The following is a 57,671-nucleotide window of genomic DNA, read 5'->3' on the forward strand; positions in this document are numbered from 1 at the left end:
AGATTATGAAACTCAAATCGGAAGCTTCGGCTTTCGATTTGCATCATAGGTCAGTAGTTCAATTGGTAGAGCGTCGGTCTCCAAAACCGAATGTTGGGGGTTCGAGTCCCTCCTGACCTGCCACTTTTTTTAAATAAAAACGCTTGATTCTGGCTAAGTTGTCATATAATAAGTCGCGAATTCTACGACGAGTAAAAAAATGTCGAATGATAAATCGCGTGACGCATCGAGCGACGCGCCAATCCCTCAAAGAAATAACGCTGCAGAAATTGTAAGCTCAGGTTCTCCATTAGATGTTGTCTTATGGTTGATTGCATTGACTTTGCTGATTGGTTCAGCAATGGTAAATCAGCATTTACCTGCCTATTGGGCACCAGCAAATGATATTTGGGTGCGCATTGGGGTAATTTTGGCTTGTATCGCGGTCGCTTTAGGTTTATTATACGCCACCCATCAAGGTAAAGGCTTTGTGCGTTTATTGCTAGATGCGCGGATAGAACTACGTCGAGTGGCTTGGCCGACAAAACAAGAGACGATGACCACCTCGTGGCAAGTTCTTGTGGTTGTAATTGTAACAGCAATCGTATTGTGGTGTTTTGATTACGGGTTGGGCTGGTTTATTAAGTTAATTATCGGGTAAGGTGCGATGAAGCGTTGGTATATTATTCATGCCTATTCAGGTTTTGAAAAGCAAGTGATGCGTTCGCTTAATGAACGTATTCAACGTAGCACGGTAGCTGATAGCTTTGGTGAAGTTCTTGTTCCTACTGAAGAAGTAGTTGAAATGAAGGACGGTAAAAAGCGCAAGTCTGAGCGTAAATTCTTTCCTGGCTATGTGTTAGTCGAAATGGAAATGAATGATGATACTTGGCACATCGTGAAAGAGTGTCCAAAAGTTCTTGGTTTTATTGGTGGAACACCAGAAAAACCTGCGCCAATCACTCAGCGTGAAGCTGATGCGATTCTTGCTCGTGTACGTAATCTTGGTGAAGCACCTCGTCCTAAGACGATGTTTGAACCAGGTGAAGAATTGCTCGTTATTGATGGTCCGTTCACTGACTTTAAAGGGGTCGTGGAGGAAGTTCAATACGATAAGTCACGTTTAACGTTGACAATTAATGTATTTAATCGACCTACTCAGGTTGAGCTGGAATTTCGTCAAGTCGAAAAAACAGTTTAATTTGAACTGGTTGAGAAGCGCCCGATTTGATCGGGCATTGTTGTTCTAACACTTCGGTGTTGTTTAATTTTTGGGGAGCCTAGCGGCGCTTGTACCCAGAGGTAATTTTCAATGGCTAAGAAGATTGACGGCTATATCAAGCTGCAAGTTCCAGCTGGTAAAGCAAATCCATCTCCACCAATTGGTCCTGCTTTAGGTCAACGTGGTGTAAACATCATGGCATTCTGTAAAGAATTCAATGCTGCTACACAAAAACTTGAAGTTGGTTTGCCAATTCCTGTCGTGATCACTGTGTACAACGATAAGTCGTTCACATTCATCATGAAAACTCCACCTGCATCTATTCTTCTTAAGAAAGCTGCTGGTATTCAAAAGGGTTCTTCTGTACCAAACAAAACTAAAGTTGGTAAGTTGACTCGTGCTCAATTAGAAGAAATCGCGACTACTAAAGAACCAGACTTAACTGGTGCTGATTTAGACGCTCGTGTGCGCACCATTGCTGGTTCTGCACGTTCTATGGGCTTGGAAGTGGAGCTATAAGACATGGCAAAGTTAACTAAACGTCAAAAAGCCATTGCTGCAGCTGTAGAAGCAAACAAAGTTTACACTTTGGAAGAAGCAGTACAAGTTCTTAACAGCTTACCAGCTGCGAAGTTCAAAGAATCTTTAGATATCGCTGTAAACCTTGGCGTAGACCCACGTAAATCTGATCAGGTTGTTCGTGGTGCGACAACTTTACCAGCAGGTACAGGTAAAACTGTACGTGTTGCAGTTTTTGCTCAAGGCGCTGCTGCTGAAGCTGCGAAAGAAGCAGGTGCTGACGTTGTTGGTTTTGATGACCTTGCTGAAAGCATTCAAGGTGGAAATCTTGACTTTGATGTCGTAATTGCTGCTCCAGATGCAATGCGCGTTGTTGGTAAGTTAGGTACTATTCTTGGTCCACGTGGCTTAATGCCAAACCCTAAAGTGGGTACAGTAACGCCTGACGTTGCTAACGCGGTTAAGAATGCGAAGTCTGGTCAAGCACGTTACCGTGTAGACAAAGCAGGTATCATCCACGCTGCAATCGGTCAGCTTGGTTTTAGCGAAGAAGCAGTACGTCAAAACGTTGAAACTTTAATTGCAGATTTAAAACGCTTAAAGCCTGCAACGTCTAAAGGTGTATACGTTAAAAAGATCACTTTGAGCTCAACTATGGGTCCTGGTTTGATCGTTGACGTAAGCAACGTTTCTAAGTAATTAGACAGAATTTTAAAGCCTTAGACTTTTTCTTTGAAAAAGTCTAAGCAAACTTTGAATTGATAAATGAATATTTATCAGCGTCAAAGACCTCAGGCGAGAAATATTTTCGAATGTTTTTCTTAATCTTCCAGTCTGAGTAGACGCGGTGGTGTGATTTATTCCTCCTCCGCGTGTAAGTCTTAGTCAGACTTACGAATTGGGAGTGCATCTTTTGGGATGCATAAATCACCGTTAGGAGGTTTTACGATGGCTCTTCTTATCGAAGACAAAAAACAGATCGTTGCAGAAGTAAACGAAGTTGCTTCTAAAGCGTTCTCTGCCGTTGTTGCTGACTATCAAGGCTTAACTGTAGAGCAATTAACAACACTTCGTGTTGAAGCTCGTAAGTTAGGTGTTACTACACGTATCGTGCGTAACACTTTGGCTAAGCGTTCATTTGAAGGTACTCAATTTGATATCTTGAATGACGACCTTGTTGGTCCAACAATTCTCGGTTTCTCTACTTCTGAAGACGACATGGGTGCTGCTGCACGCTTGTTCGAAGAATTTGCGAAAACTAATAAAGCATTTGAACTTAAAGCAGCTGCATTTGATGGCAAGCTTTATAAAGGTGCTGAAGTTAGCGTAATTGCAAACCTTCCGAACCAAGAGAAAGCGCTTACTATGCTTGCCTCTGTTCTTCAAGCTCCTATTTCGAAATTGGGTCGCCTCATTACAGCGCTCAAAGAGAAAAACGAGTCAGAAGCGGCTTAATCCTATTTTCACACCATTCAATATCCATTTGGAGTTATTCTCATGGCTTTAACAAACGAAGAAATCTTAAACGCAGTTGCTGAAAAAACAGTTCTTGAACTTGTTGAATTAATTTCTGCTTTCGAAGAAAAATTTAACGTATCTGCTGCTGCTGTAGCTGTAGCTGCTGCTCCAGGTGCTGGCGCTGCTGCTGCTGAAGAACAAACTGAATTCAACGTTGAGTTGACTTCTTTCGGTGCTAACAAAGTTGCTGTAATTAAAGCAGTTCGTGAAGCTACTGGCCTTGGTCTTAAAGAAGCTAAAGATCTTGTTGAAGGCGCTCCTGCTGTTCTTAAAGAAGGCGTTTCTAAAGAAGAAGGCGAAGAACTTAAGAAGAAGCTTGAAGAAGCTGGTGCTACAGTTACACTTAAGTAATGCTGTAGGGAGTCGATTTTTTGAAAATCGGCTCCAAAAAATGGCTGATGGCTCTTGGGTCATCAGCCTTTTTGCGTTACAATAATCGGCTCGTTTTTTGTTAGTTTTGCGTTTTTGACGCATATAATTAGAACAAACGGCTAAATATCAAACGCTTACCAATATTTTTTTGCTTATAAAAATATTGTTAAGCGTTTTAATACCACTAAAAATTGCAGCATTTGTAAACAGTGGTGGCCATATCGGCTTGCGTAATTCCTTCTAAGCCCGTTCTGCAGGCGGCTTAGTTTACTTTCCGAGGACTCCAGATGGCATACTCATATACCGAAAAGAAACGGATTCGTAAGAATTTTGGTAAATTGCCCCACGTAATGGAAGCACCGTACTTACTTTCGATTCAAGTCGATTCGTACCGTACTTTCTTACAAGGTGGCAAAACTCCAAAAAATCGCGAAGATATCGGTCTCCAAGCCGCATTTCGTTCAGTTTTTCCTATTGAAAGTTATTCTGGCAATGCTGCTTTAGAATTTGTTGAGTATAGTCTTGGTAAACCAGAGTTTGACGTACGTGAATGTATTTTACGTGGTTCAACTTATGCGGCACCAATGCGCGTAAAAATTCGTTTGATCATTAAAGATCGCGAAACCAAATCAATTAAAGACGTTCGTGAACAAGAAGTTTACATGGGTGAAATGCCACTCATGACCGATAACGGTACATTCGTTATTAACGGTACTGAGCGTGTAATCGTATCTCAATTACACCGTTCGCCAGGCGTATTCTTTGATCATGACAAGGGTAAGACCCACTCAAGCGGTAAAGTGTTGTATTCAGCACGTATTATCCCTTACCGTGGTTCATGGTTAGATTTCGAATTTGATGCTAAAGATTTAGTATTCGTACGTATTGACCGTCGTCGTAAATTATTGGCGACTGTGATTTTACGTGCTTTAAATTATACCAATGAGCAAATCCTGAATTTGTTCTACGAAAAAGTACCTGTCTATTTAGATATGGGCAGCTATCAAATTGATCTCGTTCCAGATCGCCTACGTGGTGAGATGGCGCAATTTGATATCTTAGATAACGATGGCAAAGCGATTGTTGAACAAGGCAAACGTATTAATGCACGTCACGTACGTCAAATGGAAGCAGCGAACTTAGCGAAGCTTTCAGTACCTGATGAATACTTGTATGAGCGTATTACAGCTGAAGATATCACATTGAAAGATGGTGATGTAATTCCTGCAAATACGGTGCTTAGCCATGAAGTGATGGTGAAAATCGCTGAAGGCGGCGTGAAACAGTTTAATATTCTGTTCACCAACGATATCGATCGTGGTCCTTTCGTTGCGGATACTTTACGTGCAGATACAACAACAGGTCGTGAAGAAGCACTTGTTGAAATCTATAAAGTCATGCGTCCAGGTGAGCCGCCAACGAAAGAAGCTGCTGAAAACTTATTTAATAACTTGTTCTTCTCTTCTGAGCGTTATGACCTGTCTCCAGTGGGTCGTATGAAGTTCAACCGTCGTTTGGGTCGTCCTTACGAAGTGGGTACTGATCAGAAGTCTCGTGAAGTTGAAGGTATTTTATCACACGACGATATCATTGATGTACTTCGTACATTGGTGGAAATCCGTAACGGTAAAGGTGAAGTCGATGATATCGATCACTTAGGTAACCGTCGTGTACGTTCTGTTGGCGAAATGACAGAAAACCAATTCCGTGTTGGTTTAGTGCGTGTTGAACGTGCTGTTAAAGAGCGCTTGAGCCAAGCAGAAACAGATAACTTGTCTCCGCAAGATTTAATCAACGCAAAACCAGTTGCTGCTGCGATCAAAGAATTCTTTGGTTCAAGCCAGTTATCTCAGTTCATGGACCAAAACAACCCATTATCTGAGATTACACACAAACGTCGTGTGTCTGCGCTTGGTCCTGGTGGTTTGACGCGTGAGCGTGCGGGCTTCGAAGTACGTGACGTACACCAAACTCACTATGGTCGTGTTTGTCCGATTGAAACGCCTGAAGGTCCAAACATTGGTTTGATCAACTCGCTTTCTGTGTATGCAAAAGCGAACGACTTCGGTTTCTTGGAAACACCGTATCGTAAAGTTGTAGATGGCCGTGTAACAGATGACGTTGAATACTTATCTGCAATTGAAGAAGTAGGGACTGTCATTGCACAAGCCGACTCTGCAGTTGATAAAGATGGTAATTTAACTGAAGAAATGGTTTCTGTGCGTCATCAAGGTGAATTCGTACGTATGTCGCCTGAACGCGTAACGCATATGGACGTTTCTGCACAGCAGGTAGTATCAGTTGCGGCATCATTGATTCCATTCCTTGAACACGATGATGCGAACCGTGCATTGATGGGTTCGAACATGCAACGTCAGGCTGTTCCTACATTACGTGCTGACAAGCCGCTTGTTGGTACAGGTATGGAAGCGAACGTAGCGCGCGACTCGGGTGTGTGTGTGATCGCAAACCGTGGTGGTGCGATTGAGTATGTAGATGCATCTCGTATCGTTATTCGTGTCAACGAAGATGAAATGATTGCGGGTGAAGCAGGTGTAGATATCTATAACCTGATCAAATATACACGTTCAAACCAAAACACATGTATCAACCAAAACGTTATCGTGAACTTGGGCGACAAAGTTGCTCGTGGTGATATCTTGGCTGACGGTCCTTCGACTGACATGGGTGAACTTGCGCTGGGTCAAAACATGCGCGTCGCGTTCATGACATGGAACGGTTATAACTATGAAGACTCGATTTTACTTTCTGAGCGTGTTCTTCAAGAAGATCGTTTAACGTCGATTCACATTCAAGAATTGTCATGTGTAGCACGTGATACTAAGTTAGGTGCAGAAGAAATTACTGCCGATATTCCTAACGTTGGTGAAGCTGCACTGTCTAAATTGGATGAGTCAGGTATTGTTTATATCGGTGCTGAAGTGACTGCGGGTGATATCCTAGTTGGTAAGGTAACGCCTAAAGGTGAAACTCAGTTAACACCTGAAGAAAAATTACTTCGCGCAATCTTTGGTGAAAAAGCGGCAGACGTAAAAGATTCATCTTTGCGTGTTCCGTCTGGTACCAAAGGTACAGTGATTGACGTTCAAGTCTTCACACGTGATGGTTTAGAAAAGGACGAGCGTGCTCAAGCAATTGAGAAAGCTCAACTTGATGCCTACCGTAAAGACTTGAAAGAAGAATACAAAATCTTCGAAGAAGCAGCACGTGAACGTATTGTTCGCTTGTTGAAAGGTCAAGAGTCAAATGGTGGCGGTACAACTAAGCGCGGCGATAAACTCTCAGAAGATGTATTGTCTGGTTTAGAGCTTGTTGATTTACTTGAAATCCAACCAGCTGATGAAGCGATTGCTGAACGTTTAACGCAAATTCAAGTGTTCTTGAAAGAGAAGAGCATCGAAATCGATGAGAAATTTGCAGAGAAGAAGCGTAAGCTTTCTACAGGTGATGAATTAACAACGGGTGTATTAAAAGTTGTTAAGGTTTACCTTGCGGTTAAGCGTCGTATTCAGCCTGGTGATAAGATGGCGGGTCGTCACGGTAACAAGGGTGTGGTATCAAACATCTTACCTGTAGAAGACATGCCGCATGATATTCACGGTGTGCCAGTTGATATCGTATTGAACCCATTGGGTGTACCATCACGTATGAACGTGGGTCAGATTCTTGAAACTCACTTGGGTATGGCGGCAAAAGGTCTGGGTGAGCAAATTGATAAGATGCTCCAACAGCAACGTACTATTGCTGAATTGCGTGCGTTCCTCGACAAGATTTACAACAAAGTTGGTGGCGAACAAGAAGATCTTGATAGCTTAACCGACGAAGAAGTTTTAAAACTTGCAGGTAACCTGCGTGCAGGTGTGCCTTTGGCGACACCAGTATTTGATGGTGCTGAAGAAAGTCAAATTAAAGAGTTACTTGAGCTTGCTGAATTGCCACGTACTGGTCAAACCGTATTGTTTGATGGTCGTACTGGTGAACAGTTTGATCGTCCTGTAACTGTCGGTTATATGTACATGCTCAAATTGAACCACTTGGTTGATGACAAGATGCATGCGCGTTCAACTGGTTCTTACTCACTAGTGACACAACAGCCGCTTGGTGGTAAAGCACAATTCGGTGGTCAGCGTTTCGGTGAGATGGAGGTATGGGCACTTGAAGCATACGGTGCAGCATATACGCTTCAAGAAATGCTTACTGTGAAGTCGGATGACGTTGAAGGTCGTACACGCATCTATAAGAATATTGTAGATGGTAACCATTATATGGATCCGGGTATGCCTGAATCGTTCAACGTATTGACCAAAGAGATCCGTTCTTTAGGTATCAACATTGAACTGAAAAATGGTGACTAATTAGCCATTAATCCCCCCTCAGCCCCCTTTATGAAAGGGGGAGTTCCCACTCGAAAGAGTAGGGGCTTCCCTCCTTAGAAAAAGGAGGGACTGAGGGAGGATTATTCAGTTAAAAAACAATATTTGTGACCCAGTTGAGTGAGTGTAGCTCCTCGACACACGGAGAAAAAAATTGAAAGACTTGCTCGATATCATGCGTAAGAAAACGGATTCAGAAGGTCATGCACCCGTTGAATTTGACCGTATCCGTATTGGTCTTGCGTCGCCAGAGATGATTAAGTCATGGTCTCACGGTGAAGTTAAAAAGCCTGAAACCATTAACTACCGTACTTTTAAACCTGAACGTGACGGTTTGTTCTGTGCCAAAATTTTTGGTCCAGTAAAAGATTACGAATGCTTGTGTGGTAAATACAAGCGTATGAAATACAAAGGCGTCATTTGTGAAAAATGTGGCGTTGAAGTTACAACAGCAAAAGTTCGTCGTGAGCGTATGGGTCATATTGACCTTGCATCACCAGTTGCACATATTTGGTTCTTGAAATCATTACCGAGCCGTATCGGTTTACTTCTTGATATGACATTACGTGATATCGAGCGTGTATTGTATTTCGAATCTTATGTTGTTACTGATCCTGGTATGACTCCGTTTGAAAAGTATCAACTTTTAACAGACGAAGAATACTACAATGCACTTGAAGAACACGGTGATGAATTCACTGCGAAAATGGGTGCAGAAGCAGTTCAGGATTTATTAAAAGATATCGATCTTGAAGCTGAGATTGCTCGTTTACGTGAAGAAATTCCGCAAACAACTTCTGAGACGAAACTTAAAAAAGCGTCTAAGCGTTTGAAGTTGATGGAAGCATTCAAAGATTCGAACAATAAGCCTGAATGGATGGTGATGAATGTACTTCCTGTACTTCCACCAGACTTACGTCCGCTTGTACCACTTGAAGGTGGTCGTTTCGCGACTTCAGACTTGAACGATTTATATCGTCGTGTGATCAACCGTAACAACCGTTTGAAGCGCCTTCTTGACCTTGCTGCGCCAGACATCATCGTACGTAACGAAAAACGTATGTTACAAGAGTCTGTTGATGCGTTGCTTGATAATGGTCGTCGTGGTCGTGCGATTACAGGTTCGAACAAACGTCCATTGAAATCTTTGGCAGATATGATCAAAGGTAAACAAGGTCGTTTCCGTCAAAACTTGTTAGGTAAGCGTGTTGACTATTCTGGTCGTTCGGTAATTACTGTAGGTCCTACTTTACGTCTTCATCAATGTGGTCTTCCGAAGAAAATGGCACTTGAATTATTCAAGCCATTCATTTTCGCGAAACTACAAGCTTCAGGTCAGGCGACTACCATTAAAGCTGCGAAGAAAATGGTTGAGCGTGAGACGCCAGAAGTTTGGGACGTTCTTGCTTCCGTGATTCGTCAACATCCAGTGATGTTGAACCGTGCGCCAACACTTCACCGTTTGGGTCTTCAAGCGTTTGAACCTATTCTGATCGAAGGTAAGGCGATCCGTCTTCACCCACTCGTATGTGCTGCGTTTAACGCCGACTTCGATGGTGACCAAATGGCGGTACACGTTCCATTGACACTTGAAGCACAGCTAGAAGCGCGTGCGTTGATGATGTCAACAAACAACATCTTGTCACCAGCAAACGGTGAGCCGATCATCGTTCCTTCTCAGGACGTGGTCTTGGGTCTTTACTACATCACGCGTGATGCGGTAAATGCCAAAGGTGAAGGCATGGTGTTTGCTGATACTCACGAAGTGAACCGTGCGTTGGCGACTGGCAAGGTTGCGATCCATGCACGTGTTAAAGTACGTGTACACCAAACTGTAATTGATGAAAATGGTGAGCGTGAACAACAAACTATTATTGTTGATACGACACCTGGTCGTTGCTTGTTGTGGGAAGTTGTTCCACAAGGTTTAAGCTTCGATATGATCAACCTTGAGATGACTAAGAAAAACATCTCGAAGTTAATCAACTCTTGCTACCGTAAGCTTGGTTTGAAAGACACTGTTATCTTCGCTGACCAATTGATGTATTTGGGCTTCCGTCAAGCGACGCGCTCAGGTGTATCTGTTGGTATGGAAGACATGTTAATTCCACCAACTAAACAAGTTATTATTGACAAGGCAGAAACAGAAGTTCGTGAAATCGAACAACAGTTTGAGCAAGGTTTCGTAACTGCTGGTGAACGTTATAACAAAGTGGTCGATATTTGGGCGCGTACCAATGACCAAGTTGCTAAAGCGATGATGGATAACTTGTCTTATACACTTGTTAAAAACAAACAAGGTGAAGATGAGAAGCAGAAATCATTCAACAGTATCTACATGATGTCTGACTCAGGTGCCCGTGGTTCGGCAGCTCAGATTCGTCAGCTTGCAGGTATGCGTGGTTTGATGGCGAAACCAGACGGTTCGATCATTGAAACCCCAATTAAAGCAAACTTCCGTGAAGGTTTGACAGTACTTCAGTACTTCATCTCGACACACGGTGCACGTAAAGGTTTGGCCGATACGGCATTGAAAACTGCAAACTCTGGTTACTTGACTCGTCGTCTTGTAGACGTAGCGCAAGACTTGGTAATTACTGAACCTGACTGTGGTACAGCAGGTGGTTTAGTGATGACTCCGTTCATTCAGGGTGGTGATGTCATCGAGCCATTACGTGACCGTGTATTAGGTCGTGTAACAGCTGAAGATGTACGTCGTGCTTCTGATGATGAAGTAGTATTACCTCGTGGTACGCTCATTGACGAGAAAATCGCTGCTCAGCTTGAAGAAGCGGGTGTCGATGAAGTTAAAGTACGTTCTGTAATCGCTTGTGAATCTACATTCGGTGTGTGTGCACGTTGTTATGGTCGTGACCTTGCACGTGGTCACTTGGTAAATCCAGGTGAGTCTGTGGGTGTTATGGCTGCGCAGTCAATTGGTGAGCCAGGTACACAGTTAACGATGCGTACCTTCCACGTCGGTGGTGCTGCGAGCCGAACTTCTGCTGCGAACAGTGTTCAAGTTCGTAACAAAGGTACTGTACGTTTCCACAACGTGAAAACTGTACAGCATGCCAAAGGTCACTTAGTGTCAGTTTCGCGTTCAGGCGAAATTGGTATTGCGGATGACTTAGGTCGTGAGCGTGAGCGTTATAAGCTTCCTTATGGTGCAAGCATCTTAATCAAAGATGGTGAGTCTGTAGAAGCTGGTGGTATCGTAGCGACTTGGGATCCACATACCCATCCACTTGTTACTGAGGTTGCAGGTAAAGCACGTTTCAGCCAGATCGCTGATGGCGTAACTGCGACATCGAAAACTGATGATGCAACAGGTATGACCACTGTTGAAATCTTGCCTGTAACAGCGCGTCCTGCTTCTGGTAAAGATTTACGTCCTGCAATCGTGTTGGATACAACTGATGGCGGTGAACAGTTCTACTTCTTGCCACAGAACACAATCGTAACAGTCCGTGATGGCGAAACGATTGGTGTGGGTGACGTTATTGGTCGTGTACCACAAGAAACTTCACGTACGCGTGATATTACCGGTGGTCTTCCACGTGTAGCTGACTTGTTTGAAGCACGTAAGCCGAAAGAACATGCGATCCTTGCAGAAGTATCAGGTGTTGTAAGCTTCGGTAAAGAAACCAAAGGTAAGAACCGTTTAGTGATTACACCGGATGACGGTTCAGAGATCTACGAAGAATTGATTCCTAAATGGCGTCAAATCAACGTGTTCGAAGGTGAGCATGTAAACCGTGGTGAAACCATTTCTGATGGTCCACAAAACCCACATGACATTTTACGTTTGAAAGGTGAAGTGGCATTAACTAACTACATCGTGAACGAAGTTCAAGACGTTTACCGTCTCCAAGGTGTAAAAATCAACGATAAGCATATTGAAGTTGTTGTACGTCAAATGTTGCGTAAAGTTGATATTACTGATGGCGGTGATACAAGCTTCATCAAAGGTGAGCAAGTGGATTACATCCGCGTTGTTCAAGAGAACCAAGCTGTGTTGGCTCAGAACAAGTTCCCAGCGAAGTTTGAACGTCAGTTAATGGGTATTACCAAAGCATCGCTGTCTACTGACTCGTTCATCTCTGCTGCATCGTTCCAGGAAACCACACGTGTGTTAACTGAAGCGGCTGTAACAGGTAAAGAAGATGACTTACGTGGCTTGAAAGAAAACGTTGTTGTGGGTCGCTTGATCCCAGCGGGTACAGGTCTTGCGTATCACTTAGAGCGTCGTCGTCAAGAAGCAGAAGCTGCTGAATTTGAACTTCATAATGATTTTAGTGAAGTTGACCAAGCATTTAGTCAAGCGTTGAACTCAGACCAGTTCTAAGTCTTAACGAATTAAAAAGGCACCTTCGGGTGCCTTTTTTAATGGAGAAAATACGAGCAAAATATTACAAAAAAAGGGTATAGCACTCGCATTTGGTTACTTGATCTGAGTAAAAGCTTCATCAAAGCATATTATTCTAGCGGCATATAAAAGCGGAGTATTTCAAATGAAAAAAATGATGATTCTAATGGGTGCGGTATTGATGTCATCGACAATCTTAGCGGGTTGTCAACATGCAAGTCCAGAAAGTAAACGTATTGGTGCTGCTGCAATTGGCGGTGGTGCAGGTGGTGCTGTAGGTAAAAATCTAGGTGGTAATTTAGGTGCAGGTCTTGGTGCTGCTGTAGGAGCTGGTGTTGCTGCGAATACGAAAGGTGCGAACAGTAAGAATACGCGTAATAGTGCAATAGGTGCTGGCGTAGGTGCATGGTTGGGTGGCGCAGTATTAGGTGGTGAAGCTGGTGCTGCAACAGGTGGTGCGCTAGGTGGTAGTGCTGGTGCAGCTTATGGTGAGAAAAAAGGTAAGTACTAATATCGGCTCAGTACTGCTTAAATAATTCAAAAGCTCTTATGATGATAAGGGCTTTTTCAGTTTTGCTTTTAGTGATGTGATCATCAAGGCAACGACTTTACAAAATATCAATCGATTGGGACAGACTGGTAACACAATGTGATCAAATTCCCCATAAAAGAAGATTATGCTTTTCAGTAGAGCATAAAAGGAGTGAGTACGATCATGAAAAAAACAATCGGTTTAGTATCTACTTTAATGTTATCGGCGGTGATGTTTACAGGCTGTCAAAATATGAGTGCATCTGATCAGCGTATTGGTGCAGCAGCGTTAGGCGGAGCAGTTGGTGGCGGCGTAGGTAACCATGTCGGTGGCGGTTTGGGTGCAGGTGTTGGTGCCGCAGCAGGCGCAGGTGTTGGTGCAAATGCCAAAGGTGGTAGTAGCAGTACAACCACGAGCAGTGCAGTCGGTGCTGGTATTGGCTCAGTGGTTGGAAAAGCAATTTTTGGTGGTGACTCAGGCGCTGCGATTGGTGGTGCAATCGGTGGTGGTGCTGGTGCTGCTATCCAAGAAAAGAAATAGTGTTGAGCATATATCTACACTTTACGAGAGCTAAGAAAATGCCTGAAAAAATAAATTTCAGGCATTTTGTTTTGAGTCAGCGTTGGTTTGAACTGGCTTTGGGTTTTTTACGTCGAATATAAAGTACTTTTTCGACTTCTGCGATTCGTGTACCCGCCTCATCAATGATATTCAAAGTGTAATGTCTATAGACAGGTTCATAATTTGCGGTCAGGCGTTTAATTTCCGCAATTTCATCGGCACTCAATTCTATGTCTGCATACACCGTATTTCTACCTGGAGAGAGGAAATTAATCGAAGCACTTTTATCCCACACAATATATTTGTGACCTAGATGATGCATCAGAAGAAGCATATAAAATGGGTCAACCATTGAATAAAGACTGCCTCCGAAGTGTGTACCTACGATATTACGATTTTTTCGTGTCAGTGGCATTTTGACGCGAATAAAATAGTTCTCTAGGTCGATGGTGTCTATCGCGATACCAGCACCACGATAAGGTGAATAATGGTTGATGATAAATTTAGACACAACTGGAATGGTGCGAATTTTTTTGAAAAAGGCTTTCATGGTCAATTTTTTTTCTTGCAACTCTATTCATACTCCATAAGTATCATTTTTATTGCATCGCTGGCAATGGCTGTTTTATGACCAAGCCACTTAAAAAACAAAATGGGAAAAAGTTATGCAAGTACAAGTAAAAACAGTGACCACATCTGACCAACAAACCTTATGTGTTAAAACATGGGGAGATCAGCAAAAGACACCATTGGTTTTGGTGCATGGATATCCAGATAACCAAGAAGTTTGGGAACCGATCATCGAGAAATTAGTAAATGATTACTTTGTTGTAACTTATGACGTACGTGGTGCGGGCTTATCGTCAATTCCAAAACGTATTAAAGATTATCGTTTGCCGCGCTTATCTTTAGATCTACAAGAAGTGGTTGATCAAGTTTTACCAAACCGTAATTTCCACATGGCAGCACATGATTGGGGATCTTTACAGTCATGGGAATCAGCAACGGAGCCGAAACTCAAAGGGCGTTTGTTGTCTTATACAACGATTTCAGGGCCTTGTTTAGATCATGCATCTTTATATTTACGTGAAAAATTCAAATCCGCACCAAGCAATGTTTTGAAAATGTTAACGAAATCTTGGTATATCGGCGCATTCCATTTACCTTTGCTTGCCCCGACCGTATGGACATTTTTTAGCCCAGAAAGATGGGGGAAAATCTTGAGTGGTCTTGAGAAGAAGCAAGGTTTACCATTGAATGCAAATATTGTTGCGGATGGTAAATATGGAATTAATTTGTATCGTGCTAACTTTATTCCATCCTTAACTCAGCCACGTCAGCGCTATGCACAATGTCCTGTTCAGGCAATTGTATTACGTCGTGATGCCTTTGTAAGTCCAGAATACATTACTGAATCAATGCCAAAATGGGTTGAAAATTTTGAGTATGTAGAGTTGGATGCAAATCACTGGGCGGTACTGAGTCAACCTGAAAAAATTGCGGATTATATTCGTCAATTTATCGTGAAAAATGCATAAATAAAAAACACCAGATAGCAATCGCTCAATTTAAACTCTGCTAAAATGGCGCCCTCGTTTCATTTAGTTCAGAGTTATGTTTGCAATTATTGCAGCGGTTGCTGTCATGTTCGGCCTCTCCTTGGGGCGTGTTCCAGTGGTATTTGCATTGGTCATTGGTGCTTTGACTGGCGGCTTATTGGCTGGTTTAGGGCTACAAGGCACTTTAGATGCATTCAACAATGGTTTGGGTGGTGGTGCGAAAATCGCACTCGCTTATGGTGTTTTAGGTGCGTTTGCCTTAGCTTTGGCTCGTTCGGGATTGCCTGATCTTCTGGCCTATAAACTGGTTAAAAGTCTTAAAAATGATGCAGATATTCGTGCGCAAAAGCAGGTGAAATTTCTCATTTTTAGTACCATCGGACTCGCTGCTATTGCATCGCAGAATATTATTCCTGTACATATCGCTTTTATTCCTGTACTCATTCCACCGTTACTCATTGTGTTTAATCATTTACGGTTAGACCGTAGAGCGGTAGCTTGCGTGCTTACATTTGGCTTAGTCGCAACTTATATGTTCTTGCCGATGGGATTTGGCGCAATATTTTTGAATGATATTCTCGCACATAACATCAATCATTTTGGTCAGAGTTATGGCTTGCAAATCAGCAATGATCAAATTCCTCGCGCTATGATTATCCCTGTGGGGGGGATGTTTCTTGGCATGTTGACTGCTTTATTTGTGAGCTACCGTAAGCCACGAGTATATGAAGATAAGCCCTTGCATAATGTAACACGAAGCATCGTGGGCGAAATGGCACAGGAGCAACAAGCACCGCAAATTGCACGATTTACCTTATTTATGGCAGCTTTTGCCGTGATTGCAACCATTATTGTTCAGCTTTACTCGGATTCTATGATTGTTGCTGGATTAGTGGGTGTTGCAATTCTGAGTTGTGCTGGGATTTTTAAATGGAAAGAAGCTGACGATGTTATCGTGAGTGGAATGAGAATGATGGCATTGGTTGGCTTTACCATGATTGCAGCTCAAGGTTTTGCTGCGGTGATTGAGGCAACACATCAAGTTCCTGAGTTGGTAAAAGCGACTGCAGGATGGATTGGGGATAGTAAGGCACTTGCTGCTTTTGTGATGTTGTTGGTTGGATTATTGATTACTTTAGGGATTGGTTCTTCATTTTCCACGGTGCCAATTTTGGCAATCATGTATGTACCTTTGTGTTTGCAATTCGGTTTTAGTCCTATGGCAACAATTGCGCTTATAGGAACGGCTGCTGCTTTGGGTGATGCAGGCTCACCAGCATCCGATTCAACTCTAGGGCCGACTTCAGGTTTAAATATCGACGGGCAACATGATCATATGCGAGATACGGTTGTCCCGACATTTTTACATTTTAATCTGCCATTATTGGTTTTTGGATGGATTGCAGCGATGGTTCTATAGGAAAGAATCAAGAAGGCTCCTTAGGGCCTTCTTATATTAAGAAATAATAAAGTATAAAACTCAGATTAAAAGATATTTTCTATTCGCTAATTAATAATCGAAACGATTTTAAAAGATGGAGGATAAAAATAGATAAAAACTTAATAATTGGGTATTAAAGTGACATTTTTTGACTTTGTTGTGATTTGTTTTTCATTTTTTTTATAAATTTAAACTAAAATATATAAAATAAATTCTATTTAAAACGATGTGTTTTTAATGATTAAAGTTGATAAAAAAGCTTGGTTTTCATATGTTTAAACCAAACTAAAATGCTAGGTTTTAGTTTTTGTTACATATATTTACAAATATATATCCTTTTGAATCATATGCTTGAAAATATGATTAAAATAGTCAGAATTAATATGTATTGCATAATTTCAAAACTCATGATTATTATAAATATGTAAGTTTTTATTTTTTATTAAAGAGGTTATTTAAATGTTAAAAAAATTATTAGTTGTTAGTTTATTGGGGATGTCTTCAACTGTTTTTGCTGGAGGTTTCCAGCTTAAAGTCGGAGCAAGTGTTATTGCTCCAACAGATAAAACAACCATAGCTGATGTGGGAACTTTAAAAGCAGATTATGAATTTGCTTTTACACCGTCAGTCGAGTACTTTTTCGGGGATACACCATTCTCAGCTGAATTATTACTAGCAACACCAATATCACATGATGTTTCTTTAGACGGAACGAAAGTGGTGAAGCTCAAACATTTACCACCTACCATTACTGCCAAATATAATTTTAAGAACTCAACTGCTTTTACGCCTTATATCGGTGTGGGGGGAGCCGCATTTCTTGCATGGGATGAAAAAACAGTCGGTCCGTTATCAGGTGAGAAAATTAAAGTGAAAGATGACTTCGGTTTTGCAGGGCAACTCGGTTTTACTTTCCAGCCTGCTGATGCGAAAAATTGGGGGGTATTCTTTGATGCACGTTATGCTCAATTAAAGCCTGAAGTAAGATTAAATGGTACAAAACTGACTGACTTAGATATCAATCCAATGGTATATACACTTGGTTATAGCTATAAATTCTAAGCTTCATTCGTTCTTTAAAACCTCACAAATGTGAGGTTTTTTTGTGGTTATGATCTTAATTTTGGATTGATTCGATGTAAAAATTCAAAAACAAGCATTGAAAAATTGGAGTTATCCACCATTCATAAATCATTCCAAATAGATAAGCCTCACAAATAAGGAGTGATGTATGAGTGAACAAGCCTCACAGAATTATAGTTTCCAAGCTGAAGTTGCTCAGTTATTGCATTTAGTGACGCATTCTCTCTATTCCAACCCAGAAATTTTCTTGCGTGAACTCATTTCGAATGCGTCAGATGCTTGCGATAAATTACGCTTTGAGGGGATTAATCACCCTGAATATTATGAAAATGATCCAAACTTACGTGTGCGTGTAACACTTGATAAAGACAATAAGACACTGACAATTTCTGATAATGGTATTGGTTTAAGTCAGCAGGAAGCGATCGATAACCTCGGAACGATTGCAAAATCAGGTACCAAGGATTTCATGTCTAAACTCACAGGTGATCAAAAAGCAGATGCGCAGTTGATTGGTCAGTTTGGTGTAGGCTTTTACTCAGGTTTTATTGTTGCTGATAAAATTACCGTTGAATCTCGTCGTGCGGGTTTAGATGTAGCAGAAGGTGTACGCTGGATCAGTGGCGGAACAGGTGAGTTTGAAGTTCAAAGCATCGATAAAGAAACCCGTGGTACCGATATTATTTTACATTTACGTGATGATGCACTTGAATACTTAGAATCTTGGAAAGTTAAACAAATCGTTAATAAATATTCAGACCACATCAGTTTGCCGATTGAAATGCAAAAAGAAGTCTGGCAAGAAGAAGAGGTCGCTGAGGGTGAAGAGCCAAAAGGCGGTCAAATGGTCAAAACTGATGAATGGGAAGCAATTAACTCTGCAAGTGCATTATGGACACGTAGTAAGAGTGAAATCACTGAAGAGCAGTATATCGAATTCTATAAAAACCTCAGTCATGATTTTGCTGAACCACTCGCTTGGACACACAATCGAGTAGAGGGAAGTACTGAATATACGCAATTGCTGTACATCCCAAGTCAGGCAAAACAGGATTTATTTACTCGTGAAGCCAAAGCCGGCATTAAGTTGTATGTAAAACGTGTATTCATCATGGATGAAGCAGACAACTTGATTCCAAACTATTTACGTTTTGTCCAAGGTGTAGTGGATAGTGCCGATTTACCATTGAATGTCAGTCGTGAATTACTACAAGAAAGTCGTGATGTGAAAACCATTCGTGAAGGGAATGCGCGCCGTGTATTAACCTTATTAGATGGTTTGGCAAAATCAGAAGATGAAAAAGACCAAGAGAAATTTAAAAAATTCTATTCAGAATTTGGTTCTGTACTTAAAGAAGGTTTAGGTGAAGATTTTGGCAATCGTGAACGTATTTTGAAACTATTACGTTATGCGACGTCAAATAATGATGAGATTTCAACTTCTTTTGCGGACTACAAAGCACGTATGAAAGAAGGGCAGAAAGCAATTTATTACGTGACTGCCGATAGCTTAACGGCTGCAAAAAATTCACCGCAGCTTGAGTTATTTAAGAAAAAAGGCATTGAAGTATTGTTAATGGCAGATCGCGTTGACGACTGGGCAATGAATTTTGTGCATGAGTTCGATGGTACACCATTACAGAATGTCTCTAAAGGCGCCGTGGACTTAGGTGATTTACAAGATGCTGAAGAGAAGAAAGCACTTGAAGAAGCCGCAGAGCAATTTAAACCAGTCGTTGAGCGTTTAAGTAACTCATTAAAAGACAAAACTAAAGAGGTTCGTGTCACTACACGTTTAGTTGACTCTCCTGCGTGTTTAGTCACCAGTGAGGGTGAACTTTCTCCTCAATTGATTCGTATGCTGAAGCAAGCAGGGCAAGCAGTTCCAGAGGTCAAGCCGACTTTGGAAATTAATCCAGAGCATCCATTGGTGAAAAAACTTGAGAGCTCAGCGCAATTTGATGATCTTGCGAATGTAATCTTTGATCAAGCGGTGATTGCAGAAGGTGGTTTACCTGAAGATCCTGCTGCTTATGTGAAGCGTATTAATGAGTTGTTGTTGAAGTAAAATAAATTATTCGGAAAACCTCTGCTTTGTTGGCAGAGGTTTTTATATTTATGGATAAGTCTAAAGTTATCCACAGTAATGTCTAAAAAATCATCTTCGTTAGAATAAGGTCTCAAGACGGAGGAAGGTACTCACATAATGATTACGATCTTCACGATGATCATTAAAGTAGTTTAGGTCACCTTGCACATAGAACCATTCACGCCATAGCGGTTGGCGCCATGATACAAATGGACCCCAGCTATTTAAGCGTAAATCATTATCATTATAGTAACCCCCTGTATAGATGCCATAATTAAATCGATTATGCGCAAAGAATTGATGTTCACGGAAGGTACGATTATCCCATCTAAGGTCATCATCTTGCTTGTCTGCATAAGTAAGACTGAATTGATTGGATAAAAAGGGTTGATTCGGACGAGCATGGATGAGTTCTAGATTGGTACGTAGATAATTTTCACTTTTACTGCCATAACGATAGATTTGTTCAGCATTGAAGCTAAAGTCATGTTCTAACTCCCAGTTTTTCTTTGCTCTCAATCGCAGATAAATGTCACTACCAGACCGGAGACCAAGATCAGCATTGGTTTCAAAGGGGAGTCTTTTTGATAAATCAGAGAAACGTAATGCAACAGAGCCATTACTATCGCGAGTTTGTTTTGAGCTAAATCTTTTATCTGGATCTTGATTCGGTTGCTGGTTAATACTGCTGATATGATTATCGAACTCATCATCTAAAGAGTCATCGCCAAAAACTAAGCTTAAGCGTTTTTCCAGAGTCGGTAATTTGATCTTACCGCGAATACGTGGTTTAACCTCATAGTTGTCATATTCATTCCAGTAATTATCAAGCATGACGCGAATTGTTGCTGAAGCTGGTCTATCTGGATCAATTTCACCAAACCAATTATCAATTTTCACTGACGTGCGATCTGCCCATTCACGAATATAGCGTTGTTGTTTATCCACCCATGTCTTATCTTCTGTTTCCTTAATAGGTGGCACAACGGGTTGATTCGATTGCTCAGGGAATACTGTCGGTGTTGCATCTACAAATTTGGGAATATAACCTAACCAGCTTTCTGTAGGTGCCGTATGAGCGGGAGATGTTGGAGTTTGTTGCTGCACAATCGTATCCAAATCTGTTTCTGCATAGCAGGTATTGATCGCAGCCAAAGATAATGTTGCGAAGCAATAAAATAAAGGTGTTGATACCGTTCTGATAGAAATTGCCATAATGCATGCTTTATATATTGTTCTTGGTTTCACTTTTGATGATTCATCTGTCAAAAGCAAGTTACAGAAACAAAAAACAGCAATTTAATTATATAAAACAAGGAAAAGGGCGGAGTAAATATATTTCTCGGCCCTTATTATCATGCTTGGTTAGAAGGTGTAAATGATCACGGTGTCGATACAATAAAACCATAAAAATAGGTACTGTTCTTTAAGAAGACTCAGAGATCGCACTATTTTCTAAAGCTTGATATAAATCGTGTACTGAGATGGGTTGTGGTAAACGACTAATCGCTTGGCGAATCAATTGCCAGGTATAACCATCTGCTCGATCTAATAATAAATAAGGATAAGCCTGATCCTCACTGGACAGTTTGACGCGTTCAGCGCCATGAATCACACGGATTTTATGACGTTCTCTTAATAAAATAACTGGTGTGAAAAAGGTGGCGGCAGTTTCTTCAAATGGAATGAATTTTTGTGTATTGATAAATGATGCTGGAATATAAGGATAAGCACGTTGATCACGTTGCCATATCAAGCTGCCATTCATAATACATTCATTAAATAAGCTTTCATGTTGATGATAATGCTGTTTGAAATTTCTCCAGCTGGTTTGGTGGATAGAGCTGGTTTGAGTATGTTGTTGGTTGGTATAGGACTGCAAGATAGACGTTGCATATTCAGTATTATGTGTCCCTACCAAAACCACGTAATGTGAAAATTGTCCTTGAGCATACAGTTGCTCAGCAATAAAGATCTGTGTGGACTCCCAAACAGGTTGGGCTTCATTTTCCGCTTTGAGATATAACCAATCAATTTTGATGTTTTGATCCATCTCGTTGTGCATATCAACACGATATAAGGATGGAAAATGGCGAGCATTGACGCGTTCTAGGCGACAGAGAAAGCCATCTAAATTGAAATCATTTAAAGTCACAGGTTTCGCTTTGTTGAGATTGCTAGGACTACGATAAGATGATTTGATAGTCGATGGCGTGCCAGCGTGACTCTTGGAGGTGATTGGCTGAATTTTTTCTTGAATGATTGCGTCAAGCTGAGATTGGAATTGCTCTGTTTCTTCTCGGATTACCGATAAGATATCAGTTTGAGCTGGGTGATTTGTATTTGAAGATGCTTGTATAGGTTCTAAAACAGGAATCAGCGTTTCAAGTTCATGATCTGTTTTTATGTATTCACTGGCATGGTTTTTTAACCATTGTAATGCATCATGAGATGATGGCATCCATGGGCTTTTCAGAAAAGATAATGCTGGACGAATCACCCAAACTTGCCAAAGTTGAGCTTGTCGTAATGCAGCCCACCCCATATCTCCAGAGGCGAATAATGCATTTTCAACACGACCCATAAAGTTATAGGTGCCTCGATATGTCATGGCAAAACCATGGTGACTCAACTCTTCGTTGGAAAACTCTTCATTTTGAATAAATGCCTTGAACGGTGTAATTTGATCTTGAAAAGTAGGATCGTCGCAAGATGCGCAAATATCTTTAATTCGTTGTTTTGCTTTCGCAATTTCAAACAGTGATGCTTTATCATCACTGAGCCCCTCAATCAGACTTTTGAGCTCATCAACCAAAAGTGCTTTCTCTAATACGTCCATCTATTGTTTCCTTAGAGATAGGCTTGAGCCTGTTCAAATAATAAATTAACCGTATAAATCGCAATGGATATACATTTTTTAAGTCAAATTGGTTCTGTTTTTTCCATGTAAAAAGTGATTCACAATAGTGATCAATCGTCTGGTTTTAGAACAACCATAAAAGCTGTAAAAACTTGTATTTTCATCACAAAAGACGTCACTTTATGACAATTATAGAAGAAAAAAAGTCAAAATCTATAGTCTGATAGTTAGCAAATACTCTCATTTGGCTAGGTGAAATAGAGATGCTGTTCATGCTTTATCCTTGAAAACAAAAACATTTTAAAAGAATAAATCGGATAAACAGATGATCAAATAGAAATGTATCTGTAAATTTATGACTAAGTTGTGAACAGTCTCACATATCAAAGATAAAAAAATTAAACAAATAAAAAATAAATCTAATCTAATAGTGATTGTTATAGTTAAAATACTGAAATAAAAAGAAAATATACTGATCTGTATAGAGGCAAGCAACGGTTTTACTTGTTGCTTGCTTATGGTTTTAACCACAATAATTATGGTTTTATTTCACATTGATCATCCTGACATTGGGCTGTCTCGGTTGATTCCACTTGCTGTGGAGCTGTAGATTGTGCTTGTTGCAGCGCCTGTAAGAAAATTTCACGTGGTTGAGCACCTGAAAGCGCAAGTTTTTGATCAAATACAAAGAAAGGTACGCCTGTGACATTTAACTGTTCACGTGCAATTTTTTCATCATGACGAACAAAATCAGCCAGTTCATCTGAGTCAAGGACGTATTCCACTTCAGCATTATCCAAACCAATGCGTGACGCAATTTCTTCGACTACTTCGCGTTCACCAATTGCCAAGCCTTCAGTCATATAAGCATGGAAAAAAGCTTCTTTTGCTTCGTTACCTAAACCTTTGCTTTGCGCCAAGTGAATGATTCGATGAGCATTGAAACTATTACCAGAATTGGCTTTCTGCCATTGGAAATCAATACCCTCGGCAGCTGCCATGGTTGCAATATTACGTTCCATTTCTTCCATTTCGGCAAAAGTACGACCATATTTCTGGGCTAAACGTTCGGTATTTGATGTGTCATGCTTTGCTGGGGCATTTGGATCAAGCTCAAAGCTATGCCAATGAATATCGAGTTCAATTCCAGCTTCTTCTGCAACATGTTCAAGACGTTTTTTACCAATATAACAAAAGGGACAAACGACGTCCGACCAGATATCTACGCGCATGGTGTTATCTCAATAATGATCATTACATCTGATAATAAGGGTGATCATGTTGAATTTAAAGCGAACATTATGTAATGCTGCATTACAAGGACTGAAATAAAAACATCTAAAGGTAGGTTGTTAAACGGATTAACATCAACTTTAGAACTAAAAATATAATTAAATTTGGAGATGATATGCGTCGTTTGTTGATATTTTTGTTCATTATTATTGTCTGTATTGGTTCATTTTTTTTCTATCAGGATTATATAAAACAGCACCGACTGAATAATCAAAAAATGTTTGATGTGGTGATGGCGGAGAAAATGCGTGAACTCTATGATCAGGCTCAAGATTGGTCAACGCCTGTAGAGTTTGATGTGCATGATGATCGCTTATCTGGTGATTACCAAAAAATGTCTGCGTTTTTACTAGGATACTGGATGCAAAATGTCGAAGCTCGAAATCATTATTTGCGTGAGTTAAAAGCAGCGAAATGGGATACTTTTCTAGATGTTGAACGATTAGATCGAGATCGTACAGAGAATTATAAAGAAACAACCCAAATGTTCGTTGAGGTACGAAATGCTTCAGTGCAATATGAGCAACAGCGCCAGAAAATTTATTTGGATTCACTAGAACAAGTCAAAAAAATGTCGATTCAGCAAGATTTACGTCAAACTCTACTCACCAAGTTAGAAAGTAATCTGGAAATTGATTCAAATGAGGATATCTTCTCAATTGAACAGCAAATTATAGAAAAGGCCCAAGCGATGTTTGATTTATTGAAGGCACATCCATGGCAAATAAAAAATAAAATGATTCTGTTTCATGAAAATGCACCTGTGAAAAAATTTAATACGCTCTATCAGGAGGTACTTAAACTAAACAGTCAGATGAATAAAATTAAGAAAAATAATACAGAGATTTTGGAAGAAGCACTTTAGTTTTATCTGGATGTTTCGTGTCATTGCGTAGGTCTGTTTCAAGGGATGGAAAATGATAACAATCTAATTGCTAATCAGATTTATAGAGGTATTGAGGAGAATAGACGTTAAAAATATGAATTTATGGCAACTTTTTACTAAAGTTAGACCCTTTGTTGCGCCGTATAAGTTATTGGTCATTGTGACTTTAATATTCACTTTGGTTGGGGCAATTACGGCGCAAGTAAATGCTTTAACTTTACAATACGCAGTTGATCAAATTAATCGTTTAGTTGAAGCCGGAGAGGGACTTGCTGAAGGTTGGTATATTTTAGTAACGATTAGCGTTATTTTGCTCACAAAAGAAATACTTAGTACATTGATTCAGTTTGGCCAAAAATTATTTGGTGAACGTCTAAGAATTATGGTGTCCCAAGATGTAGCACAAGCAATCATCGAAAAATTTCTAACTTATCGGCTTTCATTTTTTACTCAAGATGATAATCAAGCAGGAAAATTACAAACCCGTATTGACCGAGGTATTGGTTCGATTACACGTTTGATTCAAATCTTCTTCATTGACATTCTTCCATTGTTTAGCAGTGCAATTTTGGCATTGGCATTAATGTTCTATGCCAATTTCTGGATCGGGTTAGTTGCGCTGTGTATCGTACCGATTTACTTCTGGTTGACTTTTAAGCAGGCGCAAAAGTTAGGAGGTGTAAGGCGAAGTTTGCGTGATGGCCGAGAACGTAAAAGTCAGGGAATTCTGAGTATTATCAATTCGATTACGGTGATTAAATCTTTTAACCGTGAAAAAGTAGAGGCTGAAAAGCAACTGATTTTACAAAAGCAACTGACTGATAATCAGATGCATACCCGTCAAATTAGCTTTATTTTTGATGGGGTTAAAACCTTTACTGAACAAATTGGCATAGTTTTTATTATTATCCTGACCGCATATTTTGTTTTGATTGGAGACATGAGCATTGGAATGATCATGTTTCATATTTTGTTATTTAACAATGTTTCGGCTCCGATTCGTTCCTTGCACCGCATTTACGATGAGGTCAACGATGCTATGATTTATGCGGAAAGTTTTTTCCAAATTCTTCAAGCTGATGATGAAATAGAAAAGTCAGGGCAGCAAAAACCATCACTCTTGCGTGGAAAGTTTGAATTAAAGCAGGTTGATTTTTATTATCCCAATGGTTATCAAGCACTCAAGAATATTAATATGGTTATTCAACCCAATAAAATTACAGCTCTAGTTGGACTATCGGGTGCAGGAAAATCAACGTTAATTAGTTTGTTAGACAAATTCTATGTACCACAATCCGGACAAATTTTGATGGATGGTATTGATCTGAAAGATATGGATACTCAATATTTACGAGATCATATTGGTTTGGTACTGCAAAAAAATCATATTTTTCAGGGCACCATACAAGATAATATTTGCTATGGGAAAATGGATGCTAGCGAAGAGGAAATTATTCAAGCAGCAAAAAAAGCCTCGATTCACGAGCAAATTCTAAAATTACCAAAGGGTTATCAATCCGATGCATTGCTGTTGTCGGGTGGTCAACAACAACGTATTGCTATCGCACGAATGTTTTTGAAAAACCCTCCGATTATCTTCTTAGACGAACCTACCGCCAGTTTAGATGCGATTGCTACTGAACAGATTAAACAGAGTTTGGATGAAATCAAACAAGGGCGAACCGTGATCATTATTTCGCATAGTCTTTCTCAGATTATTGATGCCGACTATACCTACGTAATGCAGGATGGTGCGATTGTTGAGCATGGTGAACATCATCAACTTTATCATCAGCAAGGGGTCTATAAAGATATTTTTGATGCGATGGCGAAAAGCTTAAATATCGAAAAAATTGCCAAAACTTTTGACAATGAAGGTGAAGAAGAGACGCATAGTTAGAATGATATCTCTGATCTATACAGAAACTATTTGTTTTGATTTGCTTCATAGGTTTTTCTATATAGTTCTTCACACTCGAGTAGATTTTGGCTGGCCACTGGCTGATGATTATGTGTTTGGTATCTATAATCTAAAGTACATTTTTCAATACATCTGAAGCCTAGAAATGAAACCTTACCATTTAAGTTGTATTGGGATGTGGTTAGCTGTGGTTGAGAAGGTCCTGTATAACAGTGTATAGGCAGCCAGTGTTGATGATCGTTGATCGAGATCTTCGCTGCTATTTTGTAAGGTGCTGGATCGATTAATGTGTACGAGTGTCTGATGCTGCCAAGCGTGATGGATTGTTGGTGATCAGGATTTTCGAAAACTTTCTGTTGGATTTGAACTATGATGATTTGGTCATTACCCCAAGCATGAATCATTACACTGAATAAGCCATTTATTATCCATACAGTTGCTTGTTTAGCCATCCAAGCAAATAATGCACTACTAATTAAAGCAAGAACTAAAAATAAGCCTGAATAAACTTTTAATTGTATAGGACGATAAAAGTAGTCTTTTTTGAGCGTTGGAATATCTCGTTTCCAAAGATAATTAAAGGTATATATAAAAATGCACAATGCACTCAGTATTGAGATGATTAAGATGATGAATTGGGCAAATTTTGAGGGGTAATATGGATAGTTGGTTTGATCATTGTCATATATAAAAATGATGATAATGCCGATTATAGACATCAATATTACGACGTACTTTAGCACAGAATATAGCGGTGTTTGCTTTTTATAGGCTTTCATTAGTATTTTAGATTTTTTATTTTTTATCATAGACTTGCATAGATTAGAATATCCTCATTTCAAATGAGGATGTTACGAAAAAAAGAGATTAAATAATTTCTAATCATTGAAATAGCATTAAGCCTTAATCAAAAATCTTTTCGGCAGCTTGGAACGGCAGGCTGACCACATCAATTGCAACAGCAAAAGGCAATAACACTAATTTCTCTAATGGGTTCAGACTAGATCGAGATTTATAACTTTCTTGTTTTTGCGTATAAATGGTGACTTGATAAGGCTTGCTTAATGCTTTTAATGAACTGAGGTTATTTGCGGTAGGATAGACGACACCAGCAAGTTTTATATCAAAACAAAAACGTTGTGCTTGCATACGTGTATCACTTGAAGATGAACACTCTTTTGCACCATTTTCAATAAAAAACTCTAAGTCTTTTTTACTTAAATCCTCTTTGAGTTTGACATAAGAAATGGGCAATGTTCCTGAAAAATGACCGTCATTTTTTTCAGAAAAGAAATTTAGATCACGAGTGATTTGAATGTTCTTGGGATCAAGCTTATTGATAATGGTCGCAAACTGACTGCCACCTTGGGTCAAAATATAACTGTTTTTTTGACCTGCAATCACAATACTATCTCTTGGTAAATTGGTAGTTGCTTGTGCTGGTCGCCCAAACGCCACTACATTGTCTTCAACTAAAGTAACCTTGGCTGTCCGTGTATACGTTTTACTGTCTTTGGTGATTAGGGTTTTGGTGGCACAGCCTGCTGATAAAAAACTTCCTGTTATTGCCAATGCAATCGTTGTTTTCGCCCATGTAGATAGCATTTATTTCTCCTAATCCTGTGAAATCGAAATTTTAAAAAAATTAATGTTTATAGTCGCAACAAAATGATAATAATAAAAATATTGACCAAATAAGATATCTTATAACAAATGTATTTGTTTTTATAAAGATTAAATTAATTTGATAATTACATTCAATTTTGATCTTTCGGTCAAAGTTTTATTGATATTTACCGTTTATCTGAGCCTTACTGAATCAAGTCGAACTTTGTTGTAGCCTATTATTAGATGCTTTCATTTAACTCATTATATTTCTATTGAGTGACTGATTTTGGAGCGAGCCATGAATTTTCTAAAACGATCAGCTTGTATCGCCGTATTGATTGCTATGGGGCTACCAACAACGGTTCAAGCAAATGACGTTGTGACATTGCCAACCATTAAAATCATGGCCGAATCTGAGCTGCGTGAAGAGGTTGGCTTTATTCCATTTCAAGAAGATGAAAAAGTACGTGAAGCTTTGCAACACCATATTTACAAAGTACATAGTGATATGCAGAATGCTGGTGTAGATGAGGGAATAACGACAGTCAATTATCAGCCTCAAATGACAGCTCTAGATTTTTCTCAACTTTCACCTTTATTAGAGCAGCATATTTTAGCTGTGGCGAGAGGGTTACAATCCTCAGATCCGACGTCAGGTCTATTTAAAATGTTAGAACCTTTGAATATTGATCGAAATAATATCATGGGCATCCGAGATGGAACGATTAAGATCAATATGGATGATATCTTGAAATTGCAAAAGCAAATTGAAGATGGATTGAGAGGACAACAAAACCAGTTTTTCACACCCTAAGATTTGAAATTAGCTTTAAAAAAAGAAACCCCGCATTAAGCGGGGTTTCTTGTTCTCACGTGTTTAATTCTTAAACACGTTCGATAATCGTCGCGATACCTTGACCAAGACCGATACACATGGTCGCAAGACCGATTTGTGTATCTTGTTGTTCCATCACGTTCAACAATGTTGTTGTGATACGTGCACCAGAACAGCCCAATGGGTGACCCAATGCAATCGCACCACCATTCAAGTTGATGATGTCTTGTTTGTCATAAACACCTAGACCTTTCATGACTGATAAGCCTTGAGCAGCAAACGCTTCGTTTAACTCGATCGTTTGGATGTCAGCCATCGTCAAACCAGCACGTTTAAGCGCTTTTTGAGTTGCTGGAACTGGACCGTAACCCATGATCGCAGCATCACAACCTGCAATCGCCATAGAGCGAATCACAGCACGTGGTTTCAAACCAAGCGCTTGAGCACGTTCAGCAGACATCAACAACATCGCAGATGCGCCGTCAGAAAGAGCAGATGAAGTTGCAGCTGTTACTGAACCACCTTTAGGATCGAAAACTGGTTTCAATGCTTTGAAAGCTTCAAGGTTAGCATCTGGACGAATTACTTCGTCGATGTCGCAAAGGATTTTGAAACCATTTGCATCATGACCTTCAACACCAACGATTTCGTTTTTGAAACGACCTTCTTGTGTTGCAGCCCATGCACGACGGTGAGATTCAACACCGAAAGCATCTTGCTCTTCACGAGAGATACCGTTCATACGACCTAACATTTCAGCAGTTAAGCCCATCATATTAGATGCTTTTGCATAGTGTTTAGATGCTTCAGGGTTAAGGTCGATGCCGTGCATCATACCTACATGGCCCATGTGCTCAACACCACCGATGATGAATACATCACCTTGGTTCGTTGCAATCTGAGCTGCCGCAGTGTGGATTGCTTGCATTGAAGAACCGCAAAGACGGTTAACAGTTTGACCGCCAGCAGTTTTAGGGATGTCAGCCAATAAACCAATATTACGAGCAATGTTCATACCTTGCTCTAAAGTTTGGTTTACACAACCCCAGATTACATCTTCAACTTCGTTGGTATCAAACTGGTTACGAGCAACAAGTGCACGTACTAACTCAGCAGATAAACTGTCGGCACGTACATTGCGGAACATACCGTTACGTGATTTGCCCATGGCAGAACGAACGCCATCAACAATCACAACGTCACGTGGATTTAAAGTAGCCATTCACGTCGCTCCTTAACCGTAGAATTTTGTGTTGTTAGCAGCCATGTCACGCAACATTTGTGGCGCTTCATAAGCTTTACCTAAGTGTGCATATTTGTCGCAAAGCGCAACGTATTCAGCAACACCTGTTTGGTCGATATAACGGCATGGACCACCACGGAATGGAGGGAAACCTACACCCATGATCATCGCCATATCTGCTTCAGAAGCAGTTGCAACGATGTTGTCTTCTAAGCAACGAACTGTTTCGTTACAGAAAGCAAGCATCATACGGTCAATGATTTCTTGTGGATCAAATTCACGTTTTTCGCCAGTCACGAAAGGCGCAATGATTTCGTAAGCTGTTGGATCAACAGTTTTCGCTTTCTTACCTTTCTTGTCTAACACATATTTGTAGAAACCAACATCGTTCTTTTGACCAAGACGTTTTGCTTCGTACATCGCTTGGATAGAACCTTTGTAATCAGGCTTCATACGGTCAGGGAAACCTTCAGCCATCACTTCTGCACCATGTACACCTGTATCGATACCAACAACGTCGATCAAGTATGCAGGACCCATAGGCCAACCGAATTTCGCCATTACATTATCAACTTGCTGGAAGTCAGCACCATCTTTAACAAGAAGGTCGAATGCGCCGAAGTAAGGGAACAATACGCGGTTAACCAAGAAGCCAGGGCAGTCGTTTACAACGATTGGTGTTTTACCCATTTTCTGAGCTAGAACAACTGTGGTTGCGATTGCTTCATCAGAAGTCTTTTCACCACGAATAACTTCAACCAATGGCATCATGTGTACTGGGTTGAAGAAGTGCATACCAACGAAGTTTTCAGGACGTTGTAATGCTTTCGCAAGGCGTGTAATCGAGATTGTAGATGTATTCGATGCAATGATCGTGTTTTCACGAACATGCTTTTCTGTATCTGCAAGTACGATTTCTTTAACTTTAGGGTTTTCAGTTACCGCTTCGATCACGATATCCACTTCTTTAAACTCATCGTAGCTTAAAGTAGGACGGATGCGAGCAAGGGTTTCACCCATTTGCGCAGGTTTCATTTTCTTGCGTTCAACTTGCTTTGTTAGCAAGCCATTCGCTTCTTTCATACCTAATGCAAGTTGTGGGTTACCAATATCTTTCATGATGATTGGAGTGCCTTTGCTTGCCGCTTGGTAAGCAATACCACCACCCATAATACCAGCACCTAATACAGCTGCTTGGTTTACAGGATGAGCACCTTTTTCATATTTTTTCGCAGTTTTCTTCACAACTTGATCGTTGATGAATAAACCGATAAGTGCGCCAGCTTGTGGTGTGATCGCAGCTTTAGCGAAACCTTGAGCTTCTGCTTTTAATGCGTCATCACGAGTTGAGCTTGCACCTGCTTGTAATGAGTCAAGCAATAACTTAGGAGCAGGGTATTGTGCAGGATTTGCTTTCGCAAGAACCGCACCTTTCGCTGTATTGAACGCCATCATTTGTTCAAGTGGGTTCAATTTAATTGCATCTAATTTTTCTTGACGCTTTGCTTTCCAGTTTAAACGACCAGCAATGGCTTGTTTAACTAAATCAATAGCAGCTTCTTGTAGTTTATCAGCAGCAACAACCGCATCTACCGCACCATCTTTAAGTGCAGCAGCTGGCTTCTTCGGATTCGCCATTGCCATCCATTCAACGGCATTGTCGATACCGATCAAACGGCTTAAACGAACGCTACCACCAAAACCAGGATAGATACCGAGTTTGATTTCTGGTAAGCCGACTTGTGCTTGCTCAGACATGACACGGTAGTCACACACTAAGCACATTTCAAAACCGCCACCAAGCGCCATGCCATTGATAGCAGCAACTTTAGGGATGTCTAGATCTTCAAAGCTATTGAAGATCTCATGTACAGGCATAAGCCAGTCAACAATCGCTTGTTCACCAGCAGCGAAGTTTTCGCCAAATTCAGTAATATCTGCACCAACGATAAATGTTGATTTTCCAGAAGTAACAACTAAGCCTTTAATATCGTTATTGGCTTTAACCGCAGCAATTGCTGCTTGGAAGTCTTCAATGGTCGCACGGTTAAATTTATTAACCGACTCACCTTGTAAGTCAAAGCGGAATTCTGCAATTCCGTCCGCAAGCATTTGGACGGTAATGGCATTGCCAGCGTGGATCATGCCTGATCTCCTTGTTGTGGAGGATTCTAAGTTGATGTCATAAAGCTTATGCGCCTGTTAGGTCGCAAAAACGCTTCGGTAATCTTACGATAACTATATCTAAAAAGGGCATAACAAAGTTGTATCAAGCCGTGACGCAGTGGTCATCAAATTTTTATGTGGAAATATAAGTTATATTTGTAGATTCCAAATTTTAATTTTATGTTTTTGAAAAAATTATTAAAAATATAGAGATACGATATTTTTGCTATGTATTGTAGTCATGATGTGATGTGGCTTATTTACTTTAAAAACGGTGAGTTTTTTGGATCAAGATAAAGGTAATCTAAGTGATTAAGTATTTTTGAACTCGTAATAAAAAAAGAAGAATTTTTTATGTGTTGTTGGACAGAAGGTATTGTCTATATTTTTATCTATAGGTAGTATTTGTGTTATAAAAATGTTTAAGAAAGTAGTCTTATGTTAAAAAATAAATTTGTTGTTTTGGCAATGCTTCCATTCATGCTAAGCGCGTGTGGAGGAGGTGGTGGTGATAGTTCAAGTAATAACAAATCAGGTGGAGATGGGACACAGGACCTCACTTCCAATGGTACACGTTATTATTTTATGGATCATGAAATTTCCATATATGAAGATGATGATATAAGTATTGAAGTAGGGGATTCTTTATCTTTTGGCGCATTCGAAATTTTTAATAAGCAAGTTAAGGACCCAGAATCAAATCAACCATTAAACTCATATTTATTAACTGAGAAAAAGCTTTATTTACCGACTGATATCGCAACTAAAGTGATGAATATTCATTCAATGACCGATTGGACATATAATGTCATTGGTGATGTCAAAGAAGATTGGAAACTTGAGCGTGTTGATCTCACAAACAAAAATATGTTCGATACTGTATTGCCTAATTACCGAACTTTGGGCTTTGATGAGTTTGCTTTGGGAAATGCTGAGATATTCTTAAATGTTCATGGGAATAAGGTATTTCCTGCTGGAAGCGCGTGCTATCGTTTGGTATCGAGAAAATCGAATCAAGATACGTTTGCTTTCAGTCAAAAAACGATGATTGAACAGAGTTTTGAGGATTTTAATCTAGAGAATGAATGGTATTTATTTGATCTGATTGAAAAAAACCCATTTGTTTTTACGTATAGAGCAGCTAATGGGGGATGGCAAGGCGTATCTTGGACAACCATTTACAATACAAGTTTAGGCTTTGCAGCTAATAATAGTGTGGCTGTTGAATATCAAGGTCAAACTTATGGAGCTGATTATACCAGTAGCATTGAATGGACTGCGAAGAAAGAAATTGGACATTGGGAAACTTATTTAAAAAATGTGAATGAACCAGAGCAAATCCGTAAAGCAAAATTGAAAATTGCTCAATTAAAATCAGGTTGTTATGTGTATAATGAAAAAGCAGCTGAAGCTCTCTACGCTTTATCGTCTTTAGATTGGCAGCCTTATAAAAACTAAAACATATTCAGTATATGGATATCTTAAAATTAATGTTTTGAGATATCCATGGTTGTTATATTAACTTGATCTGATTTTTTTTTTTGAATTTGCTAATATCACCTCACTTCTAAAGTTTAAAATTCTATTGCGATATTTTAATTAATATCCAAAAGTGAGTAACTATATGATTAAGTGGATCATATTAGCGATTTTTATCATTTCTGCGTTGTATATTCAGCGCCGTGGTAAAGTAAAGCATTCGTTTTATCGTCAGTTTTTTGACCATTCTACGATTCTCGCGCCAATCAATTTTTTAATGTACATGTTTTCCAAAGTGCCGAATCAGCCGTATATCGACACGCAGCATTTCAAGGACTTAAAAGTTCTTGATGAAAACTGGGAAATGATTCGTGATGAAGCAAAAGCATTGTATGACAAAGGCGGTATTAAAGCGTCCAGTACCTATGATGACTTGGGTTTTAACTCCTTCTTTAAAACAGGTTGGAAACGTTTCTACTTGAAATGGTATGACTCGGCGCATCCATCAGCAGCAGAACTTTGCCCGAAAACAACTGCATTATTAAAGACTTTGCCAACCATCAAAGCTGCAATGTTTACTGAGCTTGCGCCTGATAGTCGTTTGGTACGACATCGTGATCCTTATGCGGGTTCGTTGCGTTATCATTTAGGTTTAATTACACCGAATGATGATCGTTGTTTTATTGATGTGGATGGTGAGCGTTACTCATGGCGAGATGGTGAAAGCGTGGTATTTGATGAAACTTATATTCACTACGCTGAAAATACCACAGACCAAAACCGTATTATCTTTTTCGCAGATGTTGAACGTCCGCTCAAAACACGTTTTATGGAAAAGTTTAATCATTGGTTTGGCAAGAAAGTCATGACTGCGGCAAGTTCTCCAAATGAAGCTGGAGATCAAACAGGTGGTTTAAATAAAGCTTTTGGTTATGTTTACCAAATTCGTATTAAAGCCAAAGCTTTGAAGAAGTCCAATCGTCAGTTGTACTACTTTTTGAAGTGGTTCATCATGTTGGGCTTGTTCTTCCTTATCTTTATTCGCCCCTATGTATTTTAAGACGTAGTCGAATCATTCATCGCTAATTTTTTCATATTTAGCCCTGAGACCTTATCGGTTTTCAGGGCTTTTTTATTGTTTAAGTTACAGTTCATCGGGACTTGAAATTCATCGATACAAACGACATCATCAAAAGCATTACTGATCATGAAAGTCTGCCGTGAATCCAAACGCACGTGAACACATTGAAAAAATACTTGCTCATATGACCCAATTGCCGGGCGTTTATAAAATGCTGGGCAAAGATGGAGAGTTGCTTTACGTCGGTAAAGCGAAGAATCTTAAAAATCGTGTATCGAGTTATTTTGTCAAAACCATTGAGCATCCAAAAACTCAAGCACTGGTTGCGCGTATATATGACATCGAAACTTTAGTGGTTCGCTCCGAAACCGAAGCCTTATTACTTGAACAGAACCTGATTAAATTGCATCGCCCACCGTATAACATCATGCTGCGGGATGATAAGTCGTATGTATATATCTTTGTTTCAGCAGATAAGCCTTATCCTCGGATTGCAAGTGGACGGGGAAAAGGCAAACATCAAATCGGTAAATTTTTTGGACCCTATCCAAGTGCTTATAGTGCCCGCGATACCTTATTAACACTACAAAAATTGTTTAATGTCCGTCAGTGTGAGAATAGCTATTTTTCCCAACGTAAGCGCCCTTGTTTGCAATATCAAATCAAGCGTTGTACTGCACCCTGTGTTGGTTTGATTAGCCCAGAAGACTATAAGGAAGATGTAAATAACTCGATTCGTTTTCTACAAGGCGATACTAAAGAGCTGAATCAGGAACTGATTGGCAAAATGGAGCAAGCAGCTGAAGCCTTAGAGTTTGAGAAAGCAGTTTTTTATCGAGATCGCTTGTCCTTATTGCGCGAAGTTCAAGCACAGCAAGCCGTTTTTAAAATTAAAGGTGAAGCCGATATTTTAGCGATTGCACACCAAGCGGGTGTTACCTGTGTTCAGATCATGTATGTGCGTAATGGTCAGATGCTGGGTGGAAAAAGTTATTTTCCAGATATGCTCGGGGATGATCTGGGGCAAATGTTGAGTGATTTTATCGCGAATTTTTACTTTCAAGTCGCGGATGAAATTCCGGTTGAGCTGATCGTAAATTTAGAGGTTCCTGATAAAAAGCAATTGGAAGAAGCCTTGCAACAGACCTTTAATAAAAAAATCCAGATCAAACATAAGGTGCGTGAAACACGGGCTGAATGGCAGGAGCTTGCACAAATGAATGTGCAACATGCCATAAAAGGGAAACTCAGCAATCATCTCGAATTAAATGAGCGTTTTCATCAATTAGAGCAGGTGGTTGGTCGCCCAATTGATCGTATTGAATGTTTTGATATTAGCCATACCATGGGGGAGGCACCGATTGCTTCATGTGTAGTTTTTGATCAGGGTGGCGCAAGAAAACGCGATTATCGACAATTTGCAATTCAGGATATTACGGGCGGAGATGACTATGCGGCGATGCGGCAAGCCCTAATTCGACGGTATAAGAAGAATATGTTGCCTGATTTACTCCTGATTGATGGGGGCAAAGGGCAGCTACATATGGCAATGGAGGTCATGCAAGAGCTAGAGTTGGATGCTTTTATGATTGGTGTGTCTAAAGGTGAAGGACGTAAACCAGGGTTAGAAACCTTGCATTTTACGGATGGAACCAAGATTCAACTTGCTGAAGACCATAAGGCTTTGCATTTAATCCAACAAGTGCGGGATGAGGCGCATCGTTTTGCCATTACTCGACATCGTGCAAAGCGTGATAAACGTCGTAGTAGTTCAGTTTTAGAAGCCATTCCTGGATTGGGACCAAAACGCCGTCGAGATTTGTTAACCCATTTTGGCGGTATTCAAGGTGTGCTGAATGCCTCTGAAAAAAAGCTGACCTTAGTCCCTGGTTTGGGTGAGGTTATGGCAAGGACCATTTATAAAATTTTGCATGAGTGATTTGACCAATTGACCAAATCTTTCAATGATTGATTGATCAATGACCATTCACAAATTGCTAAAAACATTCAAAGATAGAATCTATTGAAGATAAAAGGAAAAATGATGTCATTGCTTCCACTGTATCAACAAGTTAAGCAACAAGAAACGATTGATATTCCATCAGGATGGTTACAAGGTCGCACCGTATTTGGCGGACTCATTGCAGGACTAATGATCCAAAAAGCAATCGGAGTGGTCAACGATCCTGCAAAGCAGCTTCTCAGCTGTAATGTGACCTTCATTGGTCCCGTACAACATGGAGCTGCAAAGCTCACGGCTGAAATACTCCGTGAAGGTAAGTCTGTAACGAGTTTGGAGGTTCGTTTGTGGCAGGATGATGCAGTGCAAAGCATTTTGGTTGCGAGCTTTGGTTCGCAACGTGAGTCCCGCATTCATGTCAATCATCTGCCACATGAGCCAGATTATCCATTGCCTGAAACCTTAGATAAAACGTTTTATATCGAAGGTTTAATGCCTGAATGTATGCAGCAATTTGAATTGTGTTGGGCTGAAGGTCATTATCCAATGGCAGGAAGTAAAGCGCCTGATTTTGGCGGTTGGTGTCGTTTTGCACCAAACCTGCATGCTGATCGGGAAATGCAGCTTGCGGACTTATTTGCATTAATGGATGTATGGCCACCAGGGGTGTTACCCATGTTTAAGACACCTGCACCAGCCAGTTCATTGACTTGGCAAATCACTTATATCCATCCGATTGCTCAAAATATTCAGGATTGGTTTAAATACAAGGTAACAACAGAATATGCTGAACATGGTTACGCTACCGAATATGCTTATGTTTGGGATCGTGATCATCGGCTGATTGCGATCTTAAGGCAGACGGTTGCCGTGTTTGCCTAATCGACATTAGGCGGTATTTCGTATAAAGTTGCTTACAGATCGAAACAATCTCGGTACATCCTTTGCGCAATATGCAAATTTGATGCGAACAACATGGCGGTGTTTATGAGTACAGGGCGAATCCTGAACATTCCAAATATATTAACTTTGGCGCGTATTGCTCTCATACCTGTTTTTTTGGTAATCGCATATTGGCCACCAGCGATTGGCGCTGAACATCATGGTGGCATGCTACGTCATATCATATTGACAGCAATCTTCGTCCTTGCCGCACTGACCGATTGGTTTGATGGCTATTTGGCGCGAACATTGAACCAGACTTCTGCTTTTGGACGTTTTCTCGATCCCGTCGCAGATAAGTTAATGGTCGCGGCAGCTTTAATTGTACTTGTGCAATGGCAACCTACCATTTCAATGGCATTTGCAGCGATTGTGATTATTTCTCGTGAGATCACTGTTTCTGCTTTACGTGAATGGATGGCTGAGCTCGGGGCGCGAACCAATGTTGCAGTTTCTACAGTCGGAAAATACAAAACAGCATTCCAAATGATTGCGATCAGTGTATTTTTGTTGAACTGGCAACCCTTAGAAATGTGGGCATACGCTTTGTTATATGCTGCGGTACTGTTGACGTTATGGTCAATGTTTATTTATCTGAAAGCCGCATGGTCGTATTTAAAGCAGCCTTAATCTTTCCTTTTTTGGTTGTTTCTTAAACCTTTCTTCGGGAAGGTTTTTTTATGCCTAGTTTACGATTTTTTAGAATAAATATAAGAAAAAAGCCCATCAGTTGATGAGCTTAGTTCTCTGAGGAAAATCATGCTCTTTTGGGAGAGTATGCTGAAGAACAAAATCATAATATGAGAATTTTTGCATATTTTCAATCTTTAAAAATGTAAAAATTTTTAAATATTCTCATAATAAGTTTTATCCATTTTCAGAAAGTAAGGCAAACTTATGTTCAATTTGTGCTGCATTATTTTGTAAAATCTCGATCAGTTTCTGAATATTTAAAAAATCAAAGCGATTTTTTGAAGCGACTAAGGTGAGTGCAATCGGTGCTTCTTTGCTAGAAAAACGAATAGGTACTGATAGTCCACAAACCATTGGGTCAATCTCACCTTGTGATAAATAGAAGCCCTGTTTTTTGATTTTTCGCATCTGTTGGGCAAACTCATCTAAGTTCTGGGCAAAACCCACCTGAGCTAGCTCTTGAGTGAACTGTTGATAATAGGCTTGGATGCGTTGTTTGCTCAAATGGGCAATCACGATTTTAGGAGAGGCACCAATATAAACAGGACGAGGGCAACCTCGACCAAAAGACAGCAGCTCTGCTTCTTTAAAAGTTTCATGATGTAAATCAATACAATAATCATGATTTAAATAAGTGAGTAAACAACATAGCTCAGTTTTATCCACGATATCACGCATAAATGGAATACTGATCTGAACCAATGGGTCGGTGCTATGCGAAATATAATCTAAAACAGCGATTTTGGAGCCTAAAGTATAATCTCCTGAAGTTCCGCTAATGCGTTTAAGCATATCGGCAGAAACCAATTCTTTAAGATAACGGTAGGCAGTCGGCTTGGACAATCCAAGTTCATCACAAATGATATCGACATTGATGATTGGGCGTGTAACCGAAAATAAATCCAGCACAGTGAGAATCTTACCAAAACTCGAACTTGCCATGATGATGTGCCTACTCCTTAAAAAGAACGTGAAAATCAAACTTTTATTGTTTTATAACAGAAAAGCGTTGAGTCTGATATGGGCCTTAGAATTTGTTGGGCTCACCTGAATAAATCTAAAGCTGTCTGAGAAAACTTAGCGAATTCAATAGAAACACGGTTATTAATAACATTAAATTATCAAATTATGATAATTATGTTGACTAATTTATCATTTTTTGGAAAAATTATCCATGCAATGTCTTTATTGGATAATTATTGTGCTAAGCAGTGATTTCCATAACGCTGTCCACATTGTGCCTCATTTCAAATTAATCAGCTTAGTGTTCATCGGCTGTTTTGGGTTAATCCTAAAATAGGCTGGATGTGTTGTCTCTTGATTTATATAGACCGCAATCTGATGAGCAAAAACTGACCTAGCATTGAGATATATACATGTTACTTAAACAGTTGTTGGCTTTTAGACCTAGCCGACTAGACATCATTTTTGCCTGCAAAACCTTTGTGGCAGGTATGTTGGCACTGTTTGTTTCATTTGAACTGGATTTGATTAATCCGATGTGGTCGATTGGAACCGTTTTGATTATTGCTAATCCATACTCAGGAATGGTGTCATCAAAATGTGTTTATCGACTGGTGGGTACTGTTGTCGGAGCAATTATTGCTTTGATCTTAACCCCTCATTTTATTAATACACCGTGGTTATTCACGATTATTCTGTCACTTTGGGTTGGCTTTGCTTTGTACGTTTCTTTATTGGATCGTACACCTCGTAGCTATGTCTTTATGTTGGCAGGATATTCAACTGCGATGATTGTATATAATGCCATTACTTATATTGATAGCTACAATATTTTTGATATTGCTTTAGCGCGAGTATTAGAGATTTCGATCGGTGTCATTGCAACTGCTGTTGTCTCTGCAACGTTCTTTCCAGTACATGTTGGGGCGATGATTAAACAAAGAGTAAACAAGGCATTGCATGATCTAGAAAGCACGTTTGAGAATTTGGTGACCGTTCAGGAGACGCCTCAAGATTATACTCAGATTTTATCAGTGATTACCCGAGATGCCTCAGATATTCATGCGCTTGCTGTGCATTTAAATTATGAAAAAGGTGAGCTTAAAGGGATGACGAAACCGTTGCAGGAAATGTTGCATCAGGTTTCCCTCGTGGTGGCCAATCTAGTCGCGCTTTCTCAACGTGTTAAACAGCTTAAACAGATGCAAATGGCTGAGCTTGCACCACATCTAGATCGAATTAGACAGCGTACTTTATTATTTTTAAAGCAAGAAAAAGCATTGCTCCTATCGGATTTACAAACGTTGCCGACAGGGTTTGAACAAGATTTTTCCGAATTAATTGCAATGGCAACATCCGAGCAGCAAGTTGTTTTGGGTGCTCTAAAAATGGATACCCGCCATTTTATTGCCAATATTTTGGCTGTGAAACTCATTTGGCAACACATTCAGCAAGGGAAAAAAGATATTCCAGCGGAAATTACCGCTATTAGTACCACCTATCCGAGTTTACATCGTGACCATGGGATCGCGGTTCGTGGTGGGATCAGTGCTGTATTAATTACTTTTATCGTCACTGGTGCGTGGATTATTTCAGGTTGGAAAGCTGGGTTTATGATGGCGCAGATGGGGGCAGTAACGGCATGTATTCTGACTGCTTTGGATAATCCAGTGCCTGTGTTGCGAATTTTTATTTGGGGCAGTTTGTTTTCAGCAGTCTTGGTCTTTTTGTATGCATTTGGGATTTTTCCGCATGTGATACATTTTTGGCAATTGGCTTTGGTTTTATTTCCTGTGTTTTTGGTTGCTGTGAGTATGATGGCAAATCAAATGTTGATGCCTGTCGGGATGGTATTAGGGATCAACACAATGATGGGTTTGAATCTACATAATCAATACACCATGGATGCTGTGTCTTATTTAGACAGCTCCTTTGCGATGGTATTGGGTGTTTTGGTTTCATTGATCGTCATCGATCTGGTGAGAGCCGTTTCTCCAGATACCAGTGCAACACGTATTTTGGCTTTACATTATCAAGCCATGCGTCAAGCAATTCATATGGCTTACGGAAGTGACTTCAAGATCCACCTGCGCAGTATGCTAGATCGAGTGGGCGTATTGAATACCAAGATGGTGCAAGATCTAGAGATAAAAACTTCGATTCAACATGCTTTGGTTGAGAGTAGTTCAATTGTTGATTTGGTTCGTTTACAAGAAATTAGTCAGAAACTCCCTCAGTTTGAAACTTTGCAGAACCAAGTGAAGAGATTACAGCAACAATTGACTGATTATTTCAAAACCCAAGAAAAACGGTTGTCAGTGAATCACTTTCCAACAGAAATTGTTCAGCAAATAGAGCAATTGCAATTCATTTCCTCCGAAATTGAGGACGAGCAATTACGTCAACGTATGCAGATTTCATTGAACAATATTCGTGTCAGCATTGGACATATGCCTGCTGAAGAGATGTTCTCAACAATAAATGCTGTAGGTGTATCTCATGGGTGAAATAAATTTATATGGAATTTATATTCCGATTTTGTTGGTACAAGCCATTATTGCCTATGTGTTATTTAAGTTCTCTAGTCCGTTCACAGATCGTTTAATTGCAAAAGGTTGGATTGCCTTACCTAGTATTTTCAATCTGTGTTTTTACTTGGGACTATTGTTATTCGTACATGGATTGTTTGTTTGGTTGTGGGTTTAGTGGTTTCCATAAGCGCTCATTTTTGAAAATTGAATCGGTTAAGAATACGTACGAAAGGTGATGAACATGAATGCATTTGATGTGCGAAAAGTTATACGTCCTGTGGTTTTGCTTCTCGCGATTTTGATCGCTGTCTATACAGTTGTGCATTTATGGAATTATTACAATGCATCGCCATGGACACGTGATGGACGTGTCCGCGGTGATGTGATTCAGGTCGCCTCGGATGTGAATGGTTTGGTTACTGAGGTTTTGGTTCAAGATAACCAAACGGTGAAGAAGGGGCAGGTGCTTTTCACCATCGATGTGGCACGCCAAGCTTTGGATGTTGAGCAAGCAAAATCTGATTTGGCCAAAGCCAATGCAGGATTGGCACAAGCGCAAGCGAATCTAGCTGGTGCAAAGGCAAGCTTGGTTAAGACTGAGGCCAATATGAAATTGGCTGAAAAGAATGCAGCACGTTATGCGAGTTTGATGGATGGTGCGATCTCAAAGCAAGAGCAAGATCAAGTTTTTGCCGCGCGTGATCAGGCACTTGCAGAACGTGAGCAATTGACGGCAACGATCGAGCAGGCGAATGCTGCGATTCAACAACAACATGCGTTGATCGAAGTTGCTCAGAGTAATTTACATTTAGCACAATTGAATTTGCAGCGCTCAGAAGTGGTCGCACCTGCGGATGGGACTTTGTCTAACTTTGACTTGAGAGTTGGTAATTACGTGAAGGTTGGGCAGCCTGTGGCGGCACTGTTAGACCGTCATCAACTGTACGTGGTCGGATATTTTGAAGAAACCAAACTTAATCGGATTCATGTTGGAGACCAAGCGACTGTACAGTTAATGGGGGATAAACAGAAGATCCAAGGGCATGTACAGGGGATCGCTACAGGGATTGAAGATCGCGAACGTTCAGGAAGCTCTAATTTATTAGCAAACGTAAATCCAACTTTTAGTTGGGTGCGTTTAGCGCAACGTGTGCCTGTGAAAATTGTTTTGGATGAGCAACCGCATAATCCATTGGCTTTTGTCTCAGGACGTACTGCGACGGTCAGAATTATTGAGAAATAAGCTAAGGTGTAATTCCAACAGGATTGCGATACCAACTTTGAATAAGCAGTGCAGCGGCAAAGCTGTCTGCTGATAAACGCTTTGCTTGTCCTTTGCTTTGATAAAATTCGAGTTCTTCCCGTGCTTCTCGTGTAGTTAGGCGTTCATCTACCATCCAAGTGGTAATATTGGTTTGATGGCGTAGGCGTCTTGCAAACTTTCGAGCTCGGGCTGACAGTTCAGACTCACTGTCATCCATATTTAGGGGTAAGCCAACAATAAATAGATTGGGCTGCCATTCTTTGACGATTTTTAACAGTTGGTTCCAGTCGGGAATACCATCTTTCATGCTGAACAGTGGGAGTGGATTGGCACTTTCAATACTTGATTGGCCAATTGCCATTCCCATTTTTTGTGTTCCAAAATCAAAAGCCATAATAGATTGAGGGGGATTTAACTCAGGCATGACCAATCTCTGAGGCAAGCCAAGTACGATCTACGCCGATTTTTTTGTATGCCGCATCCCAACGATCGCCATAGGGTAGATTGAAAATCAAATCCATATCAGAATCACAAATCAACCAGTCGCCACGTGCCATTTCTTCTTCAAGTTGATTTTTTGCCCAACTCGCATAACCTAGCGCGATCTGATAACGGCCAACACCTTCATTGTGTGCAATCGCATCTAAAATATCTTTGCTGGTGGTAATACATACATTTTCACCAACGGCTATCGATGAATGCCAAGTCGGTTGTCCAGTATGTAATACAAAGCCAGCTTCTGGACGCAATGGCCCACCCTGCAAAACTGCATGGGGTTGTACATTATCCGCATCAATTTCTAAATCATTCAGTAGCTCTTTGATCTGTAATTCAGATGGGCGATTGATAATGATGCCTTGTGCACCGTCTTCATCATGGCGTGCAACATAGATGACCGTATTTGCAAAGAATTCATCAGCCATGTCTGGTGGAGCAATGAGACAACGATGTGTTAAATATTGTTTCGTCACCTAGGCGGTTCTCCATCAAAAGATTGAGTTAATCTATGTATATAGGTTCTTTTTATCAACATACAAGAGTTAATCGGATTTCGCCAATCATTTTCTGATAATTTGTTGCAAAGTTCAGGTTGATTGGAATTTAAGTTGGCGTAATTGCTTGGCGTGTTGCAGGGTTGTTTCGCTAATTTCTACCCCACCAGACATACGCGCGAGCTCTAAAATACGATGCTCTTCATCCAACTCAATGATGGTGCTACTCGCAGGATCTGTTTGTTGTTTTTTCACCAATAAATGCTGATCAGATTGTGCTGCCACTTGGGCTTGATGCGTAATACAAAGTAACTGGACGTGTTGAGCCAAATCAGCCAGTAACCGGCCAACAACTTCAGCTGTTCCACCGCTAATCCCCACATCGATTTCATCAAAAACCAACACCTCGGCTTCGGTTTTCTCTGCATTCATCACTTGCATGACTAAGGCGATACGGGATAATTCTCCGCCCGATGCAACGCGTGCCAGTGGTTGTGGTGGAATCCCTTTATTCGCAGTAAAGAGCAGTTGAATTGTGCTCAGTCCCTCGGCATTGGCTTGTTCCATCGGCTCAAATTTGAACTCAAAATGTGCTTCTGGTAGCGCAAGAGGTTTCACTTGTTCAGTCAGTTGTTTAGCTAAAGGAATGGCAGCTTCACGACGAATTTGATCTAGATGTTCGGCTTTTTGTATAAATGCTTGATGAGATAATTCAACCTGTTCTGCCAAAGTTTCAGGATCTTCAAGTTGATGTAGTTGTTCTAGTTCTTGTTGCCACGTTTCATATTCTTGTTTTAATAATTCAGGTTGGGTGCGGTATTTTCGTGCTAAACGATGAAAGACTTCTAAAGTGGTATTTAGTTGTTCCATACGTTCAGGATCAAAACTTTGGCGGTCAATAAACTGACGTAGACTTGCAGTCGCATCGTCAATTTCACTTTGAGCATTTAATAATGAATTATAAATATTAGAAAGATGCTCACTACGTCCAGCATGAGATTCTAAACGGCGGATAATCGATGCAATTTCTTGGGTAATATTTTGCTCGGCTTCATCTAAGACATTTAAGCTATAGCCACAGTCTTGCATGATATGTTCGTGATGGCTTAGGCGATCAAACTCTTGTTCTGTTTCTCGATAATCCGTCTGAATGACTTCTTCGAGTTCTTCAATTTGTAACTCCAAACTTTGAATTTTTTGGATGCGCGTGGCTTGAGCATCTAAAGCTGCTTGATGTTGGCGAATATTATTTTGCCATGTTGCATAGGCATCACGCACTGCTTGAGCAGGTTCTGCAAAGTTATTGTAGCGATCTAACCAATGTTTAGGATAGGGTGGTTCGAGTAATTGTTGCTGGCTGTGCTGACTATAAAGCTGAACCAGTAAACGTCCGATTTCTTTAAGTTCAGCTAAACTGCTCGGTCGACCATTGATCCACGCTTTACTGCGTCCAGTAGCAAAAACAACACGTCTTAAATGAATTTCCCCCGTGTCATCTTCAAGTTCATGCTCAGTCAACCAATGGGCTTCAGCACTGTCTGGTTGATAACTGAACACAGCGGTGACATCTGCCTTGTCAGCGCCATAGCGAACATAGTTGGTATCGGTGCGTTCACCTAAACAGGCAGACAAAGCATCTAACAATAATGACTTGCCGGCACCTGTCTCACCTGTTAAGACATTGAAGCCTTGTTCAATGTCTAAAGCTAAATGGTCAGCCAGTGCAAAATTAATTAAAGTTAAATGGGTCAGCATGAATGCATCCAATGCATGAAATCTTTTGCTTAAAGATAGAGAAATTTTACCGAGGCGACAAGAGTATCTTGTTTGATCGAAACAAAAGAACGCTGAATTTATTTGAATTCAGGATTAGTGGAATATTGTTGTAAATAAATGACTTGATCATTTTAAAGCGCGCCCCTTGTTATATTCGTTGATTAAAGAGGTTGCGGGGTTAGTTTATTTTATCTCAGCGCTGAGAAAATTGCGGAGAAAGCATGATAAAAATGGATTGATTCGTGGCGCTGGCACAATTAAACTAGCTCCATCATAACCTAATATAAATGCTGCATTATTTGGAGAGTAGGCATGAGTTCAGTGCAGTTTGATCATGTTACGGTCATTAAAAAATCAAATGTGTATTTTGGCGGGGCATGTATCAGTCATACCGTACAGTTTGAAGATGGAACGAAAAAGACGTTAGGTGTGATTTTACCCACTGAACAACCTCTAACTTTCGAAACCCATGTACCTGAACGTATGGAAATTATTTCAGGGGAGTGTCGTGTGAAAATTGCCGATAGTGCTGAAAGTGAATTGTTCCGTGCGGGACAGTCTTTTTATGTACCAGGTAATAGTATGTTTCATATCGAAGCAGATGAAGTCCTTGATTATGTTTGCCATTTAGAAGGCTAACCTATTTGGACCTAAATCGAGTACACTATATCTAAAGAGAATCCTGTAAAGCCATTTACAGGATTTTTTATTTTTTTAAATTTCCCCCTTAAGTTAAAGAGGTTGTTCATGGCAAAACCTGAATATTATTATGGCGTTCACTCTGTTGAGACGTTGTTAGAGTTAGAGCCTGAACGTGTTTTGACCTTATTTACCTTAAAAGGGCGTGATGATCAGCGTTTACAAAAGATTTTGCAGTTAGCAGAACCTTTTGGTATCAGTGTACAAAAGGCGAGTCGCGACAGTCTAGAAAAATTGGCAGGTCAGCCCTTCCATCAGGGCGTTGTTGCAGCTGTGCGTCCACACCCGACCTTGAACGAAAAAGATCTTGATCAACTGATGCAACAATCACCAAATGCTTTATTGTTAGCTCTAGATCAAGTGACAGATCCACATAATTTAGGTGCTTGTATTCGTACAGCGGCGGCAATGGGTGTACAGGCTGTAATCGTGCCGCGAGATCGTGCCGCTAGTTTGACACCGACCGCCCGAAAAGTTGCCGCAGGTGGTGCTGAAAAAGTTAAATTTATCCAAGTGACCAATTTAGCGCGTACTTTGGCACATTTGAAAGACACCACGCATACTCGTGTGATTGGTACCATGTTAGATGAAAAGGCTTTGCCGATTCAACAATGTGACTTTAGTGGACCTGTTGTGATTGTTATGGGGGCTGAAGACACAGGTTTAAGACCAATTACGCAGTCGCAATGTGATCAAACGGTTTATATTCCAATGTCAGGTGATTTACAGAGTTTAAATGTGAGTGTCGCGACTGGCATGGCGCTCTATGAGGCTTGTCGTCAGCGCAACCTGTAAGCTTGATGCATTACTCAGCCATCGATTAATTGATTGAACATGACCTCGCGAACTCAAGGCTACATATTTATCTTGATCACGATGTGCATTTGGGGCGGATTTACTATTTTTTCTCGTCTCAATGCCCATTGGCATATTAACGCCTGGGATTTAGTGGCCATGCGTTTTGCGATTGCATCGATGATCTTAATGCCAATCTTAATTTATAAAAAAGATTTGGCTTTTTTATGGCAACCTCGTGCCGTGATTTTGGCATTAATTGGTGGGCTGGCGTATTGTTTTACGGTCTATATTGCTTTTTTACATGCACCAGCAGCACATGCTGCCATTTTCCTTAATGGTTGTATTCCTCTTTGTACCGCCGTGGCGGCCTATCTGATCTTTAAGCAACCTTTTGATAAACATACTTGGATGAGTTTAGTCATCATGTTGAGTGCATTAGCGCTGATGAGTTATTTGATGTTGCATGAACAAACCACTGTATTTGGGGTGGGGGATGTACTTTTGTTCATGAGTGCAGTCTGGTGGGGTATTTTTACCGTACTTCTTAAACAATGGAAAATGTCGGCGTGGCATTCTACGGCGAGTGTAGTGATTTGGTCAGCATTGATTTATCTACCAATTTATTTTTTATTTATTCCAAAGCATTTCCATGAGGCAGAACCTTTACATTTAGTTATACAAGGACTGTTCCATGGCGTATTAGTCGTCATTATTGCAACCTTGACCTATGTTGCTGCAATTGAGCGTTTAGGCGCATTTAAAACAGGAAGTATTGTCACTTTGGCACCCTTTATTGCCGCCGTGATTGCAGTGCCGTTGTTAAATGAGCCTTTAAGTCTTGCTGTTGCGTGTGGTCTAGTCGGGATGGCAATTGGTGCATTACAGCCTTGGAGATGGCGGAGACAAGACAGTTTAAGTCAGCAACTTTCCCAGCAAAATAAAAATTAGCTGTGTTTTTCAGCACGTTGCAAATAAGTAAGATGCAAGGGTCTCAGTTGTTCATGTAAATGTTCTAATAAACCATCATTCAACACAATATCATTGGCCAGTTGCTGTTTTTGATTTCTTGGCATTTGCGCTGCGATAATTTTTCTAATTTGTTCTTGGTTTTGTCCATCTCGTTGGCTAGCGCGTTGCAATTGCGTTTGCTCATCTGCATCAACCAGTAGCGTATGATGGACCAATTCATGTTGATTTGTTTCAAATAAGAGTGGTGAAACCAAAATGACATAAGGGCTTTCAGCATGCTGTAGTTGTTGGATAATAGACTGACGAATCGCTGTATGGGTAATCTGTTCTAAGGTTTGACGGGCTTCAGGAGATTTGAAAATATGCTCTCTAAGCGCACGTCGATTCAGATGACCGTCTTCAAGTAAGACCCAGTCACCGAAAGCTTGATGGATATCTTGCAGCGCCTTTTGACCTGGTTCGACGACCTCTCTCGCCACAACATCTGCATCAACGACTGTAATACCTTGGGACTCAAACCATTGAGTCGCAGCTGATTTACCGCTGCCAATACCACCTGTAATCCCCAAGATAAATTGCATATTAGCCACCTAAATAAACTTTCATAATTTGATCACCCCATAAAAATGCGATCCAGCCTGCAATTGCAATATAGGGGCCAAAAGCAAAGGGCTGATTTTCACCGCGCATTTTCAATAAGATGATACCAATAATTGCACCGACAACAGAAGAAAGTAACACAATTAAAGGCAACAGCATTGGGCCCATCCAAGCCCCTAATGCAGCCAGTAATTTAAAATCGCCATAGCCCATACCCTCTTTGCCAGTAAATATTTTAAAAAGATAATAAACAATCCAAAGGCAAAGGAAGCCAATCACATAACCCCAAATTGCTGAGTTTGCTGTGGTGTAGATCGCAAAACTATTAATGGCTAAACCGAGTGCTGCCAATGGGAGTGTAAAGCGGTCTGGAAGCAATTGTGTATCAAAATCAATAAAAGTAAGGGTAATTAACACCCAAGTCAGAACTAAACCGAATAGCATTTGGAGGGTAGGACCAAAAACAGCAACGACCACTAGAGAACACCCCATGGTCAATAACTCGATCAATGGGTAACGAATGCTAATCGGATTTTGACAGGCACCGCATTTACCACGGAGTACTAACCAGCTGATCACTGGGATATTTTGATACCAGCGGATAGGGGTGTGGCACTTAGGGCAAGTTGATGCGGGTTGACTTAAAGTCAGCTTTTCTTCAATGATAGGTTGTTCTGGATGGAGTAGCATTTGGCATTCTTGTTGCCATTCCTGCTCCATCATTTTTGGCGTTCGGAAAATAACAACATTCAGAAAGCTACCAATACATAAACTAAAAAGCCCAACTGCAAGATAAAGTGCAGTTGGGTTTTCGATAAAATAATTTAAGAATTGCTGCATTAGACCACAGAACCCATTTGGAAAATTGGAAGGTACATCGCGATAACAAGACCACCCACAAGTACTCCTAGAATTGCCATAATTAATGGCTCCATCATTGCGGTTAAGCCATCGACCGCATTGTCGACTTCATTTTCGAAGTGAGTGGCAACTTTATCAAGCATACTATCTAAAGCACCTGATTCTTCACCAATTGCGACCATTTGAATCGCCATTGATGGAAAGCGATTAGAAACACGCATGGCAAATTGTAACTGTTGTCCTGTAGCAACATCTTCACGAATTTTCATCACGGCTTCTTCATAAACAACGTTATTGGTTGCACCAGCCGTTGATTCGAGTGCATCAATCAATGGAACCCCTGCTGCAAATGTTGTTGCAAGTGTACGACTATAACGCGCAATAATTGCTTTATAAACCAAATCACCAAAAATCGGTAAGCGTAATGCAAGTTTATCAAGAGTGTCGCGGAATTTTTTACTACGTTTTTTTGCTTCAAGAAAACAGGCAATAATCACACCGACAACGATAATTAAAATAAACCAGTATTCTTGCATCCAAACGGACATATTCACGACCATTTTGGTAAAAGCAGGTAAATCTGCACCAAATGAGCTAAATAGATCTTGGAAAACAGGGACTACCTTGACCATCAAAATAATGGTGACAATCACTGCAACCACGATAACTGTCGCAGGATATTTCATGGCTTTTTTGATTTTTTGTTTGAGTAACTCACTTTTCTCTTTATAAATCGCGACGCGATCTAGCATGGTTTCTAGTGCACCAGATTGTTCACCAGATTCAACTAAAGAGCAAAAGAGGTTGTCAAAGTATTGTGGGTATTTTCTTAATGCGCCCGCAAAGGTATTACCGCCTTCAACTTCGCCTTTGAGTCCAAGTACCACTTCCCGCATCGATGGATTCTCTAAACCTTCAGCCACGATTTCAAAGCCTTGCACCAGTGGGACACCAGCTTTCATCATGGTTGCCAGTTGGCGTGTAAATACCGTGATATCAAGGGTGGTGACTTTCTTCTTCATCAAACCTTCAAGAATGTTTTTGCGTTTTTCTCGAATGTTCTTAATCGTTACCCCTTGTTTGCGTAATGTGACTTTGGCTAAAGCCATATTACGTGCTGGTAATTCCCCTTTAATTTTTGCCCCTTTGCGATCTACCCCTTCGTAAGCAAAAGTAGGCATCATTTGCGCTTTTTTAGCTGCCATGACTGATAATCCTTTTTATTAATTTTATTCACTTGTGACGCGGTTAATTTCTTGCAATGAGGTAATGCCTTGCATGACCTTCTTTAAACCTGAGCGTCTTAAATTATTAAATCCTGCTTTTTCTGATGCCGCTGCGATTTGTAAAGCATTGCCATCCTCCATAATAATTTTAGAGATCTCAGGCGTCACCTTCATGACCTCATAGATACCGACACGGCCTTTATAGCCTTCACGACATTCTGAGCAGCCGACTGGTTGAAAGATTTGCAATTCAGGGTCAGCTAAATCCTGTTCAGTAAAGCCGAGTTCTAATAAGCTTTGTTTGGGGATTTCTATGGGTGCTTTACAGTGTGAGCATAAACGACGGGCTAAGCGTTGTGCAATCACAAGATTGACCGAAGTTGCGATATTGAAAGAGGGAACGCCCATATTGCGTAAACGTGTCAGTGTTTCAGGTGCACTATTGGTATGTAGCGTGGACATCACCATATGACCCGTTTGAGCAGCCTTGATTGCAATTTCTGCTGTTTCTAGGTCACGAATCTCACCGACCATGATAATGTCTGGATCTTGACGTAAGAATGCTTTCAGCGCAGCAGAGAAGGTAAGGCCTGTCTTAGTATTGACGTTAACCTGATTGATTCCTTCTAAGTTAATCTCCACTGGGTCTTCAGCAGTAGAAATATTGGTGTCTTCAGTATTTAGAATGTTGAGACCTGTATATAACGACACAGTTTTACCTGAACCTGTTGGGCCAGTAATTAACAGCATGCCTTGAGGTTTATCCAATGCTTCTAGGAATAGCGACTTTTGTTCATCTTCATAGCCTAAGGCTTCAATTCCGAGCATGGCGCTGGAAGGATCCAGAATACGGAGTACTAGCTTTTCACCAAATAGGGTAGGCAGTGAGTTGACACGAAAGTCAATCGCTTTGGTTTTCGAAAGTTTGAGCTTAATACGACCATCTTGCGGCATTCGTTTTTCAGAAATGTCCATTTGAGACATGACTTTTAAACGGGAAGCTAAGCGATTTGCCATTTGCAACGGTGGCGTCGCAATTTGTCTTAAGACACCATCTACGCGATAACGAACACGATAGGTTTTTTCATAGGGTTCAAAATGTAGATCAGACGCACCCATGCGAATGGCATCAATCAGTAACTTGTTGATGTACTTTACAATTGGTGATTCATCCCCTTGAGGCGTTTCATCACTTTCATCTTTTTGCGAATCTTGGTTGACATCAATATCTAAGTCAAAGTCTTCACTGTCACCAAAATCAAAACTTCCAGAGTCACCAAACTGCTGTTCAATCAGTTTTTCAAGTTTACTATGTTCGACGATAATCGGTTCAATATTGAGTTTGGTGTTAAATCGCATCGCATCAAGCGCGTCGATATTGGTTGGATTGCTTGTCGCGACATAAAGAATTTGCCCGCGTTGAATGAGAGGGGCAACCCGATGCTTTTGAATTAATTTGCTGTCAGCAAGCTCACGAGGTAATAAAGCAGTATCAAAAACAGCTAAATCAAAAATAGGTTCGCCAAACTCTGCCGAGATTGACTCTGCAATGGTCAGTTGAGAGATACGATGATGTTCAATTAAATATCCAACAATATCTTGTTGTGTTTTTTTTGCTGTATCGATTGCAGTTTGCATTGTCGATGCAGACATATGACCATCTTCGACCAACCGTCGAATAAACCCCGAAAATTTTGGAGACGTATGTAATCCTGACATCTGTCCGCCTTATATCAAAATGTTTATAATATGTATCCTAAAAATTATACTTTTGTTATGCAAAAATACTACTAGAGAAAGTGTCGTTTTTGACTTGATTCATTGCTAAAACTTTGAACTAATCGAGTTTTTTGTCAATTAATTTTGTTTGTTGTATTCGATATTCACAACAAGATAAAAAAGCCAAACCTAAAATTTGTGTTTTATTTCAGAGATTCGCCATTAGAAATACTCAAAATGTGTTGTCTCCTTTTAGTGGATCAAGAGGAGGTTTTGCTCTGATTTAAATTTAAACAATAGAAAAAAACTGAATTTTATAAAAATCCGTGTAAAATATGCAGCATTTTTGAGAAATTAACATTAAGGTAGGCGAAGTATGTCGAATTCGACTATTACCCCATGGGTTGTCGGTAATTGGAAAATGAATCCAATGCATGCGAATGCTGTCCAATTAGTACAAGAATTTAAGCAGTTATTACAACAGCAAGCCATTGATCCTACAAAATGTCATATCGGCGTTGCACCGATTTCAATCGCATTAACTCAAATTCAAACTCAGTTAAAAGATGCTGCTCGACCGATTTATACGGTAGCACAAGATGTTTCTCGTGTTGCTGGAACAGGTGCTTATACGGGTGAAGTCAGTGCCGAGCTTTTAAAAGATAGCGCAATTGAATTTGTGTTGGTTGGGCATTCTGAACGTCGTGAATTATTTGGTGATGATGTTGCAATTTTAAAAGCAAAGTTACAAAACGCTTTGAATGCGGGTTTAACCGTGATTTATTGTGTGGGTGAAAGTTTAGAGCAACGTGAGCAAGGACTTGCTGAGCAAGTGGTATTGCAACAAATCTGTGATATCGCGCCTGTTGTGCAAGCAGAACAGTGGAAAAATGTTGTGATTGCGTATGAGCCGATTTGGGCGATTGGTACGGGTAAAACTGCTTCACCAGCAGATGCGCAGGCCATGCATGCTAAAATTCGTGAAGGTTTGAAGCAAATCACATCGTCGGGTGCAAATATTGCAATCCTATATGGTGGTAGTGTAAAAGCAGAAAATGCGGTTGAGCTTGCGGCTTGCCCAGATATTGACGGTGCTTTGGTGGGTGGTGCATCTTTAAATGCACAGTCTTTTTACCAAATCGCAAAAGCATTTGCACAAAGCAAATAACGAGGAATAGAGATGTATAGTTTTATACTCGTTGTACACATTATTTTAGCAATTCTGATTATTGCTTTGGTCTTAGTACAACAAGGTAAAGGTGCTGAAGCAGGAGCATCATTTGGTGGTGGCGGTGCGGCGACTGTATTTGGCGCTTCTGGCGCTGGAAACTTCTTGACACGTTTGACTGCAATTTTTACGGCTATATTCTTTGTGACCAGTCTTTCATTGGCTGTCATGGCGAAAAAAAGTACGACGGATGCCTATAGCTTAAAAACTGTTCAAAGTTCTAGCTCAGTTCCAGCCGCATCGACTGAAACTTCATCAAATGCACCGAAAACGACAGAATAAGTCGAATTAGCACTTTCCTTTTTTGAATTAAAGGAATAGAATGCGTCCCACAAAGAAAGCTGCGGTGGTGGTGGAATTGGTAGACACGCTACCTTGAGGTGGTAGTGCTTTCGGGCGTGGGGGTTCAAGTCCCCCCTTCCGCACCAAGCTTAATAACCAGTAAGTTTGGTGTATGCAGTGATTTGTTGATGCGGGATGGAGCAGTCTGGTAGCTCGTCGGGCTCATAACCCGAAGGTCGTTGGTTCAAATCCAGCTCCCGCTACCATTTGATTAAGGTGCAACTTAATCAAGCAATGGTGAAGAAAACTCAAATTGACTTTTTTTCATAATTGTATATAATTTTGCACGTTGATGCGGGATGGAGCAGTCTGGTAGCTCGTCGGGCTCATAACCCGAAGGTCGTTGGTTCAAATCCAGCTCCCGCTACCAAGTTTCTAAAAAGAGGCTCACAATAAGGTGGGCCTTTTTGCACAGTGGACTTCAGTTTTCTGTGTAACATAGGGGCGGTTACGCCCTTTTTTATTGGTTGTTTAGCTATCGTGTAGTGTCGATATGAGCCGGATACGGCGCAAGATCAAATTATCGTGTTCACTATACGGTTATTGATTGGCTCGCATGAGAGCAACGAGAGTAAATGAAACTATCAAATAAATCTCAAGCACTATTTGATCTAATCGCACCAGCGGTTGCTGCCTGTGATGTAGATTTGTGGGGAATTGAATTTCTACCACAAGGTAAACGCTCATTACTACGCATTTATATCGATAAAGCGATCGATGAAAATGCAGAACCAGTTCTGAATGAAGATGGCGAAGTTGAAGAAGGGCGAGGTATTGGTGTTCAGGATTGTGTACTTGTGACACAACAAGTGGGTGCTATGCTGGATGTTCATGATCCGATTTCAGGTGAATATGCTTTGGAAGTCTCTTCACCAGGTTGGGATCGTCCATTCTTTCAGTTGTCACAAATGTCTGGGTATATTGGACAACAAGTTGCTTTACGATTAATTGCTGCTGTCGAAAACCGTCGTAAATTCCAAGCGAAGTTACTTTCTGTTGATCTGGAAAATGAAATGATTCAGGTGGAAGTAGAGGGTGGTCAAGTGCTTGAAATTGATAGTCATAATATTGATAAAGCAAATTTAATCTATCAAGACTAATATTAACTTAATTTTATAAGAAATCGGTAGGTGACTTATGGGCCGTGAAATTCTTACCGTTGCAGAGACGGTTAGTAATGAAAAAGGTGTTAGTCGTGAGGCGATCTTCCAAGCATTAGAGCAAGCCCTAGTTGCAGCGACGAAGAAAAAGTTTTACGAAAATACACATGCAGAAGAAGCTCAACTCCGTGTTGAGATTGACCGTAAAACAGGTGATTACCGTACATTCCGTCAATGGACTGTCGTTGCGGATGAAGATCATGAAATGCCTGCATGCCAAGATGCGATTTCTGATGTAGACCCTGCACAGTGGTCGATTGGTGATGTGCGTGAGCTTGAAGTCGAATCGATTGAATTCGGTCGTATTGCTGCACAAATTGCAAAACAAGTGATTGTACAAAAAATTCGTGAAGCTGAACGTGCGTTGGTTGCGGATGCGTATGAGTCAAAAGTTGGCGAATTGATTTATGGTGAAGTGAAAAAGCAAACTAAAGATGGCTTTATCATTGATCTAGGTGACAACGCTGAAGCGTATTTGGCACGTGAAGAAACCATTCACAAAGAAATCTTGCGTCCTAAGCAACGTATCAATGCGATCTTATATAATGTAAATCGTGAAGGTCGTGGTGCACAGTTGTTATTGTCGCGTGCTCGTCCTGAAATGTTGATCGCGTTGATGAAAAAAGAAATTCCTGAAATTTCTGAAGAGATCATTGAAATCAAAGCGGCTGCACGTCAACCAGGTGTACGTGCTAAAATTGCTGTCAAAACCAATGATCACCGTATTGATCCAGTGGGTGCATGTATTGGTATGCGTGGCACACGTATCCAAGCGGTACAGCAAGAACTCAATGGCGAACGTATTGACGTGGTGGTGTGGTCTGACGATCCAGCGCAGTATATTGCAAGTGCTTTAGAGCCGGCAGATGTATCAGGTATTGTGCTTGATGAAGATGCACGCAGTGCAGATATCATTTTCGCGACCAATGATCAGTTAGCGCGTGCGATTGGTTCGCAAGGACAAAATGTTCGTTTAGCATCTGAGTTAACGGGTTATAAACTCGACATGATGTTAGAAGAAGAGTATCGTGCTCGTCAGCAAAATGAAGCACAAGAATATCTCGATATGTTTGTATCACGTTTAGATATTGAAGAAGACTTGGCAATGGCGTTGGTTGAAATGGGCTTCACTTCATTAGAAGAGATCGCTTATGTACCAGCAGAAACATTTGATGAGATTGAGCTTGATGCCGATTTGGTTGAATTGTTGCAGAGTCGTGCGAAAGAAGCTGCTTTAACGGATGCGTTGAAACAGCAAGAAAATATTCAAGAGCCAAGCGCAGAACTTCTCGGTATGGATGGTATGACCACTGAGATTGCATATGCATTGGCGGCACGTGGTGTGATTACAGTTGATGACTTGGCTGACCAAGCAACTGACGATATTTCTGATATCGAAGGTTTAGGGCATGACAAAGCGGGTCAATTGATTATGAAAGCACGTGAATCATGGTTTAACTAGGAGATAATAGATGACGGACAAGTCGATTCAAGAGTTAGCGCTCAGCGTAGAACGTCCTGTAGAGAAACTCCTAGAGCAGGTTCGCGAAGCAGGTCTACCACAGCGTAAAGCAGATGACATTATTACCACTGAACAGCAAGATACTTTGGTCAATTATTTGAAAAAAGTTCATGGTCAAGAAAGTGGTAACACAGGAAAGATCGCGTTGAAACGTAAAACAACGAGTACTGCTAAAGTAACCAGTACATCGGGTAAAGCAAAAAGCATTAATGTTGAAGTTCGTAAGAAGCAAGTTTTTGCAAAGCCAAATCCAGAATTAATTGCTGCAGAAGCAAAAGCGCGTGCAGAAGCGGAAGCAAAAGCACGCGTAGAACAGAGTTCACGTGCAGAAGCTGAACAAAAAGCGCGTAATCAAGCTGAACAGAAAGCCAATGCAACGCTAGAAGCAATGCGTGCGGCACACACTTCTGATAGCG

At 40.5% G+C, this 57,671-nt stretch carries 49 protein-coding genes and 4 tRNA genes (1 of these 53 running past the window's edge); 37 read left to right on the forward strand and 16 right to left on the reverse strand.

Features of this window, described 5'->3' with window-relative positions; genetic code table 11:
- Positions 1-47 precede the first annotated feature (47 nt).
- The 11 genes from HMPREF0023_RS12430 (at position 48) to HMPREF0023_RS12480 (ending at position 13,445) form a co-directional block, all read left to right on the forward strand.
- A tRNA-Trp gene (locus HMPREF0023_RS12430) sits at positions 48-123 on the forward strand.
- 76 nt (positions 124-199) lie between these two features.
- Positions 200-640 (forward strand): preprotein translocase subunit SecE, encoded by a 441-nt coding sequence (gene secE / locus HMPREF0023_RS12435; RefSeq protein WP_004637637.1) that lies wholly within the window; start codon positions 200-202, stop codon positions 638-640.
- Between the two features lie 6 nt (positions 641-646).
- Positions 647-1,180 (forward strand): transcription termination/antitermination protein NusG, encoded by a 534-nt coding sequence (nusG, locus tag HMPREF0023_RS12440; protein WP_004637638.1) that lies wholly within the window; start codon positions 647-649, stop codon positions 1,178-1,180.
- Positions 1,181-1,291: 111 nt separating this feature from the next.
- Positions 1,292-1,720 (forward strand): 50S ribosomal protein L11, encoded by a 429-nt coding sequence (gene rplK / locus HMPREF0023_RS12445; RefSeq protein WP_004637639.1) that lies wholly within the window; start codon positions 1,292-1,294, stop codon positions 1,718-1,720.
- A 3-nt stretch (positions 1,721-1,723) separates the two neighbouring features.
- A complete protein-coding gene (rplA, locus tag HMPREF0023_RS12450; RefSeq protein WP_004637640.1) occupies positions 1,724-2,419 on the forward strand; it encodes a 50S ribosomal protein L1 in 696 nt (231 codons plus the stop codon).
- A 249-nt stretch (positions 2,420-2,668) separates the two neighbouring features.
- Complete coding sequence (gene rplJ / locus HMPREF0023_RS12455; RefSeq protein WP_004876417.1) at positions 2,669-3,175, forward strand: 50S ribosomal protein L10; 507 nt, start codon at positions 2,669-2,671, stop codon at positions 3,173-3,175.
- A gap of 42 nt (positions 3,176-3,217) precedes the next feature.
- Positions 3,218-3,589 carry a 50S ribosomal protein L7/L12 gene (rplL, locus tag HMPREF0023_RS12460; protein ID WP_004637642.1) on the forward strand — a complete coding sequence of 124 codons (372 nt, stop codon included), beginning with the start codon at positions 3,218-3,220 and terminating at the stop codon, positions 3,587-3,589.
- Positions 3,590-3,897: 308 nt separating this feature from the next.
- Positions 3,898-7,986: a DNA-directed RNA polymerase subunit beta gene (gene rpoB, locus HMPREF0023_RS12465; RefSeq protein ID WP_004637643.1), complete on the forward strand. Its 4,089-nt coding sequence runs from the start codon at positions 3,898-3,900 to the stop codon at positions 7,984-7,986.
- 172 nt (positions 7,987-8,158) lie between these two features.
- Positions 8,159-12,352: a DNA-directed RNA polymerase subunit beta' gene (gene rpoC / locus HMPREF0023_RS12470; protein ID WP_004637644.1), complete on the forward strand. Its 4,194-nt coding sequence runs from the start codon at positions 8,159-8,161 to the stop codon at positions 12,350-12,352.
- Between the two features lie 166 nt (positions 12,353-12,518).
- Positions 12,519-12,884 (forward strand): hypothetical protein, encoded by a 366-nt coding sequence (locus HMPREF0023_RS12475; protein WP_004637645.1) that lies wholly within the window; start codon positions 12,519-12,521, stop codon positions 12,882-12,884.
- Between the two features lie 204 nt (positions 12,885-13,088).
- Positions 13,089-13,445 (forward strand): YMGG-like glycine zipper-containing protein, encoded by a 357-nt coding sequence (locus HMPREF0023_RS12480; RefSeq protein ID WP_004637646.1) that lies wholly within the window; start codon positions 13,089-13,091, stop codon positions 13,443-13,445.
- Positions 13,446-13,521: 76 nt separating this feature from the next.
- On the opposite strand, the gene HMPREF0023_RS12485 is transcribed toward HMPREF0023_RS12480, so the two are convergent.
- Complete coding sequence (locus HMPREF0023_RS12485; RefSeq protein ID WP_004637647.1) at positions 13,522-14,037, reverse strand: DUF4442 domain-containing protein; 516 nt, start codon at positions 14,035-14,037, stop codon at positions 13,522-13,524.
- A 94-nt stretch (positions 14,038-14,131) separates the two neighbouring features.
- Between HMPREF0023_RS12485 and HMPREF0023_RS12490 the strand changes: the two genes are divergently transcribed.
- From HMPREF0023_RS12490 to htpG, 4 genes are all read left to right on the forward strand, one after another.
- Positions 14,132-15,004: an alpha/beta fold hydrolase gene (locus HMPREF0023_RS12490; RefSeq protein WP_005087961.1), complete on the forward strand. Its 873-nt coding sequence runs from the start codon at positions 14,132-14,134 to the stop codon at positions 15,002-15,004.
- A gap of 76 nt (positions 15,005-15,080) precedes the next feature.
- Positions 15,081-16,445 (forward strand): Na+/H+ antiporter family protein, encoded by a 1,365-nt coding sequence (locus HMPREF0023_RS12495; protein ID WP_005087963.1) that lies wholly within the window; start codon positions 15,081-15,083, stop codon positions 16,443-16,445.
- 480 nt (positions 16,446-16,925) lie between these two features.
- Positions 16,926-17,528 (forward strand): OmpW/AlkL family protein, encoded by a 603-nt coding sequence (locus tag HMPREF0023_RS12500; protein WP_005087965.1) that lies wholly within the window; start codon positions 16,926-16,928, stop codon positions 17,526-17,528.
- 169 nt (positions 17,529-17,697) lie between these two features.
- Complete coding sequence (gene htpG, locus HMPREF0023_RS12505) at positions 17,698-19,617, forward strand: molecular chaperone HtpG (protein WP_005087967.1); 1,920 nt, start codon at positions 17,698-17,700, stop codon at positions 19,615-19,617.
- A 99-nt stretch (positions 19,618-19,716) separates the two neighbouring features.
- Here htpG and HMPREF0023_RS12510 read toward each other — a convergent pair whose 3' ends face one another.
- The 3 genes from HMPREF0023_RS12510 to HMPREF0023_RS12520 form a co-directional block, all read right to left on the reverse strand.
- Positions 19,717-20,853: a hypothetical protein gene (locus HMPREF0023_RS12510; protein ID WP_005087974.1), complete on the reverse strand. Its 1,137-nt coding sequence runs from the start codon at positions 20,851-20,853 to the stop codon at positions 19,717-19,719.
- 211 nt (positions 20,854-21,064) lie between these two features.
- Complete coding sequence (locus tag HMPREF0023_RS12515) at positions 21,065-22,477, reverse strand: hypothetical protein (RefSeq protein WP_005087976.1); 1,413 nt, start codon at positions 22,475-22,477, stop codon at positions 21,065-21,067.
- Positions 22,478-23,034: 557 nt separating this feature from the next.
- Positions 23,035-23,730 carry a DsbA family oxidoreductase gene (locus HMPREF0023_RS12520; protein WP_004637654.1) on the reverse strand — a complete coding sequence of 232 codons (696 nt, stop codon included), beginning with the start codon at positions 23,728-23,730 and terminating at the stop codon, positions 23,035-23,037.
- Between the two features lie 176 nt (positions 23,731-23,906).
- Between HMPREF0023_RS12520 and HMPREF0023_RS12525 the strand changes: the two genes are divergently transcribed.
- Both HMPREF0023_RS12525 and HMPREF0023_RS12530 read left to right on the forward strand, forming a co-directional pair.
- Positions 23,907-24,656 carry a hypothetical protein gene (locus HMPREF0023_RS12525; protein ID WP_005087980.1) on the forward strand — a complete coding sequence of 250 codons (750 nt, stop codon included), beginning with the start codon at positions 23,907-23,909 and terminating at the stop codon, positions 24,654-24,656.
- A gap of 115 nt (positions 24,657-24,771) precedes the next feature.
- Entirely contained in the window at positions 24,772-26,577 is a 1,806-nt protein-coding gene (locus HMPREF0023_RS12530) for an ABC transporter ATP-binding protein (RefSeq protein WP_004637656.1), read from the forward strand.
- Between the two features lie 26 nt (positions 26,578-26,603).
- On the opposite strand, the gene HMPREF0023_RS12535 is transcribed toward HMPREF0023_RS12530, so the two are convergent.
- Together HMPREF0023_RS12535 and HMPREF0023_RS12540 are read right to left on the reverse strand one after the other, a co-directional pair.
- Entirely contained in the window at positions 26,604-27,407 is an 804-nt protein-coding gene (locus tag HMPREF0023_RS12535; protein WP_008942272.1) for a hypothetical protein, read from the reverse strand.
- A gap of 94 nt (positions 27,408-27,501) precedes the next feature.
- A complete protein-coding gene (locus HMPREF0023_RS12540; RefSeq protein ID WP_005083891.1) occupies positions 27,502-28,203 on the reverse strand; it encodes a hypothetical protein in 702 nt (233 codons plus the stop codon).
- 301 nt (positions 28,204-28,504) lie between these two features.
- Between HMPREF0023_RS12540 and HMPREF0023_RS12545 the strand changes: the two genes are divergently transcribed.
- Complete coding sequence (locus HMPREF0023_RS12545; protein WP_004637658.1) at positions 28,505-29,020, forward strand: hypothetical protein; 516 nt, start codon at positions 28,505-28,507, stop codon at positions 29,018-29,020.
- Positions 29,021-29,090: 70 nt separating this feature from the next.
- Here the strand turns inward: HMPREF0023_RS12545 and fadA are convergent, their stop codons facing one another.
- Positions 29,091-30,263, reverse strand: a complete 1,173-nt coding sequence (fadA, locus tag HMPREF0023_RS12550) for an acetyl-CoA C-acyltransferase FadA (protein ID WP_005083884.1) — start codon at positions 30,261-30,263, stop codon at positions 29,091-29,093.
- 12 nt (positions 30,264-30,275) lie between these two features.
- Entirely contained in the window at positions 30,276-32,429 is a 2,154-nt protein-coding gene (gene fadB / locus HMPREF0023_RS12555) for a fatty acid oxidation complex subunit alpha FadB (RefSeq protein ID WP_008942273.1), read from the reverse strand.
- 459 nt (positions 32,430-32,888) lie between these two features.
- Here fadB and HMPREF0023_RS12560 point away from each other — a divergent pair, with 459 nt between their 5' ends.
- The 5 genes from HMPREF0023_RS12560 to pgsA all read left to right on the forward strand — a co-directional run bounded on the left by HMPREF0023_RS12560 (position 32,889) and on the right by pgsA (position 38,542).
- Positions 32,889-33,908, forward strand: coding sequence for a hypothetical protein (locus HMPREF0023_RS12560; protein ID WP_005083880.1), 1,020 nt, complete (start codon positions 32,889-32,891; stop codon positions 33,906-33,908).
- A 166-nt stretch (positions 33,909-34,074) separates the two neighbouring features.
- Positions 34,075-34,989: a lipid A hydroxylase LpxO gene (gene lpxO / locus HMPREF0023_RS12565; protein WP_004637663.1), complete on the forward strand. Its 915-nt coding sequence runs from the start codon at positions 34,075-34,077 to the stop codon at positions 34,987-34,989.
- Positions 34,990-35,149: 160 nt separating this feature from the next.
- Positions 35,150-36,949, forward strand: coding sequence for an excinuclease ABC subunit UvrC (gene uvrC / locus HMPREF0023_RS12570; protein WP_005087991.1), 1,800 nt, complete (start codon positions 35,150-35,152; stop codon positions 36,947-36,949).
- A 105-nt stretch (positions 36,950-37,054) separates the two neighbouring features.
- A complete protein-coding gene (locus HMPREF0023_RS12575; protein ID WP_017395824.1) occupies positions 37,055-37,852 on the forward strand; it encodes a thioesterase family protein in 798 nt (265 codons plus the stop codon).
- A 105-nt stretch (positions 37,853-37,957) separates the two neighbouring features.
- The gene (gene pgsA / locus HMPREF0023_RS12580) at positions 37,958-38,542 is read left to right on the forward strand and encodes a CDP-diacylglycerol--glycerol-3-phosphate 3-phosphatidyltransferase (protein ID WP_017396563.1); all 585 of its coding nucleotides are present in this window, start codon (positions 37,958-37,960) and stop codon (positions 38,540-38,542) included.
- 237 nt (positions 38,543-38,779) lie between these two features.
- On the opposite strand, the gene HMPREF0023_RS12585 is transcribed toward pgsA, so the two are convergent.
- The gene (locus HMPREF0023_RS12585) at positions 38,780-39,547 is read right to left on the reverse strand and encodes an IclR family transcriptional regulator (protein WP_008942276.1); all 768 of its coding nucleotides are present in this window, start codon (positions 39,545-39,547) and stop codon (positions 38,780-38,782) included.
- A gap of 434 nt (positions 39,548-39,981) precedes the next feature.
- Between HMPREF0023_RS12585 and HMPREF0023_RS12590 the strand changes: the two genes are divergently transcribed.
- The 3 genes from HMPREF0023_RS12590 (at position 39,982) to HMPREF0023_RS12600 (ending at position 43,342) form a co-directional block, all read left to right on the forward strand.
- Positions 39,982-42,075, forward strand: a complete 2,094-nt coding sequence (locus tag HMPREF0023_RS12590) for an FUSC family protein (RefSeq protein ID WP_008942277.1) — start codon at positions 39,982-39,984, stop codon at positions 42,073-42,075.
- Entirely contained in the window at positions 42,068-42,274 is a 207-nt protein-coding gene (locus tag HMPREF0023_RS12595; RefSeq protein WP_008942278.1) for a DUF1656 domain-containing protein, read from the forward strand. The genes HMPREF0023_RS12590 and HMPREF0023_RS12595 overlap by 8 nt, the downstream gene beginning before the upstream one ends.
- Positions 42,275-42,340: 66 nt before the next feature.
- Entirely contained in the window at positions 42,341-43,342 is a 1,002-nt protein-coding gene (locus HMPREF0023_RS12600) for an HlyD family secretion protein (RefSeq protein ID WP_004637673.1), read from the forward strand.
- Position 43,343: 1 nt separating this feature from the next.
- Here the strand turns inward: HMPREF0023_RS12600 and ruvX are convergent, their stop codons facing one another.
- The 3 genes from ruvX to recN all read right to left on the reverse strand — a co-directional run bounded on the left by ruvX (position 43,344) and on the right by recN (position 46,110).
- Positions 43,344-43,787: a Holliday junction resolvase RuvX gene (gene ruvX, locus HMPREF0023_RS12605; RefSeq protein WP_005083865.1), complete on the reverse strand. Its 444-nt coding sequence runs from the start codon at positions 43,785-43,787 to the stop codon at positions 43,344-43,346.
- On the reverse strand, positions 43,780-44,334 hold the full coding sequence (locus HMPREF0023_RS12610) for a YqgE/AlgH family protein (RefSeq protein WP_004637675.1): 555 nt from the start codon (positions 44,332-44,334) through the stop codon (positions 43,780-43,782). Before HMPREF0023_RS12610 ends, ruvX begins: the two co-directional genes overlap by 8 nt.
- 114 nt (positions 44,335-44,448) lie before the next feature.
- A complete protein-coding gene (gene recN / locus HMPREF0023_RS12615) occupies positions 44,449-46,110 on the reverse strand; it encodes a DNA repair protein RecN (RefSeq protein ID WP_008942279.1) in 1,662 nt (553 codons plus the stop codon).
- 333 nt (positions 46,111-46,443) lie between these two features.
- Between recN and HMPREF0023_RS12620 the strand changes: the two genes are divergently transcribed.
- The 3 genes from HMPREF0023_RS12620 to HMPREF0023_RS12630 all read left to right on the forward strand — a co-directional run bounded on the left by HMPREF0023_RS12620 (position 46,444) and on the right by HMPREF0023_RS12630 (position 48,576).
- Positions 46,444-46,770, forward strand: a complete 327-nt coding sequence (locus HMPREF0023_RS12620) for a pyrimidine/purine nucleoside phosphorylase (protein ID WP_004637677.1) — start codon at positions 46,444-46,446, stop codon at positions 46,768-46,770.
- Between the two features lie 108 nt (positions 46,771-46,878).
- Positions 46,879-47,625, forward strand: coding sequence for a 23S rRNA (guanosine(2251)-2'-O)-methyltransferase RlmB (rlmB, locus tag HMPREF0023_RS12625; protein WP_004637678.1), 747 nt, complete (start codon positions 46,879-46,881; stop codon positions 47,623-47,625).
- A 39-nt stretch (positions 47,626-47,664) separates the two neighbouring features.
- Positions 47,665-48,576, forward strand: a complete 912-nt coding sequence (locus HMPREF0023_RS12630; RefSeq protein WP_017394516.1) for a DMT family transporter — start codon at positions 47,665-47,667, stop codon at positions 48,574-48,576.
- On the opposite strand, the gene coaE is transcribed toward HMPREF0023_RS12630, so the two are convergent.
- Genes coaE through pilB form a run of 4 tightly spaced genes read right to left on the reverse strand, consistent with a single transcriptional unit; the run spans position 48,573 to position 53,003 of the window.
- Positions 48,573-49,178 (reverse strand): dephospho-CoA kinase, encoded by a 606-nt coding sequence (gene coaE / locus HMPREF0023_RS12635; protein ID WP_017395818.1) that lies wholly within the window; start codon positions 49,176-49,178, stop codon positions 48,573-48,575. The genes HMPREF0023_RS12630 and coaE overlap by 4 nt on opposite strands.
- 1 nt (position 49,179) lies before the next feature.
- Positions 49,180-50,037 (reverse strand): prepilin peptidase, encoded by an 858-nt coding sequence (locus HMPREF0023_RS17030; protein ID WP_008942282.1) that lies wholly within the window; start codon positions 50,035-50,037, stop codon positions 49,180-49,182.
- A complete protein-coding gene (locus HMPREF0023_RS12645; protein ID WP_008942283.1) occupies positions 50,037-51,263 on the reverse strand; it encodes a type II secretion system F family protein in 1,227 nt (408 codons plus the stop codon). The genes HMPREF0023_RS17030 and HMPREF0023_RS12645 overlap by 1 nt, the downstream gene beginning before the upstream one ends.
- Positions 51,264-51,287: 24 nt before the next feature.
- A complete protein-coding gene (gene pilB / locus HMPREF0023_RS12650; protein WP_008942284.1) occupies positions 51,288-53,003 on the reverse strand; it encodes a type IV-A pilus assembly ATPase PilB in 1,716 nt (571 codons plus the stop codon).
- A 376-nt stretch (positions 53,004-53,379) separates the two neighbouring features.
- Here pilB and tpiA point away from each other — a divergent pair, with 376 nt between their 5' ends.
- The 8 genes from tpiA to infB all read left to right on the forward strand — a co-directional run.
- Positions 53,380-54,171 (forward strand): triose-phosphate isomerase, encoded by a 792-nt coding sequence (tpiA, locus tag HMPREF0023_RS12655; RefSeq protein WP_005088004.1) that lies wholly within the window; start codon positions 53,380-53,382, stop codon positions 54,169-54,171.
- A gap of 12 nt (positions 54,172-54,183) precedes the next feature.
- Positions 54,184-54,513, forward strand: a complete 330-nt coding sequence (gene secG / locus HMPREF0023_RS12660) for a preprotein translocase subunit SecG (protein ID WP_004637686.1) — start codon at positions 54,184-54,186, stop codon at positions 54,511-54,513.
- Between the two features lie 61 nt (positions 54,514-54,574).
- Positions 54,575-54,659 (forward strand) — tRNA-Leu (locus HMPREF0023_RS12665).
- A gap of 43 nt (positions 54,660-54,702) precedes the next feature.
- Positions 54,703-54,779, forward strand: a tRNA-Met gene (locus HMPREF0023_RS12670).
- An 87-nt stretch (positions 54,780-54,866) separates the two neighbouring features.
- Positions 54,867-54,943: transfer RNA gene (locus tag HMPREF0023_RS12675), tRNA-Met, on the forward strand.
- Positions 54,944-55,148: 205 nt separating this feature from the next.
- Positions 55,149-55,673 (forward strand): ribosome maturation factor RimP, encoded by a 525-nt coding sequence (gene rimP / locus HMPREF0023_RS12680; RefSeq protein ID WP_005083847.1) that lies wholly within the window; start codon positions 55,149-55,151, stop codon positions 55,671-55,673.
- A 37-nt stretch (positions 55,674-55,710) separates the two neighbouring features.
- A complete protein-coding gene (gene nusA, locus HMPREF0023_RS12685) occupies positions 55,711-57,195 on the forward strand; it encodes a transcription termination factor NusA (RefSeq protein ID WP_005088007.1) in 1,485 nt (494 codons plus the stop codon).
- A gap of 10 nt (positions 57,196-57,205) precedes the next feature.
- On the forward strand, positions 57,206-57,671 hold the 5' end (the start) of the coding sequence (infB, locus tag HMPREF0023_RS12690) for a translation initiation factor IF-2 (protein ID WP_004637690.1). Its footprint extends 2,240 nt past the window's final position; 466 of the gene's 2,706 nt are visible here — the first part of the coding sequence; the start codon lies at positions 57,206-57,208; the stop codon falls past the right edge of the window.

The organism is Acinetobacter sp. ATCC 27244, assembly GCF_000156555.1.
Classification (GTDB): Bacteria; Pseudomonadota; Gammaproteobacteria; order Pseudomonadales; family Moraxellaceae; genus Acinetobacter; species Acinetobacter haemolyticus.

Bases quoted from the DNA above. Each gene is read 5' to 3' on its own strand.
- secE (WP_004637637.1), top strand. From the start codon at position 200: ATGTCGAATGATAAATCGCGTGACGCATCGAGCGACGCGCCAATCCCT.
- nusG (WP_004637638.1), top strand. From the start codon at position 647: ATGAAGCGTTGGTATATTATTCATGCCTATTCAGGTTTTGAAAAGCAA.
- rplK (WP_004637639.1), top strand. From the start codon at position 1,292: ATGGCTAAGAAGATTGACGGCTATATCAAGCTGCAAGTTCCAGCTGGT.
- rplA (WP_004637640.1), top strand. From the start codon at position 1,724: ATGGCAAAGTTAACTAAACGTCAAAAAGCCATTGCTGCAGCTGTAGAA.
- rplJ (WP_004876417.1), top strand. From the start codon at position 2,669: ATGGCTCTTCTTATCGAAGACAAAAAACAGATCGTTGCAGAAGTAAAC.
- rplL (WP_004637642.1), top strand. From the start codon at position 3,218: ATGGCTTTAACAAACGAAGAAATCTTAAACGCAGTTGCTGAAAAAACA.
- rpoB (WP_004637643.1), top strand. From the start codon at position 3,898: ATGGCATACTCATATACCGAAAAGAAACGGATTCGTAAGAATTTTGGT.
- HMPREF0023_RS12475 (WP_004637645.1), top strand. From the start codon at position 12,519: ATGAAAAAAATGATGATTCTAATGGGTGCGGTATTGATGTCATCGACA.
- HMPREF0023_RS12480 (WP_004637646.1), top strand. From the start codon at position 13,089: ATGAAAAAAACAATCGGTTTAGTATCTACTTTAATGTTATCGGCGGTG.
- HMPREF0023_RS12490 (WP_005087961.1), top strand. From the start codon at position 14,132: ATGCAAGTACAAGTAAAAACAGTGACCACATCTGACCAACAAACCTTA.
- HMPREF0023_RS12495 (WP_005087963.1), top strand. From the start codon at position 15,081: ATGTTTGCAATTATTGCAGCGGTTGCTGTCATGTTCGGCCTCTCCTTG.
- HMPREF0023_RS12500 (WP_005087965.1), top strand. From the start codon at position 16,926: ATGTTAAAAAAATTATTAGTTGTTAGTTTATTGGGGATGTCTTCAACT.
- htpG (WP_005087967.1), top strand. From the start codon at position 17,698: ATGAGTGAACAAGCCTCACAGAATTATAGTTTCCAAGCTGAAGTTGCT.
- HMPREF0023_RS12510 (WP_005087974.1), bottom strand. From the start codon at position 20,853: ATGGCAATTTCTATCAGAACGGTATCAACACCTTTATTTTATTGCTTC.
- HMPREF0023_RS12515 (WP_005087976.1), bottom strand. From the start codon at position 22,477: ATGGACGTATTAGAGAAAGCACTTTTGGTTGATGAGCTCAAAAGTCTG.
- HMPREF0023_RS12520 (WP_004637654.1), bottom strand. From the start codon at position 23,730: ATGCGCGTAGATATCTGGTCGGACGTCGTTTGTCCCTTTTGTTATATT.
- HMPREF0023_RS12525 (WP_005087980.1), top strand. From the start codon at position 23,907: ATGCGTCGTTTGTTGATATTTTTGTTCATTATTATTGTCTGTATTGGT.
- HMPREF0023_RS12530 (WP_004637656.1), top strand. From the start codon at position 24,772: ATGAATTTATGGCAACTTTTTACTAAAGTTAGACCCTTTGTTGCGCCG.
- HMPREF0023_RS12535 (WP_008942272.1), bottom strand. From the start codon at position 27,407: ATGATAAAAAATAAAAAATCTAAAATACTAATGAAAGCCTATAAAAAG.
- HMPREF0023_RS12540 (WP_005083891.1), bottom strand. From the start codon at position 28,203: ATGCTATCTACATGGGCGAAAACAACGATTGCATTGGCAATAACAGGA.
- HMPREF0023_RS12545 (WP_004637658.1), top strand. From the start codon at position 28,505: ATGAATTTTCTAAAACGATCAGCTTGTATCGCCGTATTGATTGCTATG.
- fadA (WP_005083884.1), bottom strand. From the start codon at position 30,263: ATGGCTACTTTAAATCCACGTGACGTTGTGATTGTTGATGGCGTTCGT.
- fadB (WP_008942273.1), bottom strand. From the start codon at position 32,429: ATGATCCACGCTGGCAATGCCATTACCGTCCAAATGCTTGCGGACGGA.
- HMPREF0023_RS12560 (WP_005083880.1), top strand. From the start codon at position 32,889: ATGTTAAAAAATAAATTTGTTGTTTTGGCAATGCTTCCATTCATGCTA.
- lpxO (WP_004637663.1), top strand. From the start codon at position 34,075: ATGATTAAGTGGATCATATTAGCGATTTTTATCATTTCTGCGTTGTAT.
- HMPREF0023_RS12575 (WP_017395824.1), top strand. From the start codon at position 37,055: ATGTCATTGCTTCCACTGTATCAACAAGTTAAGCAACAAGAAACGATT.
- pgsA (WP_017396563.1), top strand. From the start codon at position 37,958: ATGAGTACAGGGCGAATCCTGAACATTCCAAATATATTAACTTTGGCG.
- HMPREF0023_RS12585 (WP_008942276.1), bottom strand. From the start codon at position 39,547: ATGGCAAGTTCGAGTTTTGGTAAGATTCTCACTGTGCTGGATTTATTT.
- HMPREF0023_RS12590 (WP_008942277.1), top strand. From the start codon at position 39,982: ATGTTACTTAAACAGTTGTTGGCTTTTAGACCTAGCCGACTAGACATC.
- HMPREF0023_RS12595 (WP_008942278.1), top strand. From the start codon at position 42,068: ATGGGTGAAATAAATTTATATGGAATTTATATTCCGATTTTGTTGGTA.
- HMPREF0023_RS12600 (WP_004637673.1), top strand. From the start codon at position 42,341: ATGAATGCATTTGATGTGCGAAAAGTTATACGTCCTGTGGTTTTGCTT.
- ruvX (WP_005083865.1), bottom strand. From the start codon at position 43,787: ATGCCTGAGTTAAATCCCCCTCAATCTATTATGGCTTTTGATTTTGGA.
- recN (WP_008942279.1), bottom strand. From the start codon at position 46,110: ATGCTGACCCATTTAACTTTAATTAATTTTGCACTGGCTGACCATTTA.
- HMPREF0023_RS12620 (WP_004637677.1), top strand. From the start codon at position 46,444: ATGAGTTCAGTGCAGTTTGATCATGTTACGGTCATTAAAAAATCAAAT.
- rlmB (WP_004637678.1), top strand. From the start codon at position 46,879: ATGGCAAAACCTGAATATTATTATGGCGTTCACTCTGTTGAGACGTTG.
- HMPREF0023_RS12630 (WP_017394516.1), top strand. From the start codon at position 47,665: ATGACCTCGCGAACTCAAGGCTACATATTTATCTTGATCACGATGTGC.
- coaE (WP_017395818.1), bottom strand. From the start codon at position 49,178: ATGCAATTTATCTTGGGGATTACAGGTGGTATTGGCAGCGGTAAATCA.
- HMPREF0023_RS17030 (WP_008942282.1), bottom strand. From the start codon at position 50,037: ATGCAGCAATTCTTAAATTATTTTATCGAAAACCCAACTGCACTTTAT.
- HMPREF0023_RS12645 (WP_008942283.1), bottom strand. From the start codon at position 51,263: ATGGCAGCTAAAAAAGCGCAAATGATGCCTACTTTTGCTTACGAAGGG.
- pilB (WP_008942284.1), bottom strand. From the start codon at position 53,003: ATGTCAGGATTACATACGTCTCCAAAATTTTCGGGGTTTATTCGACGG.
- tpiA (WP_005088004.1), top strand. From the start codon at position 53,380: ATGTCGAATTCGACTATTACCCCATGGGTTGTCGGTAATTGGAAAATG.
- secG (WP_004637686.1), top strand. From the start codon at position 54,184: ATGTATAGTTTTATACTCGTTGTACACATTATTTTAGCAATTCTGATT.
- rimP (WP_005083847.1), top strand. From the start codon at position 55,149: ATGAAACTATCAAATAAATCTCAAGCACTATTTGATCTAATCGCACCA.
- nusA (WP_005088007.1), top strand. From the start codon at position 55,711: ATGGGCCGTGAAATTCTTACCGTTGCAGAGACGGTTAGTAATGAAAAA.